This is a genomic window from Streptomyces sp. NPDC015171 (assembly GCF_043079545.1).
In the GTDB taxonomy this organism is placed as follows: domain Bacteria; phylum Actinomycetota; class Actinomycetes; order Streptomycetales; family Streptomycetaceae; genus Streptomyces.
The window spans coordinates 384,975-440,892 of sequence record NZ_JBIBUO010000005.1 but is presented as its reverse complement, the minus strand read 5'-3'; the positions used below and the strand labels follow the sequence as shown (position 1 = coordinate 440,892).

The 55,918-nt window shown below is 70.3% G+C and carries 55 protein-coding genes (2 of these 55 only partly in view); 31 read left to right on the top strand and 24 right to left on the bottom strand.

What is annotated here, in order from left to right; translation table 11 throughout:
- The 5 genes from glmU to ACF073_RS17260 all read left to right on the top strand — a co-directional run.
- Positions 1–354 carry the end of a bifunctional UDP-N-acetylglucosamine diphosphorylase/glucosamine-1-phosphate N-acetyltransferase GlmU gene (glmU, locus tag ACF073_RS17280; protein ID WP_392070736.1) on the top strand. 1,095 nt of this gene lie to the left of the window's left edge, so the window shows 354 of its 1,449 coding nt (coding positions 1,096–1,449); its start codon lies off the left edge, out of view; its stop codon occupies positions 352–354.
- Positions 355–507: 153 nt separating this feature from the next.
- A complete protein-coding gene (locus ACF073_RS17275) occupies positions 508–1,488 on the top strand; it encodes a ribose-phosphate diphosphokinase (RefSeq protein ID WP_392070734.1) in 981 nt (326 codons plus the stop codon).
- Between the two features lie 203 nt (positions 1,489–1,691).
- Complete coding sequence (locus tag ACF073_RS17270; RefSeq protein WP_392070732.1) at positions 1,692–2,285, top strand: 50S ribosomal protein L25/general stress protein Ctc; 594 nt, start codon at positions 1,692–1,694, stop codon at positions 2,283–2,285.
- Between the two features lie 89 nt (positions 2,286–2,374).
- Positions 2,375–2,977, top strand: coding sequence for an aminoacyl-tRNA hydrolase (gene pth, locus ACF073_RS17265; protein ID WP_392070731.1), 603 nt, complete (start codon positions 2,375–2,377; stop codon positions 2,975–2,977).
- A gap of 52 nt (positions 2,978–3,029) precedes the next feature.
- On the top strand, positions 3,030–3,536 hold the full coding sequence (locus tag ACF073_RS17260; protein ID WP_392070729.1) for a hypothetical protein: 507 nt from the start codon (positions 3,030–3,032) through the stop codon (positions 3,534–3,536).
- A 194-nt stretch (positions 3,537–3,730) separates the two neighbouring features.
- Here the strand turns inward: ACF073_RS17260 and ppc are convergent, their stop codons facing one another.
- Positions 3,731–6,475: a phosphoenolpyruvate carboxylase gene (gene ppc / locus ACF073_RS17255; RefSeq protein WP_392070727.1), complete on the bottom strand. Its 2,745-nt coding sequence runs from the start codon at positions 6,473–6,475 to the stop codon at positions 3,731–3,733.
- Between the two features lie 307 nt (positions 6,476–6,782).
- Between ppc and ACF073_RS17250 the strand changes: the two genes are divergently transcribed.
- Genes ACF073_RS17250 through ACF073_RS17235 form a run of 4 tightly spaced genes read left to right on the top strand, consistent with a single transcriptional unit; the run spans position 6,783 to position 9,024 of the window.
- Entirely contained in the window at positions 6,783–7,790 is a 1,008-nt protein-coding gene (locus ACF073_RS17250; RefSeq protein ID WP_392070725.1) for an acyl-CoA desaturase, read from the top strand.
- Complete coding sequence (locus tag ACF073_RS17245) at positions 7,787–8,464, top strand: TetR family transcriptional regulator (RefSeq protein WP_392070723.1); 678 nt, start codon at positions 7,787–7,789, stop codon at positions 8,462–8,464. The genes ACF073_RS17250 and ACF073_RS17245 overlap by 4 nt, the downstream gene beginning before the upstream one ends.
- Positions 8,465–8,524: 60 nt before the next feature.
- Positions 8,525–8,779 (top strand): type II toxin-antitoxin system Phd/YefM family antitoxin, encoded by a 255-nt coding sequence (locus tag ACF073_RS17240; protein WP_392070721.1) that lies wholly within the window; start codon positions 8,525–8,527, stop codon positions 8,777–8,779.
- Positions 8,776–9,024, top strand: a complete 249-nt coding sequence (locus ACF073_RS17235) for a type II toxin-antitoxin system RelE/ParE family toxin (protein WP_392070719.1) — start codon at positions 8,776–8,778, stop codon at positions 9,022–9,024. The genes ACF073_RS17240 and ACF073_RS17235 overlap by 4 nt, the downstream gene beginning before the upstream one ends.
- A gap of 21 nt (positions 9,025–9,045) precedes the next feature.
- Here ACF073_RS17235 and ACF073_RS17230 read toward each other — a convergent pair whose 3' ends face one another.
- Positions 9,046–9,858, bottom strand: coding sequence for a trans-aconitate 2-methyltransferase (locus tag ACF073_RS17230; RefSeq protein ID WP_392070716.1), 813 nt, complete (start codon positions 9,856–9,858; stop codon positions 9,046–9,048).
- A gap of 89 nt (positions 9,859–9,947) precedes the next feature.
- On the opposite strand from ACF073_RS17230, the gene tamR reads away from it, so the two are divergent.
- On the top strand, positions 9,948–10,445 hold the full coding sequence (gene tamR / locus ACF073_RS17225) for a MarR family transcriptional regulator TamR (RefSeq protein ID WP_392070714.1): 498 nt from the start codon (positions 9,948–9,950) through the stop codon (positions 10,443–10,445).
- On the opposite strand, the gene ACF073_RS17220 is transcribed toward tamR, so the two are convergent.
- Positions 10,404–11,171, bottom strand: a complete 768-nt coding sequence (locus ACF073_RS17220; RefSeq protein ID WP_392070712.1) for a LuxR C-terminal-related transcriptional regulator — start codon at positions 11,169–11,171, stop codon at positions 10,404–10,406. The two genes, tamR and ACF073_RS17220, sit on opposite strands and share 42 nt — an antisense overlap.
- Positions 11,172–11,469: 298 nt before the next feature.
- On the opposite strand from ACF073_RS17220, the gene ACF073_RS17215 reads away from it, so the two are divergent.
- Complete coding sequence (locus tag ACF073_RS17215) at positions 11,470–11,913, top strand: GNAT family N-acetyltransferase (RefSeq protein ID WP_392070710.1); 444 nt, start codon at positions 11,470–11,472, stop codon at positions 11,911–11,913.
- A 7-nt stretch (positions 11,914–11,920) separates the two neighbouring features.
- On the opposite strand, the gene ACF073_RS17210 is transcribed toward ACF073_RS17215, so the two are convergent.
- The 7 genes from ACF073_RS17210 to galT all read right to left on the bottom strand — a co-directional run bounded on the left by ACF073_RS17210 (position 11,921) and on the right by galT (position 17,517).
- Positions 11,921–12,355, bottom strand: a complete 435-nt coding sequence (locus ACF073_RS17210; RefSeq protein ID WP_392070708.1) for a hypothetical protein — start codon at positions 12,353–12,355, stop codon at positions 11,921–11,923.
- Positions 12,355–12,960, bottom strand: a complete 606-nt coding sequence (locus ACF073_RS17205; protein ID WP_392070706.1) for a hypothetical protein — start codon at positions 12,958–12,960, stop codon at positions 12,355–12,357. The genes ACF073_RS17210 and ACF073_RS17205 overlap by 1 nt, the downstream gene beginning before the upstream one ends.
- Positions 12,961–13,010: 50 nt before the next feature.
- Positions 13,011–13,142: a hypothetical protein gene (locus ACF073_RS17200; RefSeq protein WP_392070705.1), complete on the bottom strand. Its 132-nt coding sequence runs from the start codon at positions 13,140–13,142 to the stop codon at positions 13,011–13,013.
- A gap of 112 nt (positions 13,143–13,254) precedes the next feature.
- Positions 13,255–13,914 (bottom strand): hypothetical protein, encoded by a 660-nt coding sequence (locus ACF073_RS17195; protein ID WP_392070703.1) that lies wholly within the window; start codon positions 13,912–13,914, stop codon positions 13,255–13,257.
- A 386-nt stretch (positions 13,915–14,300) separates the two neighbouring features.
- Complete coding sequence (galK, locus tag ACF073_RS17190; protein ID WP_392070702.1) at positions 14,301–15,464, bottom strand: galactokinase; 1,164 nt, start codon at positions 15,462–15,464, stop codon at positions 14,301–14,303.
- Complete coding sequence (galE, locus tag ACF073_RS17185) at positions 15,464–16,426, bottom strand: UDP-glucose 4-epimerase GalE (protein WP_392070701.1); 963 nt, start codon at positions 16,424–16,426, stop codon at positions 15,464–15,466. The genes galK and galE overlap by 1 nt, the downstream gene beginning before the upstream one ends.
- Positions 16,423–17,517 carry a galactose-1-phosphate uridylyltransferase gene (galT, locus tag ACF073_RS17180; protein ID WP_392070700.1) on the bottom strand — a complete coding sequence of 365 codons (1,095 nt, stop codon included), beginning with the start codon at positions 17,515–17,517 and terminating at the stop codon, positions 16,423–16,425. The genes galE and galT overlap by 4 nt, the downstream gene beginning before the upstream one ends.
- A 208-nt stretch (positions 17,518–17,725) precedes the next feature.
- Here galT and ACF073_RS17175 point away from each other — a divergent pair, with 208 nt between their 5' ends.
- Together ACF073_RS17175 and ACF073_RS17170 are read left to right on the top strand one after the other, a co-directional pair.
- Complete coding sequence (locus ACF073_RS17175; RefSeq protein ID WP_392070699.1) at positions 17,726–19,417, top strand: sodium:solute symporter family protein; 1,692 nt, start codon at positions 17,726–17,728, stop codon at positions 19,415–19,417.
- 21 nt (positions 19,418–19,438) lie between these two features.
- Positions 19,439–19,774: a hypothetical protein gene (locus tag ACF073_RS17170; protein ID WP_392070697.1), complete on the top strand. Its 336-nt coding sequence runs from the start codon at positions 19,439–19,441 to the stop codon at positions 19,772–19,774.
- 172 nt (positions 19,775–19,946) lie between these two features.
- Here the strand turns inward: ACF073_RS17170 and ACF073_RS17165 are convergent, their stop codons facing one another.
- The 4 genes from ACF073_RS17165 to ACF073_RS17150 all read right to left on the bottom strand — a co-directional run bounded on the left by ACF073_RS17165 (position 19,947) and on the right by ACF073_RS17150 (position 26,697).
- Entirely contained in the window at positions 19,947–20,645 is a 699-nt protein-coding gene (locus ACF073_RS17165) for a LuxR C-terminal-related transcriptional regulator (protein WP_392070695.1), read from the bottom strand.
- A 174-nt stretch (positions 20,646–20,819) separates the two neighbouring features.
- Positions 20,820–22,637: a PQQ-binding-like beta-propeller repeat protein gene (locus tag ACF073_RS17160; RefSeq protein WP_392070693.1), complete on the bottom strand. Its 1,818-nt coding sequence runs from the start codon at positions 22,635–22,637 to the stop codon at positions 20,820–20,822.
- Positions 22,638–22,735: 98 nt separating this feature from the next.
- Positions 22,736–24,589 carry a PQQ-binding-like beta-propeller repeat protein gene (locus tag ACF073_RS17155; RefSeq protein ID WP_392070691.1) on the bottom strand — a complete coding sequence of 618 codons (1,854 nt, stop codon included), beginning with the start codon at positions 24,587–24,589 and terminating at the stop codon, positions 22,736–22,738.
- A gap of 299 nt (positions 24,590–24,888) precedes the next feature.
- Entirely contained in the window at positions 24,889–26,697 is a 1,809-nt protein-coding gene (locus tag ACF073_RS17150) for an ABC-F family ATP-binding cassette domain-containing protein (RefSeq protein WP_392070690.1), read from the bottom strand.
- A gap of 182 nt (positions 26,698–26,879) precedes the next feature.
- On the opposite strand from ACF073_RS17150, the gene ACF073_RS17145 reads away from it, so the two are divergent.
- Entirely contained in the window at positions 26,880–27,473 is a 594-nt protein-coding gene (locus ACF073_RS17145) for a Uma2 family endonuclease (protein WP_392070688.1), read from the top strand.
- A gap of 6 nt (positions 27,474–27,479) precedes the next feature.
- On the opposite strand, the gene ACF073_RS17140 is transcribed toward ACF073_RS17145, so the two are convergent.
- The 6 genes from ACF073_RS17140 to rsmI all read right to left on the bottom strand — a co-directional run bounded on the left by ACF073_RS17140 (position 27,480) and on the right by rsmI (position 33,742).
- Positions 27,480–28,373: a 4-(cytidine 5'-diphospho)-2-C-methyl-D-erythritol kinase gene (locus ACF073_RS17140; RefSeq protein ID WP_392070687.1), complete on the bottom strand. Its 894-nt coding sequence runs from the start codon at positions 28,371–28,373 to the stop codon at positions 27,480–27,482.
- Positions 28,374–28,449: 76 nt separating this feature from the next.
- The gene (rsmA, locus tag ACF073_RS17135; protein ID WP_392070685.1) at positions 28,450–29,331 is read right to left on the bottom strand and encodes a 16S rRNA (adenine(1518)-N(6)/adenine(1519)-N(6))-dimethyltransferase RsmA; all 882 of its coding nucleotides are present in this window, start codon (positions 29,329–29,331) and stop codon (positions 28,450–28,452) included.
- A gap of 141 nt (positions 29,332–29,472) precedes the next feature.
- Positions 29,473–31,041, bottom strand: coding sequence for a ubiquitin-like domain-containing protein (locus ACF073_RS17130; RefSeq protein ID WP_392070683.1), 1,569 nt, complete (start codon positions 31,039–31,041; stop codon positions 29,473–29,475).
- A gap of 157 nt (positions 31,042–31,198) precedes the next feature.
- The gene (locus ACF073_RS17125; protein ID WP_392070681.1) at positions 31,199–32,098 is read right to left on the bottom strand and encodes a TatD family hydrolase; all 900 of its coding nucleotides are present in this window, start codon (positions 32,096–32,098) and stop codon (positions 31,199–31,201) included.
- Positions 32,099–32,146: 48 nt separating this feature from the next.
- Positions 32,147–32,578, bottom strand: a complete 432-nt coding sequence (locus ACF073_RS17120) for a hypothetical protein (protein WP_392070680.1) — start codon at positions 32,576–32,578, stop codon at positions 32,147–32,149.
- Between the two features lie 315 nt (positions 32,579–32,893).
- Entirely contained in the window at positions 32,894–33,742 is an 849-nt protein-coding gene (rsmI, locus tag ACF073_RS17115) for a 16S rRNA (cytidine(1402)-2'-O)-methyltransferase (RefSeq protein ID WP_392070678.1), read from the bottom strand.
- 127 nt (positions 33,743–33,869) lie between these two features.
- Here rsmI and ACF073_RS17110 point away from each other — a divergent pair, with 127 nt between their 5' ends.
- From ACF073_RS17110 to ACF073_RS17100, 3 genes are all read left to right on the top strand, one after another.
- Positions 33,870–35,627, top strand: a complete 1,758-nt coding sequence (locus ACF073_RS17110; RefSeq protein WP_392070676.1) for a dolichyl-phosphate-mannose--protein mannosyltransferase — start codon at positions 33,870–33,872, stop codon at positions 35,625–35,627.
- A gap of 386 nt (positions 35,628–36,013) precedes the next feature.
- Positions 36,014–37,090, top strand: coding sequence for an MrcB family domain-containing protein (locus tag ACF073_RS17105; RefSeq protein ID WP_392070674.1), 1,077 nt, complete (start codon positions 36,014–36,016; stop codon positions 37,088–37,090).
- Positions 37,091–37,365: 275 nt separating this feature from the next.
- On the top strand, positions 37,366–38,004 hold the full coding sequence (locus tag ACF073_RS17100) for an endonuclease domain-containing protein (RefSeq protein ID WP_392070672.1): 639 nt from the start codon (positions 37,366–37,368) through the stop codon (positions 38,002–38,004).
- A gap of 566 nt (positions 38,005–38,570) precedes the next feature.
- Here the strand turns inward: ACF073_RS17100 and ACF073_RS17095 are convergent.
- From ACF073_RS17095 to ACF073_RS17085, 3 genes are all read right to left on the bottom strand, one after another.
- Positions 38,571–40,163, bottom strand: coding sequence for a hypothetical protein (locus tag ACF073_RS17095; protein ID WP_392070670.1), 1,593 nt, complete (start codon positions 40,161–40,163; stop codon positions 38,571–38,573).
- Between the two features lie 172 nt (positions 40,164–40,335).
- Positions 40,336–41,013 carry an AAA family ATPase gene (locus ACF073_RS17090; RefSeq protein ID WP_392070668.1) on the bottom strand — a complete coding sequence of 226 codons (678 nt, stop codon included), beginning with the start codon at positions 41,011–41,013 and terminating at the stop codon, positions 40,336–40,338.
- Positions 41,010–41,768, bottom strand: a complete 759-nt coding sequence (locus tag ACF073_RS17085; protein ID WP_392070666.1) for a GntR family transcriptional regulator — start codon at positions 41,766–41,768, stop codon at positions 41,010–41,012. Before ACF073_RS17085 ends, ACF073_RS17090 begins: the two co-directional genes overlap by 4 nt.
- A gap of 410 nt (positions 41,769–42,178) precedes the next feature.
- Here ACF073_RS17085 and ACF073_RS17080 point away from each other — a divergent pair, with 410 nt between their 5' ends.
- The 12 genes from ACF073_RS17080 (at position 42,179) to ACF073_RS17025 (ending at position 52,407) form a co-directional block, all read left to right on the top strand.
- Entirely contained in the window at positions 42,179–42,436 is a 258-nt protein-coding gene (locus tag ACF073_RS17080) for a DUF6284 family protein (protein WP_392070664.1), read from the top strand.
- Positions 42,433–43,440, top strand: a complete 1,008-nt coding sequence (locus ACF073_RS17075) for a DUF2637 domain-containing protein (protein WP_392070663.1) — start codon at positions 42,433–42,435, stop codon at positions 43,438–43,440. Before ACF073_RS17080 ends, ACF073_RS17075 begins: the two co-directional genes overlap by 4 nt.
- Entirely contained in the window at positions 43,440–43,784 is a 345-nt protein-coding gene (locus ACF073_RS17070; protein ID WP_392070661.1) for an RRQRL motif-containing zinc-binding protein, read from the top strand. Before ACF073_RS17075 ends, ACF073_RS17070 begins: the two co-directional genes overlap by 1 nt.
- Positions 43,785–43,832: 48 nt before the next feature.
- Entirely contained in the window at positions 43,833–44,330 is a 498-nt protein-coding gene (locus tag ACF073_RS17065; RefSeq protein WP_392070660.1) for a hypothetical protein, read from the top strand.
- Between the two features lie 19 nt (positions 44,331–44,349).
- Positions 44,350–44,907, top strand: coding sequence for a plasmid transfer protein TraA (gene traA, locus ACF073_RS17060; protein WP_392070658.1), 558 nt, complete (start codon positions 44,350–44,352; stop codon positions 44,905–44,907).
- Between the two features lie 12 nt (positions 44,908–44,919).
- Positions 44,920–46,992: a plasmid transfer protein TraB gene (gene traB, locus ACF073_RS17055; protein ID WP_392070656.1), complete on the top strand. Its 2,073-nt coding sequence runs from the start codon at positions 44,920–44,922 to the stop codon at positions 46,990–46,992.
- 160 nt (positions 46,993–47,152) lie between these two features.
- The gene (locus tag ACF073_RS17050) at positions 47,153–47,617 is read left to right on the top strand and encodes a hypothetical protein (RefSeq protein WP_392070654.1); all 465 of its coding nucleotides are present in this window, start codon (positions 47,153–47,155) and stop codon (positions 47,615–47,617) included.
- Positions 47,618–47,633: 16 nt separating this feature from the next.
- Positions 47,634–47,924 (top strand): hypothetical protein, encoded by a 291-nt coding sequence (locus ACF073_RS17045; protein ID WP_392070652.1) that lies wholly within the window; start codon positions 47,634–47,636, stop codon positions 47,922–47,924.
- Positions 47,925–48,013: 89 nt separating this feature from the next.
- Positions 48,014–48,895, top strand: coding sequence for a bifunctional DNA primase/polymerase (locus tag ACF073_RS17040; RefSeq protein ID WP_392070650.1), 882 nt, complete (start codon positions 48,014–48,016; stop codon positions 48,893–48,895).
- 2 nt (positions 48,896–48,897) lie between these two features.
- A complete protein-coding gene (locus tag ACF073_RS17035) occupies positions 48,898–50,376 on the top strand; it encodes an ATP-binding protein (protein ID WP_392070649.1) in 1,479 nt (492 codons plus the stop codon).
- A 441-nt stretch (positions 50,377–50,817) separates the two neighbouring features.
- Positions 50,818–51,057: a helix-turn-helix domain-containing protein gene (locus tag ACF073_RS17030; RefSeq protein ID WP_392070647.1), complete on the top strand. Its 240-nt coding sequence runs from the start codon at positions 50,818–50,820 to the stop codon at positions 51,055–51,057.
- A gap of 84 nt (positions 51,058–51,141) precedes the next feature.
- On the top strand, positions 51,142–52,407 hold the full coding sequence (locus ACF073_RS17025; RefSeq protein WP_392070645.1) for a tyrosine-type recombinase/integrase: 1,266 nt from the start codon (positions 51,142–51,144) through the stop codon (positions 52,405–52,407).
- A 158-nt stretch (positions 52,408–52,565) separates the two neighbouring features.
- Here ACF073_RS17025 and ACF073_RS17020 read toward each other — a convergent pair whose 3' ends face one another.
- Complete coding sequence (locus ACF073_RS17020) at positions 52,566–53,633, bottom strand: RICIN domain-containing protein (RefSeq protein ID WP_392070643.1); 1,068 nt, start codon at positions 53,631–53,633, stop codon at positions 52,566–52,568.
- 238 nt (positions 53,634–53,871) lie between these two features.
- Here ACF073_RS17020 and ACF073_RS17015 point away from each other — a divergent pair, with 238 nt between their 5' ends.
- Entirely contained in the window at positions 53,872–55,506 is a 1,635-nt protein-coding gene (locus ACF073_RS17015) for a penicillin-binding transpeptidase domain-containing protein (protein ID WP_392070641.1), read from the top strand.
- A 97-nt stretch (positions 55,507–55,603) separates the two neighbouring features.
- On the top strand, positions 55,604–55,918 hold the start of the coding sequence (locus ACF073_RS17010) for a penicillin-binding transpeptidase domain-containing protein (RefSeq protein ID WP_392070639.1). Its footprint extends 1,350 nt past the window's final position; the window shows 315 of its 1,665 coding nt (coding positions 1–315); its start codon is at positions 55,604–55,606; the stop codon falls past the right edge of the window.

Below are 55,918 nucleotides of genomic sequence, written 5' to 3'. Positions count from 1 at the left end.
GGCACGAAGGTGCCGCACCTGTCGTACGTCGGGGACGCCACGATCGGCGAGTACTCGAACATCGGCGCGGCGAGCGTGTTCGTGAACTACGACGGCCAGGACAAGCACCACACGACGATCGGGTCGCACTGCCGGACCGGTTCGGACAACATGTTTGTGGCTCCTGTCACGGTGGGGGACGGTGCGTACACCGCCGCCGGGTCGGTGATCACGAAGGACGTGCCGCCCGGCTCGCTGGCCGTGGCCCGTGGTCAGCAGCGGAATATCGAGGGCTGGGTGGCCCGGAAGCGTCCGGGGAGCGCGGCGGCCAAGGCGGCCGAGGCGGCGTCCCGGCAGGGTGAGGGCGAGGGCTGACGGGAATCGTGTGCGTCAAACACGGCGTACCGTGATAAGTGCACATCCGCACGCGTGCACCCGCACCCTTACCAGCTGATTCGGCCTCTCATGCCCAGCCGAGAGGTCGCCGAGCAGCCGGCTGGCTGAGACAACCTCTGAGGAGACAGTGCTGTGACCGGGATCAAGACGACCGGCGAGAAGAAGATGATGTTCTTCTCCGGCCGCGCCCACCCCGAGCTTGCCGAGGAGGTCGCCCAACAGCTGGGTGTCGGGGTCGTCCCGACGAAGGCCTTCGACTTCGCCAACGGCGAGATCTATGTGCGGTACCAGGAGTCGGCGCGTGGTGCGGACTGCTTCGTGATCCAGAGCCACACGGCTCCGATCAACCAGTGGATCATGGAGCAGCTGATCATGATCGACGCGCTGAAGCGCGCGTCGGCTCGCTCCATCACGGTGATCGTGCCGTTCTACGGTTACGCGCGGCAGGACAAGAAGCACCGCGGCCGTGAACCGATCTCGGCGCGTCTGATCGCGGACCTGATGAAGACCGCGGGTGCGGACCGGATCCTGACCGTCGATCTGCACACGGACCAGATCCAGGGCTTCTTCGACGGGCCGGTGGACCACCTGTTCGCGCTGCCGCTGCTGGCGGACTACGTGGGCAAGAAGGTGGACCGGGAGAAGCTGACGGTGGTGTCGCCGGACGCGGGCCGGGTGCGGGTCGCGGACCGGTGGTGCGACCGGCTCGGTGCGCCGCTGGCGATCGTGCACAAGCGGCGCGACAAGGACGTCGCGAACCAGGTGACCGTCCACGAGGTCGTGGGTGAGGTCAAGGGCCGCGTGTGCGTGCTGGTGGACGACATGATCGACACCGGCGGGACGATCTGCGCCGCTGCCGACGCGCTGTTCGCGCACGGCGCGGAGGACGTCATCGTGACGGCGACGCACGGTGTGCTGTCGGGTCCGGCGGCCGACCGGCTGAAGAACTCCCGGGTGAGCGAGTTCGTGTTCACGAACACCCTGCCGACGCCGTCGGAGCTGGGCCGGGACCTGGACAAGATCAAGGTGCTGTCGATCGCTCCGACGATCGCGAGCGCGGTGCGCGAGGTCTTCGAGGATGGTTCGGTGACCAGCCTCTTCGACGAGCAGTGAGGTTTCTGCGGGTGCGCCGGTCCGGCTAGCCCGTGATCCTTTTGAGTGCGGCCTCCCTCTCCGAGTAGACTGCCCGAGTTGCTCGGCGAGGGAGGCCGTGTTCGTTCCACGAACCGGTGTCCGTTATCGACGCGCTCTTCGTAGCAGGCCGTTCGTGGCCGGGTGACCACGTCCGTTCCTGATTTCCACGAGGAGTGATTCCCATGTCCGAGGTGAAGCTCGCCGCCGAGACCCGTTCCGAGTTCGGCAAGGGTGCGGCCCGTCGTATCCGCCGTGACAACAAGGTTCCGGTCGTGCTCTACGGCCACGGCGCCCAGCCGGTGCACCTGACCCTGCCGGGTCACGACCTGCTGCTCGCGCTGCGTACGCCGAACGTCCTGATCTCCCTGGACATCGACGGCAAGACCAACGAGCTGGCGATCCCGAAGTCGGTCCAGCGCGACCCGATCAAGGGCTTCCTGGAGCACGTCGACCTGCTGCTGGTCAAGCGCGGCGAGAAGGTCACCGTCGAGATCCCGGTGCACGCCGAGGGTGAGCTTGCCCCCGGTGGCAACCTGCTCGAGCACGTCCTGAACGCGCTGCCGGTCGAGGCCGAGGCCACGCACATCCCCGAGGCCGTCACGGTCTCCGTCGAGGGCCTGGAGGCCGGTGCCTCCGTCCACGCCAAGGACATCGCGCTGCCCTCCGGCGTGACCCTGGCCGTCGAGGAGGACGCCGTCGTCCTGCAGGTCCTGGCCGCGCAGGCGGAGGAGACCGAGGGCGAAGAGGCCGCGGGCGAAGAGACCGCGGAGGCCTGATCCTCGCCTTCGGGGTGCGAACCCCGTAGTCGTCGTTCCGTCAGCCGCTGTTCCCTCGGGGGGCAGCGGCTGCCGCGTATCAAGGAGACATGGACGTGACCACCTCCGCCAGCGACCCCTGGCTGATCGTCGGGCTCGGTAACCCCGGGCCGGAGTACGCCATGAACCGGCACAACGTCGGCTTCATGGTGGCGGACCTGCTCGCGGAGCGGATCGGGGGGAAGTTCAAGCGGGCCGGCAAGGCGCAGGCGCAGGTGCTGGAGGGGCGGATCGGTCCGGCGGGGCCGGCGAGCCGCCGGGTGATCCTGGCGAAGCCGATGTCGTACATGAATCTGTCCGGCGGTCCGGTGAACGCGCTGAAGGACTTCTACAAGGTGCCGCCGGCGCAGATCGTGGCGGTGCACGACGAGCTGGACATCGACTACGGGGTGCTCCGGCTGAAGCTGGGCGGCGGCGACAACGGGCACAACGGTCTGAAATCGATGACGAAGGCGATGGGTCCTGACTACCACCGGGTGCGGTTCGGGATCGGCCGGCCGCCGGGGCGGATGCAGGTGGCGGACTTCGTGCTGAAGGACTTCGCCTCGGCGGAGCGCAAGGAGCTGGACTACTTCGTGGACCGTGCGGCGGACGCGGTGGAGTGCCTGGTGTCCGAGGGGCTCGAACGGGCGCAGGGTACGTACAACTCCTGACTTGTCCGGCCGGGACGCCCAGCGGAGTTGACCGGCCGTAGGGGTATGGCCAATGATCCCGGCCATGCCTGCCACTGCCGGTGCCACTCGTCAGGCGTCCGTGTCCGCGTTGCGGTTCGGGCGGGTCGCGGCGATGGGCGCGGTCGCCGCGCTGATCCTGTTCGCCGGGGTGTGGGGTTCCTGGGGGACCGCACAGCATGTACTGCTGACCAAGGGGCGTGAGCGGGGCACGGTCCGGGTGACCGCGTGCGCGGGGCCTGTGTGCAGCGGCCCGTTCACACCCGCGTCGGCGGGGGCGCGGCCACGCGCGCGCGTGGAGATCGAGGAGTCCCTGGCGGTGCGTACGGGGACGACGTACGACGTGGTGCTGAAGCCCGGCGGCGGGGACGCGGTGCGTTCGGGGCCGGCGGGGATCCTGTACGCCTGGGTGCCGCTGGGCGGGGCGCTGCTGCTGGCCGCGGTGGTGGTCGCGGGCGGGGTGCGGCTGGTCCGGCCGGCCTGGGTGCTGGGGCTGTGCGGGGCGGGACTGCTGACGGCGGCGTTCCTGGCGGTGCAGTGACCGCGGACGGTTGCCCTGGCCGCCGGACCGACCGCGGACGGCTGCCCTGGCCGCGGACTGACCGCGGCGATGCGGTGGCCGCGGACTGACCGCGGACGGTGCGGGACACGGGGGTGCCCCCGGGGTCGGGCGACCTCGGGGGCACCTGTGCGTCCGGGACCGGGGGTCCGCGGGGCGGCCGTGTCCGGTGTCCGTCAGCCGGTGTTGCGCAGTCCCGCCGCCACGCCGTTGACGGTGAGGAGCAGGGCGCGGGCGAGCAGCGGGTCGGGCTCGGCGCCCTCGGCGGCGGCGTCGCGCTGCCGCTTGAGCAGGGTGACCTGGAGGTAGGAGATCGGGTCCAGGTAGGCGTCGCGGATGCCGAAGGTCTGCTTGAGGACCGGCTGGGCGTCGAGGAGCTCGTCGCCGCCGGTGATCCGGAGGACCTCGCGGACCGTCAGCTCGTGTTCGGCCTTGATGGTGTCGAAGACGTGCTTGAGGTGGTCCGGGACGAGGGTGTCGACGTAGTGCTGGGCGATCCGCAGGTCCGTCTTGGCGAGGGTCATCTCGACGTTGGAGACGAAGTTGCGGAAGAAGTGCCACTGCTGGTGCATCTCGTCCAGGACGGTGTCCCCTTCCTGCCGCAGGCCCGCCTCGCGCAGGGCCTTGAGGCCGGAGCCGACGCCGAACCAGCCGGGCACGATCTGCCGGGACTGGGTCCAGCCGAACACCCACGGGATGGCACGCAGTCCGTCGAGCGAGACGCCCGAACCGGGGCGTCGCGAGGGCCGCGAGCCCAGATGCAGGTCGGCGAGCTGGTCCACCGGCGTGGAGGCGAGGAAGTACGTCGGGAGGTCGGGATCCTCGACGAGCTTGCGGTAGGCGGCGTGGGCGGCCTCGGAGACCACGTCCATCGCGGCGTCCCAGCGGGCCAGCGCCTCGTCCGACTGGCGGGGTGCGGTGTGCAGGGCGGAGGCCTGGAGGGTGGCCGCGACGGTCAGCTCCAGGTTCTCCCGGGCCAGGGACGGGATGAGGTACTTGTCGGAGATGACCTCGCCCTGCTCGGTGACCTTGATCTCGCCTTCCAGGGTGCCCCAGGGCTGGGCGAGGATCGCGTCGTGGGAGGGGCCGCCGCCGCGGCCGACGGTGCCGCCGCGGCCGTGGAAGAGGCGCAGCCGGACGCCGTAGCGGTGGGCGACGTCGCGCAGCCGGCGCTGGGCGCGGTGGATCTCCCACTGGCTGGTGGTGATGCCGCCGAACTTGGAGGAGTCGGAGTAGCCGAGCATGACCTCCTGGACGTCGCCCCGCAGCGCGACGAGGCGCCGGTAGGACGGGTCGGAGAGCATGTCCTCCAGGATGGTGTCGGCGGCCTTGAGCTCGTCGGTGGTCTCCAGGAGCGGGACGATGCCGATCTTGGCCCAGCCGGCGTGCAGGTCGATCAGGCCGGCCTCGCGGGCCAGGACGGAGGCGGCGAACACGTCGTCGGCGCCCTGGCACATGGAGATGATGTAGGACTCGATGACCTCGGGGCCGAAGACCGACAGGGCCTTCTTCACGGTCTCGAAGACGCCGAGGGTCTTGGCGGCGGCGGCGTCCACGGGGGCCGGGACGGGGGCGAGCGGCCGGCGGGACCTCAGCTCCTTGGCGAGCAGCTTGGCCCGGTAGTCGCGGGGCATGTCGGCATAGCGCCAGGACTCCTCGCCGAGCCGGTCGAAGAGCTGGCCGAGGGCGTGGTGGTGGGCGTCGGCGTGCTCACGGACGTCCATGGTGGCGAGCTGGAGGCCGAAGGCGGAGAGGGTGCGGATGGTGCGGGCCAGGCGGCCGTCGGCGAACAGGCCGCCGCGGTGCTCGCGCAGGGAGGTCTGGATGATCCGCAGGTCCTCGAGCAGTTCGCCGGTGCCGAGGTAGTCGCGGCCGGGCTCGTGCGGGGTGCCCGTGGCGAGGCGCTGCTTGGTGTTCTGGAGCTTCTGCCGGATGCAGGTGGCCTTGAGCCGGTAGGGCTCCTCGGCGTTGAGGCGCTTGTAGCGGGGGCTGATCTCGGGGAGCAGCTCCAGGTCGGAGCCCAGGGACTCCAGCAGCTCGACGGTGGCTCCGGTGTAGCGGATGGAGTTGGAGAGCAGGCCGCGCAGCTCGTCGATCATCGCCAGGGCGTCGTTGATGCCGTGCTCGTGCTGGAGGATGAGGACGTCCCAGGTCACCTGGGGGGTGACATTGGGGTTGCCGTCGCGGTCGCCGCCGATCCAGGTGCCGAAGGTGAGCGGGCGGGTGTCGTCGGGGAGCTTGACGCCGACGCGCTCCAGTTCGGCGGTGAGGTCCTCCAGGACGTCGCCGACGGCGTCGGCGTGCAGTTCGTCCAGGTAGTAGATGGCGTTGCGGGCCTCGTCGGCCGGTTCCGGGCGTACGACGCGCAGCTCGTCGGTCTGCCAGACGAGGTCGATGTTCTCGGCGAGGCGGACGTCGTGGCGGCGGCGGTCGGAGTCGAGGACGGGGGTGTCCAGGAGCGCGGCGATGCGCCGGAGCTTGTTGAGGACGGAACGGCGCGCGGCCTCGGTGGGATGGGCGGTGAAGACCGGGCGGACGTTCAGATGCTGGACGGTCTCCCGCAGGTGCTCGGGGTCGGCGTCCTTGAGCCGGTCGGCCGTACGGGCGAGGAGGCCGCCCTCGGCGGCGCGCTTGGCCCGCAGCTCCCGGCCGCGGTGCACCTGCTCGGTGATGTTGGCGAGGTGGAAGTAGGTGGAGAAGGCGCGGACGAGCTTGGCCGCGGTCTCCAGTTCGGTGCCGCGCAGCAGCTCGGCGGCGGCGTCGCCGTCCTCGCGCGTGAGGCGGCGGACCTTTTCGACCAGTTCGAGGAGTTCAGGGCCTTCCTGCCGGACGAGTGTCTCGCCCAGGAGATCACCCAGCCGGCGGATGTCGGCGCGCAGCTCGGTGCTGGTCGTGGTGGTCTGGTCGTCGGCACTGCTCACAGGTGCGGCTCCTTGCAGTGTTGAAGCTCGTCTGGGAGGGAACCCGGCCGGCTACCGGGCGGCGGGGGCGCCGCATACGGGCCGGAGCGTCCGGGAAGGAAACTTCAGCGGACCGCGCTGTCCGACCGAGACCAAGGATAGGTGGCCATGAGGACGCGCAGGGTCTGGGGCTCTTGCCGCCGCATGACACGCTGCCATACTTACGACGCCGTAGGTTACGGAACCGTAGGGAAGGACCGTCGAGTCCCGCTCGGTCCCGGTGGCCCGGCAACCGCCTCGACCCTCGACACCCCACAGGGGACGCGCAATGACGTCAGGTTCCGATGTGATCGACGAGACCCCCAAAGCCACGGACACGGACTTCTCCTCCGCCACGCTGGGCGGTGAGCGGAAGCGCTCGATCGAGCAGATCACGCTGCTGTTCTTCATCATCGTGCCGTTCCTGGCACTGGTGGCGGCGGTGCCGCTGGCATGGGGCTGGGGGGTGAGCTGGCTCGATGTGGGCCTGCTGGTGTTCTTCTACTTCCTGGGATGCCACGGCATCACGATCGGTTTCCACCGGTACTTCACCCACGGTTCGTTCAAGGCCAAGCGGCCGCTCAGGATCGCCTTGGCGGTCATGGGCTCGATGGCGGTCGAGGGCCCCCTGGTCCGCTGGGTCGCCGATCACCGCAAGCACCACAAGTTCTCCGACGCGGAGGGCGACCCGCACTCCCCGTGGCGGTTCGGCGACACGCTGCCCGCGCTGATGAAGGGCCTGTGGTGGGCGCACATCGGCTGGATGTTCGACGAGGAGCAGACGCCGCAGGAGAAGTACGCGCCGGATCTGATCAAGGACCCGGCGATCCGCGCGGTCTCCCGTCAGTTCGTCTTCTGGACGGCCCTCTCGCTGGCCCTGCCCCCGCTGATCGGCGGTCTGGTGACGATGTCCTGGTGGGGCGCTTTCACCGCGTTCTTCTGGGGATCACTCGTTCGAGTGGCGCTGTTGCACCATGTGACATGGTCGATCAACTCGATCTGCCACGCGGTGGGCAAGCGGCCGTTCAAGTCGCGGGACCGCTCGGGCAACGTCTGGTGGCTTGCGGTCCTGTCCTGCGGCGAGTCCTGGCACAACCTGCACCACGCCGACCCGACCTCGGCGCGGCACGGTGTGATGCGCGGCCAGGTCGACTCCTCGGCCCGGTTCATCCGCTGGTTCGAGATGCTCGGCTGGGCGTACGACGTGCGCTGGCCGTCACGCTCCCGTATCGATTCCCGCCGTGACACCGGGGAAGGCGGCTCCCGGCGCGGGGGGGAGACCGCCGAGGCGGCATGATTGACGCCGTGGCGACCGACTCCAGCAGCACTTCAGGCAACGACAAGCAGCGGCGGACGCGCCGGACCCGGATGACCGGTGCCGAGCGCCGCCAGCAGTTGCTGGAGATCGGTCGCACCCTCTTCGCGGCCAAGGGTTTCGAGGGCACGTCGGTGGAGGAGATCGCGGCGAAGGCCGGGGTGTCCAAGCCGGTGGTGTACGAGCACTTCGGCGGCAAGGAGGGGCTGTACGCGGTGGTGGTGGACCGCGAGATGCGGCGGCTGCTGGACATGGTGACCGGCTCGCTGACCGCCGGCCACCCCCGCGAGCTGTGCGAGCAGGCCGCGTTCGCCCTGCTCGACTACATCGAGGAGTACACGGACGGTTTCCGCATCCTGGTCCGGGACTCCCCCATCCCGCAGTCGACGGGCTCCTTCGCCTCGCTGATCTCGGACATCGCCACCCAGGTCGAGGACATCCTGGGCCGTGAGTTCAAGTCGCGCGGCTTCGACTCCAAGCTCGCTCCGCTCTACGCCCAGGCCCTGGTGGGCATGGTCGCGCTGACCGGCCAGTGGTGGCTGGACGTGCGCCGCCCGAAGAAGGCGGAGGTGGCGGCCCATCTGGTGAATCTGGCGTGGCACGGCCTGGACGGCCTGGAGCAGAAGCCGAGGCTGATAGGGCACCGGAAGAGCTGAGCGCCATCAAGATGGGTGAACCTAGTAGTCGCTAGATGCATCTTGTGACACCATTCGGGCATGACTCAGATCGCGATCAGCGCAGCCCGGTCCCAGCTCGGCGACCTGGTCCGCCGTGCGGCTCATGGCCGCGAGACCATCGCGCTCACCGATCACGGGCACGTCGCCGCGCTCCTCGTCTCGCCGCAGGTGATAGAGGATCTCGAAGACGCACTGGCCGTCGCCGACTATCAGCTGCGCAAAGCAGAGGGGGCACTGGGCGAGGGCATCCCCATGGCGGAGGTGCGCAGGCGGCTGGGGCTCGAAAAGCCGTGACCTACGAAATCATCTTCGAACCGCACGCCCTCGATACGGCGGCGCGATTCCTGGAGGACGACCCGGCAGGGCTTGCCAAGGTCCTGGACGCGATCGACGAGCTGGCTCATGACCCGAGGCCGATGGCATCGGCGGCGTACGGTCCGGACATCCGTCGCCTGCGCGTCGGCGCTTACCGGGTTCTGTACATCATCGACGCAGCGGTCATCCGCATCCTCGTCACCCACCTCGGGCGGACCGCCTGACGATCCACCCGCCCCGCGACCTCACTCCTCCTTCACGGCCACCGCGAACAGCCTGCGGAACGGCAGGACCGTGCCGTAGGGCTCGCCCGGGTAGGCCGTGCGCAGCAGGTCCCGGTACTCGGCGAGGAACTGGTCCCGCGCCTCGGGGTCGTCGGCGAGTGCGGTCAGGGCGGGCCGCAGGCCGGTGCCCTTCACCCAGTCGAGCACCGGGTCCTCGCCGGTCAGGACATGGAAGTACGTCGTCTGCCAGATGTCGGCCGCGCAGCCGAGCCGGGTGAGGCGGTCCAGGTAGGCGGCCGGGGCGGGCACGGAGTCCGTGCGGCGCAGGACGCCGCCGAGGCGGGTCCGCCAGCGGGGGCCGGCGGCGAGGTCGCGCATCAGGGCGTGCAGCGGGGCGTCGATGTTGTCCGGGACCTGGAAGGCGAGGGTGCCGCCGGGCCGCAGGGCGGCGATCCAGTCGGCGAACCGGTCGGCGTGGCCGGGCACCCACTGGAGGGTGGCGTTGGAGACGATCAGGTCGTACGGCTCCTCGGGCGTCCAGGTCCGGACGTCGGCGTGGGCGAAGTCGAGCCGGCCGCCCCCGGCCGTGGGCCCTTCGTGGTCGACGTGGGCCTTGTCGAGCATCTCGGTCGAGTTGTCGTACCCGGTGATGCGGGCCGCGGGCCAGCGGTCGGCGAGCAGGGCGGTGACATTGCCGGGGCCGCAGCCGAGGTCGGCGATGCGGGGCCGGCCGCCGGGCGGCTCGGGGATCCGGGCGAGGAGGTCGGCGAAGGGCCGGGCCCGGTGTCCGGCGTGGCGGAGGTACTGAGCGGGGTCCCAGGTGGGTTTCGTCATGCCGGCCACTCTCCTCCCCGCTTTCTCTCGATGTCAAGAAGCTCGACATCAAGAGACTTCACGTCGACACAACCACTACACTGATCTCCATGGAGGACGAGGTCGATCGGCTGGTCGCAGCGTGGCGCCGGGAGCGTCCGGACCTCGACGTGGAGCCGCTGGAAGTACTGAGCCGGGTGAGCCGGCTCGCCCGGCACCTGGACCGCGCCCGCCGGCTCGCCTTCGCGGAGCACCAGCTGGAGCCCTGGGAGTTCGATGTGCTGACCGCGCTGCGGCGCGCGGGCACGCCGTACCAGCTCTCGCCCGGTCAGCTGCTGACGCAGACCCTGGTCACGTCGGGCACGATGACCAACCGGATCGACCGGCTGGCGAAGAAGGGCCTGGTGGAGCGGCTGCCCGACCCCAGCGACCGGCGGGGCGTGCTGGTCCGGCTGACCGACGAGGGCCGGGACCGCGCGGACCAGGCGCTGGCGGGTCTGCTGGACCAGGAGCGGGCGATCCTCGGCGAGCTGTCCCGCGCCCAGCGCGGGGAACTGGCCGGGCTGCTACGCCAGCTGACCGCCCCGTTCGACAACATCCCCGGTTAGGTCCGCCGGGCCCACCCCGGCCCGCCGGGCCAGCGCGACGGCGGCCAGCGTGGAGTGGACGCCCAGTTTGCCGAGGACGTTCTGCATATGGGTGCGGACGGTGTGCGGGGAGAGGAACAGCCGCTCGGCGACGGCCTTGCGGCCGAGCCCCGCGACCATGCAGCGCAGCACCTCCCGCTCGCGCGGGGTGAGGGACTCCACCAGCCGCTCGCTCTCGGTGCGGTGCCGGCGGGCGGCCGTCAGCTCCTTCAGCACGCCGGTGAGCAGTGCGGGCGGCAGATGGGTCTCGTCGCGCAGCACGCCGCGTATCACCGTCAGCAGCCGGGACAGCGAGCAGTCCTTGGCGACCCAGCCGGAGGCGCCGGCCTGCAGCGCGAGCGCCGCGCGGCGCGGATCGTCCTTCTCCGCGAGGACGACGATCCGCACGGCGGGCTGGGCGGTGCGGACGCCGGCGACCAGCGAGATCCCGTCGACCAGGCCCTCCTCGTTGGCCTCCCGCACCGGTACGGCCGGGCGGGCGCCGGGCAGATGGCCGCCGAGGTCGGCGTCGACCAGGAGGACGTCGTAGCGACGGCCCTCGCCGGCCGCGCGCTCCAGGCAGCGCAGCGCGGCCGGGCCGCTGCCGGCGGCGAAGACGTCGACGTCGGGCTCGGCCGCGAGGGCGGCCGCGAGCGACTCGGCGAAGATGCGGTGGTCGTCGACGACCAGGACTCGGATGCGAACCACGAAACCCCCTTCCCCAGGCTCCGCGTGGAGCAGGGGATACCCAAGGTCCGGAAAAAGCGCGGAAAAAGGTCCGGAGAACGACGACCTGCGCGGGCACGACACCCGCGGACAAGGACGCACGCCGCACGGCCGCCGCCGTTGCGGAAACTGCTACCCCCACCGCGAGCGCCGTACCCGCCTGTCTCGCCCCCTGAGCGGCACCGGCCCCCACCGGTACTGTTCCACAGAGTACGGATGCGAGCACGCAGCGGAAGGGGATTTGCAGAACTGGCCGTCCGACACGTTTATGGTGTGCCGCATGTTTCGTATTGAGGCGGAAGTCGACAGAGACCGACGTGATCTGCTCCGCTCACGGCTGCGGGACACCAACACGGCGGCATCCCCGGTACTGGCGGCCCTGCGCGGCACACCCGCCGAGCGCGAGTACCCGCTCCACGTCTGGGCGCTGGACGCCGCCGGCGACCTGGCGGGCGGCCTGGTCGGCCACACCTGGACGACCTGGCTGCACGTCACCTACCTGTGGGTCGACGCCGCCCACCGCGGCACGGGCCTCGGCGCGCGCCTCCTCGCCCGGGCCGAGCACATCGCCACGACCGGCCGCGGCTGCACGGCGTCCCGCGTGGAGACCTGGGACTTCCAGGCCCCGGACTTCTACCGCAAACAGGGCTACGAGGTGGCCTGCGTCATCCCCGACTACCCGCCGGGCATCACGGAGTACACGCTGACGAAGCGGCTGGGCTGACGCCCCCTCACACCACCGGCGGCGGCGGTGGCGGCGGCGGACAGGGCGGCCGAGGGGGCACCCGGGGCCGCACCGGCCCCACCGGCGGGGGCGGCTGCGGCTCCATCGACCGCCGGGGGCGCGGCGCCGGCTGCCGGGGGGTCAGCGGCGGGGGCGGGCCCGGAGGCGGCGGCGGGGGCGGCGGCGGTTCACCGGGCGCCAGGACGGGACCGCCCGCCCGCAGCCGCTCGATGGTCCGCTCGGCCCGGCGACGGGCCCGCGGATCGTCATCACGCCGGAAGACGAGCCCCACGAGACCGGTACCGCGGGCCTGCTCCGCGGTGATCAGCTCGTATCCGAGCGCGTACGCGACCTTCCCGGCCAGCCCCGTCGAGGACACCCCGACCCGGATCGCCACCATCCCCCGCCCGTCGAACCGGGACCGTATCGCGTCCACGTCCATCAGCCACTCCCGTACCGGGGCAGTTCATCGGGGAAGTCACGGGGCTTCTCGCACCCCGCGAGCTCGTAGGCGTGCTCGGTCAGCCGGTAGGCGAAGTCGGTCAGGGTTTGACGCAACGGCGCCCCTTCGGCCCTGGCAGGTCCGTGGACCCATGCCTCACTGACGACCGCGTATGGCCGGGAGGCGTTGTAGGAGGGGACATCGGGCGGGGAGCAGGGCACGTACACCGAGGAAGTTCCCGCGTCCGTATCCAGCCGGGCCAGTGCGTCGATCCCACCCGCGGAGACGCGCACCACCTGCGTCTCCCCCGACTCCTGGTAGCTCTTCAGCCAGGTACCGCGGGAGACGGGCTCGACCCGTGCCTGCCCGGAGAGCAGTGAATCGTTGCTGGTGGTGACGTGACACCAGACTCGCAGACGGTCTCCCGCTCCCTGACGGTCGGAGCCGCTCTCGGCCGATCGCGCGTTCGGCAGCACGTCCTTGACCGTGTCACGCTCGATCGTGCCTTCGCACATCTTGTCCGGAAGCAGATAGAGCCCCTTGTTCAGAAAGGCCCATCCGGCGCCGCAGAAGACCGCGAGTGCTGTGAAGAAGAGAAGGATCACCCTCCAGGTACCCCAGGAGGAAAGCAATCGGCTGCTGCGGGGCTTCTCCACTACGGACGCTCCTTGGTGTTGCTCAGGTACTCGCTACTGGCGTCCCAGCCCTCGTTCACGGCATCGCCCATGAGATCGTTGGTACCGTCCTTGGGCAGGTCCACATGGTGCCGAGCGACGCTCGTGCACAACCCGTTGTCCTGGGCGTCGTGCATCTGCTGGGACTGAGACGGGTCGGCAAGGTGCCCCGGATCTCCACCAGCCCCCGCCCGTCGAACCGGGACCGTATCGCGTCCACGTCCATCAGCCACTTGCGTACCGGGGCAGTTCGTCGGGGAAGTCACGGGGCTTCTCGCACCCCGCGAGCTCGTAGGCGTGCTCGGTCAGCCGGTAGGCGAAGTCGGTCAGGGCTTGGCCCAGTGCCGTACCGGAGACCCTGGCCTTTCCCACCACTTGGGCCTCGGCGACGACGGCGTAGGTCCGGTCGGCATCGCCTGCCCGGACACCGCGTGGGTCGCAGGGGACGTAGACCGAGGAGCTGCCGCCGTCACCGTCGACCTCTGCCAGGGCCTCGATCCCGTCCGAGGACACGCGGACCGTGCGGCGGGCGGGGGAACCGCCGTAGTGGCTGAGCCAGGCCTGCGGGGAGGCGTCGTCCACTCGCGCCACACCTGAGAGGATCGAGTCCGCGCTCGTGTACACGTGACAGGAGAAGCGGAGGTCCACACCCTCGCGCCGACGCTCGGACCCTTCCTCCGCCGTCCGTGTACGCGGCAGCGTCCGGATCACCAGATCGCGCTCCACGGCGCCGTCGCACACTTTGGATGGCAGCCGATCGAGCCCCGTGGTGAGGGCGAACCAGGCGCCCGTGCCGACGAGAAGAAGGCCGACCACGCAGGCGACGAGCTTTTTCGCGCTGTACTCTCCTACCCCGCGTCTTCCGCTGCCGGACCGGTCACCCACGCGGACACTCCTTCGAGTTGCTCAAGAATTCACTGGCGTCGTCCCAGCCTCCGTTGACGGCCCGGCGGACGGTGTCGCTCGTACCGTCCTCGGGCAGCTCCACACGGTGCCGTTGCAGGGCATCAGCGACCGAGGCCTGCGTCTGCTGGCTGTCTTGGTGGAGTGCTGGTCGGCCGCGGTGGCCTTCAGCTCCTCCCACTCCGCCCATGCCAAAGCGGACCTCCCCGTGTCCTGGTGCCTCGTCGGGTGCCGTGTTGTCGGTCCTCACGGTACCGGTGGGGCTCAAGGCGGCCTAAGCGGCGTGTAGTTGCGGCGGGTGGGGGGATGCCGGCCGCCCGTCCGCGTGGTGTGCGGACGGGCCGGCGGGGTGGGCGGGGGCCGGGAGGTCAGGTCAGGCGGGTGGCCCCGGTGGAGGGGACGGCCTCGAAGACGCGGGGGACCGTGAAGCCGGACGCGGTGAAGGACTCCTCGACGGCCTTGGTGAGGGTGTCCGTCTCCGTGGACTCCGCCAGGACGATCGCCGAGCCGCCGAAGCCGCCGCCGGTCATGCGGGCGCCGAGGGCGCCGTTCGCCAGGGCGGTGTCGACGACCAGGTCCAGTTCCGGGCAGGAGATGCGGAAGTCGTCGCGCAGCGAGGCGTGGCCCTCGGTGAGGACGGGGCCGATCGCGCGGGTCTCGCCGGAGCGGAGGAGGGAGACGACGCGTTCCACCCGGTGGTTCTCCGTCACCACGTGGCGGACCAGGCGGACGACCTCCTCGTCGTCGCCGAGGCGGGCGAGGGCCGCGTCCAGTCCGGCGTAGGGGACGTCCCGCAGGGCGTCGACGCCGAGCAGGGCCGCGCCCTTCTCGCAGCCGGCCCGGCGCTTGCCGTACTCGCCGCCGCTGTGGGCGTGCTTGACCTGGGTGTCCACGACCAGCAGGCGCAGGCCCTCGGCCGCGAGGTCGAAGGGGATCTGCCGCTGGGACAGGTCACGGGTGTCCAGGAAGAGCGCGTGGCCCTGCTCGCAGCAGGCGGAGGCGGTCTGGTCCATGATGCCGGTCGGGGCGCCGACGTAGACGTTCTCGGCGCGCTGGCACAGGCGGGCCAGCTTCCAGCGCTGGAGGCCGAGCCCGTACAGCTCGTCGAGGGCCAGGGCGATCACGACCTCCAGGGCGGCGGACGAGGACAGGCCCGCGCCCGTCGGCACCGTGGAGGAGAGATGGACGTCGGCGCCGGTGATCTCGTGGCCCGCCTCGCGCAGCGCCCAGACCACGCCCGCCGGATACGCCGTCCAGTCGTCGTCGCTCTGCGGTGCGAGGGTGTCGAGGCGCAGCTCGGTGATCTCCGCGCGGCCGCCCTCGATGTCCCCCGAGTGCAGGCGCAGGATGCCGTCCGTGCGCCGGGAGACCGCCGCGACCGCCCGGTGCGGCAGCGCGAACGGCATGACGAAGCCGTCGTTGTAGTCGGTGTGCTCGCCGATGAGGTTGACGCGGCCCGGTGCCGCCCACACCCCTTCCGGCCGCGCCCCGTACAGCTGCGTGAAGCGCTCCGTGACCTGCTCCGCCCCCACTAGTGCTCCTCTGCGATGCTCTGCGCGAACCGCCAGGCGTCCGCGACGATGCCCGCGAGGTCCGCGCGGGTCGGGTTCCAGCCGAGCTTCTCCCGGGCGGTGTCGGCGGAGGCGACCAGGACGGCGGGGTCGCCGCCCCGGCGCGGTGCCGTCACCTCGGGGATCGGGTGGCCGGTGACCTCGCGGACGGTCTCGATGACCTGGCGGACGGAGAAGCCGTTGCCGTTGCCGAGGTTGCAGATCAGGTGCTCGCCGGGGGCGGCGGCGGCCAGGGCCAGCAGGTGGGCGTCGGCCAGGTCGGCGACGTGGATGTAGTCGCGGACGCAGGTGCCGTCGGGGGTCGGGTAGTCGTCGCCGAAGACCGAGATCGCCTCGCGGCGGCCCTGGGCGACCTGGAGGACCAGCGGGATGAGGTGCGACTCGGGGTCGTGCCGCTCGCCGTGGGCGCCGTACGCGCCGGCCACGTTGAAGTAGCGCAGCGACACCGCGGCCAGGCCGTGTGCGTGCGCCTCGCTGGTGATCATGTGGTCCACGGCCAGCTTGGAGGCACCGTAGGGGTTGGTCGGCCGGGTCGGGGCGGTCTCCGGGATCGGGACCTGCTCCGGCTCGCCGTAGGCGGCCGCGGTGGAGGAGAAGACCAGCTTGCGGACGCCGGCCTCGCGCATCGCGGCGAGCAGGGCGATGCTGCCGGCGACGTTGTTGTCCCAGTACTTCTCCGGCTTCACCACCGACTCGCCGACCTGCGAGAACGCGGCGAAGTGCAGCACACCGTCGTAGGAGTGGTCGAGCCACTTGGCGGCGTCGCGGATGTCGCCCTCGACGAACGCGGCGCCGGCGGGGACGCCCGCGCGGAAGCCGGTGGAGAGGTTGTCGAGGACGGTGACCTCATGTCCGGCCTCCAGCAGGTGCTGGGCCACCACACTGCCGACGTATCCCGCGCCGCCCGTCACCAGGTACTTCATGAACTCGCTACCTCTCGCAGTCGCTCTGCCGCGCGCTCCGGCGGCACATCGTTGATGAACACACTCATGCCGGACTCGGAACCCGCGAGAAACTTCAGCTTGCCGGAAGTGCGGCGGATGGTGAAGAGCTCTAGGTGGAGGGCGAAGTCGTCGCGCTCCACGCCGTCGAACTCGTCCAGCGTGCCGAACGGGGCCTGGTGCCAGGCCGCGATGTACGGCGTCGGAGGCTCAGCCACCCGGTCGTCCTCTCCGCCTCCTCCGTCCCGCCTGTCGAAGATCCGGTCGAAGCGCCTCAAGAGTTCCAGATAGACCTGGGGGAATTCTGTGCGCGCCGCCTCGTCCAGCGCGAGCAGATCGGGCACGCGGCGCTTCGGGTACAGGTGGACCTCGTAGGGCCAGTGCGCCGCGTACGGCACGAAGGCCGCCCAGTGTTCACCCTCAAGGACGACCCGCTCTCCGGCGAGTTCCCGTTCCAGGACGGCGTCGAACAGGTTCTCCCCGCCGGTGGCCTCCCGGTGGGCGGCGAGCGAGCGGAGCATCAGGGCGGTGCGCGGGGTGGTGAAGGGGTAGGCGTAGATCTGCCCGTGCGGGTGGCCGAGGGTCACTCCGATCTCGGGGCCACGGTTCTCGAAACAGAACACCTGCTCGACGGAGGGCAGATGGGACAGCTCCGAGGTGCGGTCCGTCCACGCCTCCAGCACCAGCCGCGCCTGTTCCGGGCCGAGGTCGGCGAAGGAGGCGTCGTGGTCGGAGGTGAAGCAGACGACCTCGCACCGGCCGGAGTCGCCGGCCAGGGACGGGAACCGGTTCTCGAAGACGACGACGTCGTACGAGGAGTCCGGGATCTCGCTGAGGCGGTCGCCGCGCGTGGGGCAGAGCGGGCACTCGTCGGCCGGCGGGTGGTAGGTGCGGCCCTGGCGGTGCGAGGCGACGGCGACGCGGTCGCCGAGCAGCGGGTCCCGGCGGATCTCGGACGTGGTGACCGTGCGTTCCAGGGGCCGGCGGTCGGCCGCGTCCCGCACGATGTCGTCCCGAAGGTCGTAGTAGATCAGCTCACGACCGTCGGCAAGCCGGGTCGAGGTCTTCTTCACGCCGGACTCCTTGTTCAAGCACCCCGGACCACATCCGAGAGGTGTGTCCGCACCCAATCACTCAACACAATCAAACATAACAAACCACAACCCCACAACACCTCGGACGATCACAATCAAACAAAGAACCCCAACAGAAGTGTTCAAATACTGAACGCGGGGGCGTAGGTTCCGCTCTGATCAGTTCGCGCAACGAAGCGAGTTCTTCATGCAAACCCCCCCATACGGCCCCGTGCCTCTGGCGGCCGAGCTACGGCTCCCGACCAACTGGCTGGACTACACGATCCTGGCGATCTACTTCGTCGTCGTGCTCGGCATCGGCCTCGCCGCCCGGCGCTCGGTGAAGACCAGCCTCGACTTCTTCCTCTCCGGACGCTCGCTGCCCGCCTGGATCACCGGCCTCGCCTTCATCTCGGCGAACCTGGCGGCCACCGAGATCCTCGGCATGGCCGCGAACAGCGCCCAGTACGGCGCCTACACCGTCCACTGGTACTGGATCGGCGCCATCCCCGCCATGGTCTTCCTGGGCCTGGTGATGATGCCCTTCTACTACGGCAGCAAGGTCCGCTCGGTCCCCGAGTTCCTGCTGCTGCGCTTCGACCGGGCCGCCCACCTGCTCAGTTCGATCCTGTTCGCGTTCGCCGCGATCCTCATCGCGGGCGTCAACCTCTACGCCCTCGCGATCGTCGTCGAGGCGCTGCTCGGCTGGCCGCAGTGGGTCGCCATCGTCGTCGCCGGCGCCTTCGTGCTCGCCTACATCACGCTCGGCGGCCTGTCCTCGGCGATCTACAACGAGGTGCTGCAGTTCTTCGTGATCCTGGCCGCCCTCATCCCGATCACCATCCTCGGCCTGAAGAAGGTCGGCGGCTGGGGCGGCCTGACCGACAAGCTCACCGCGACCCACGGCGGCGACTTCACCTCGGCCTGGGGCGGCACCGGGATCGGCCACGCCAACCCGCTGGGCGCGAACTGGCTGACCATCGTCCTCGGTCTCGGTTTCGTGCTCTCCTTCGGCTACTGGACCACCAACTTCGCCGAGGTGCAGCGCGCCCTGTCCGCGAAGAACCTCTCCGCCGGCCAGCGCACCCCGCTGATCGCCGCCTACCCGAAGATCTTCATCGTCTTCCTGGTGATGATCCCGGGTCTGGTCGCCGCCGCGCTCGTACCGAAGATCGGCACCTCCGGCTCCGGGCTCCAGTACAACGACGCCATCCCCTACCTGATGCAGGAACTGCTGCCCAACGGCGTCCTCGGCATCGCCGTCACCGGCCTGCTGGCGGCCTTCATGGCGGGCATGGCGGCCAACGTGTCGTCCTTCAACACGGTGTTCACCAACGACATCTGGGCGAAGTACGTGGTGCGGGACCGCGAGGACGCCTACTACGTCCGGTTCGGCCGCCTGATCACCGCGATCGGTGTCTGCGCCTCCGTCGGCACGGCGTTCCTCGCGTCGTCGTTCTCGAACATCATGAGCTACCTGCAGACGCTGTTCTCCTTCTTCAACGTGCCGATGTTCGTCGTCTTCATCGTCGGCATGTTCTGGAAGCGCGCGTCCGCCAAGTCCGGCTTCTGGGGCCTGCTCGCCGGCACCGTCACGGCGATGGTCAACTACTTCGTCCTCTACAAGAAGGACATCATCTCCATCCCCACCGACCAGGGCGCCAACTTCGTCTCCGCGATCGCGGGCTTCGTCGCCGGCGCCGTCGTCATGGTCGCGGTGTCGCTGTGCACCAAGCCCAAGCCGGTGGCGGAGCTGCAGGGCCTGGTCTACGGCACCCGGTCCCCCGGCATGTCCGAACCGCCCGCCGAGGGCGACGACGCGTGGTACCGCAAGCCGGCCCTGCTGGGCTGGGGCGCCGTCGTACTGGCCGCCGCCTGCTACATCCCGTTCTCGTTCTGACGCGGGAGGATCGAGGTAACCATGACCGAGCAGCCTGAGCGGCCCCACCGGCCGCACTACACCGAGGCAGACCTGCAGCGGGAAGTCACCGAGCTGGAGTCCCAGTCGGCGACCGCGGCCCGCATCTTCGACCTGCGCCGCATCATCGGCGGCCTGTTCGTGGTGTACGGCGTCATCGTCACGATCACCGGCATCACCGACTCCCAGGCCGCCATCGACAAGGCCGAGGGCGTCAACATCAACCTCTGGACCGGGATCGGCATGCTGCTCCTCGGCATCTTCTTCCTGGCCTGGCTGAAGCTGCGGCCCACACCGCCGCCGCTTCCTGCGGAAGGGGTGCCCGGGGAGAAGGAGTGACCGCCGGCCGGGGGCGGCCCCGCGGGCCCACCGCGGACCTGCGGGCCCGTCCCCCGGCCACGCCACCCGTCCCGGCCGGCCGCGCGTCCCCACGCCCCTGAAGGCGCGGGGACGCGCGGTCCCACCGGATACCTGCCGCGCGGTCCTGTCCGGCACCCGCGGCGCGGGCGCGCTACGGCTGAGGTTCCGGGCCGGGGGCGCCCCGCAGGGAATCCGCGCGGTCCAGCAGTCCCGTCCGCGCGGCCAGTGCCGCCGCCTCGAGCCGCGAGCCCACCCCCAGCTTCATCAGCACCCGCTGCACATGGGTGCGGGCCGTGCTCGGCGCGATGCCCATGCCCGCCGCGATCAGCCGCGTGTCCTCCCCGTCGGCCACTCTGACCAGCACCTCGACCTCACGCGGCGTCAGCATCTCCAGCAGCCGCTGCGCCTCGTCGTCCGGCTGCGCCGCGGGGTTCAGCAATTCGCCGAAGGCGCCCTGGAGCAGCTGCGGGGCCACCGCCGCCTCCCCGGCCCTGGCCTTCATGATGGCCCGCTCAACCCCCTCGATCCGCTCGTCGTGCCGCACGTACCCCGACGCGCCCGCGGCGAAGGCCGCCGCGATCCCGCGCGGCGACGGCACCGGGCCCAGCACCACCACCGCCACCTGCGGGCGCTCCCGCTTGATCTTCACCACCGGGTCGAAGATTCCCGGCTCGGCCGGCGCCGCCGTACCCAGCAGGCACACCTCGGGCGCCCGTGCGATCACCAGATCCGCCGCGCCCGCTGCCGGTGCCGCCGCGGCCACCACCCGATGCCCGCGCAGCTTGAGCGCCGACGCCAGCGCCTCCGCGAGCAGGCGATGGTCGTCGACGACCACGAGCCGTACTCCCATAGACCAACCCCCCAGTCCCCCCAACACCCCCGCCCTACATGCCCCCGGAAGCTACACGCTTGTTCGACGTCGCGCTGCCCCTCTTGATGAGAAGTGCCCCGGATCGATGAAATCCGGGGCACTTCTCGGCAAGTCACCCATTCGGGCGAGACCGGCGGGGACGGGAGCGGCGGGTCAGCCGTCCGTACCGAACGCCATCACCAGGTACTCCTTGCCGAACGACGAGCCGCTCTTGTGCGCGTACACGGCCGACATGAACAGCCGGCCCTTGCCGAAGAGGAACTCCGCGCTGTCCGGCTGCAGCCCGATCTCCGCCTCGTGCACGGTGCGGGTGGCCGGGTTCTCCAGCAGCTTGGCCGAGGCGGACGAAGCGCCCGCGACGCTGACGATCTGACCGCCCTTGTCGTACGGCGGCGCCTTGTAGGCGAGGAGGTTGCCGCCGTCCATGCGCAGCGGGGCGAGCGTGTAGCCGTCGCCCGCCTCGACGCGCTGGCCGGTCGGCTTGCCGGTCTTCAGGTCGAAGGAGACGACCTCGTTGGTCTTGGTGTACTCGCCCTTGCCGTCGTGCGACTCGGTCGGCAGGTACAGCCGGCCCGCTCCGGCGACGACCAGCCGGCAGCCGTCGACGCGGTAGATGCCGTCGCAGCGGCCCCCGTAGGTGTCGGCGGGCGCGGGGATGCGGGCGAGGAGCTTGCCGGTCTTGCCGTCGACGGAGAAGTAGTCCGAGACACCGCTGCCGTCGCTGACGTTGTCGCCGACGTCCGCCCCGATCACCAGCGGGTCGGAGGAGACGACGGAGGCGTACTCCACACCGGCGGGCATCTTGTACTCGGAGATCACCTTCCCGCTCTTCGGGTCGATGGTCTGGATGCTCATCCGCACGTCGTCGTACGAGCCGCACTTGCGCACCGCGACCAGGCGGGCGCCGCCGCCGTACCCGGCGTCGCGGCAGGTGTCGTCCGGCTTCGGCTGCCACAGCACCTTGCCGGAGTCGATGTCGAACGCGGCACCGCCGTCGCTGCTGCCGACCGCCACGGTGCGCTGGCCGACCGTCACATTCTCGAAGGTGATCGGGAAGTCACCGGACTTGATCGACTTCGTCCACAGGGTCTTGCCCGCTTCGAGGTCGATCCCCGCGACCTGGCTGCAGCCGGCGGAAGAGCCCTTCGCGGGCATCTTCGGCTGGAAGGCGACCGCCGTGCGGCCGTCGTCGGTGGCCTTGTTGCTGGCCGCGCAGACCGGCCCCGGCAGCTTGACCGTCCACAGCTTGGTGCCCTTGGCCGGGTCGTAGCCGACGATCTCCGCGATGCCGCTCTTGGCGTACACCGTGTCCGTCAGCCAGGAGCCCGAGGTGACGACCGTGTCGTCCGCTGTGGGCAGCGGCACCTGGAAGAGCACCTTGGCGGCCGGGTCGGCCGGCGCCTTCTCCTTGCCGCCGCCCCCGGTCGTGCCGCCGGAGCCGCCCGTGGAGCCGGAGCCGCCGGACGACGCGGTGTCGTGCTGCTTGCCGTCGCTCCCGGAGGACTTGGCGTACCAGACGCCGCCGCCGATGATCAGCGCGATGGCGGCGACCGCGGCGACGACGATGAACAGCACGGCGTTGTTCCGCCCGCCACCGCCGCCCGGGGCCGCCTTGGGCTGCATCGGGACGGTCGGCGGCTGCCCCTGGCCCGGATAGCCGTACCCCTGCGGCGCGGCGGGCGCGGGCTGGCCCGGCTGGGCGTAGGGGTTCTGCTGCGGGACGCCGTAGCCCGGGGGCTGCTGGGCGGGGTACGTCGGCGGCTGCGCGGCGTACGGGTTCTGCTGCGCGCCGGGGTAGCCGTAACCGGGCTGCGGGGCCGGGGCCTGCGGCTGGGGCGGCGGGGGCGGCGGTGCCTGGGGGTAGCCGTAGCCCGGCTGCGGCGCCTGGTTCGGCGGCGCCGGGGGCTGGGCCGGCGGCTGGTGGGGAGGCTGCGGCGGCTGGTTCGGGGGCGGCGGGGGCGGCTGGGTCATGGCGCGGGTACCTCGGGGACGCTCGGACCGCCGTACGGCGGCGGGGCCGTACGGCGGCGGGGACTCGGGGACGGGTGGGACCGGGCGGTGCGCCGGGCTCAGTTGCCGAAGGCCATGATGAGCTTCTCCTTCGAGTCGTCGTCACCGGACAGCCGGCCCGAGGAGATGAAGAACCGTCCGCCGGACCAGTCGACGACCCCGTCGTAGAAGGTGTTCTCGACGTCGGCGGCGCCCGGCGGGTTCTGCAGCAGCTTGGTCGTCGTGTGCGAGGAGCCGGCGACCGGGACCGAGACCACCTGGCCGCCCGTGTCGTACGACGGCTGCACATACGCGATGAGCTTGCCGCCGTCGACCTTCACCGGTGCCATCGGGCGGTCGCCCGGGGACTTGACCCGCCACTTCGCCTTGCCGTCGGAGAGGCTGATCGCGACGATCTCGTTGGCGCTGATGGTGGAGTCGGTGGGCAGGTAGAGCGTGTCGCCGTCGACCGCGACACCCTGGCAGCCCTGCAGCTCGCGTTCGAGGACCGCCCAGCCGCAGCGGGGGGCGAACTTCTCGTTCACCTTGACCTCGGAGCGGAACTTGCCGTCCTTGCCGAAGGTGGAGATGTTCCAGGCCTTCTTGTCCCGGTTGGTCAGGTAGACCACGAGCGGGTCGACCGAGTACGTACGGCTCACCTCCCAGCCCTTCTTGACCTGCTGGGTCCAGCGCACCTTGCCGGTGGCCGGGTCGAGCTCCTGGATCTCCTCGTGCTCGCTGCCGGTGCCGGCGCCGCAGGACGCCACCTGGATCAGCCGGTCGGTGCCGCCCGCGAAGGCGGCCGGGAAGCAGGCCGCGCCGTAGCGCTTCTTGTCGTACAGCTTCTTGCCGCTGTCGATGTCGTACGCCGTGCCCGACTGCGAGCGGCCCACCATCAGCGTCTTGCCGCTCACCGTCAGTTCGACGCTGAGCGCGCTGTCGAAGAGCCCGCCGTCGGCGACCTCGCCGCTCCAGCCCTTCTCGCCGGTGCGCAGGTCGATCTGCTGGAGCTGGTTGCACTTGGCCCGGTCGCCGGCGCCGTTCATGTACGCCACGACGACCTTGTCGTCGGCCGACTTCTGCGGGGTGGCCGAGCAGATCTTCTGCGGGAAGGTGATCGGCCCCCAGGCCGTGCCGCCGTCCGCGGTGCCGAAGGCGAAGACCTGCTTGTACGCCGCCTTCACCGCCGTGCCGCCGCTGATCCACATGCCGGGCGCGTCGGCACCGGACGCCGGGGCGTCGGGCGCCGGCTTGTACCAGAGCACCTTGGCGTCACCGGACTCCCGGCCGTCGTTGAGGTGGTCCGGGTCCGCACCGCCGGCGGGGGCGGTCGGCGAGGCGCTGGCACTGGCGGACTGCTTGGGGTCGTCGCTCTGCTCGGCCACGGGCTTCTTCTTGCCGCCGCCGCCGTCACCGGTGAACGCGAAGACCGCGCCGCCGACGGCGAGCAGCGCGGCCACCGCGCCGCCGACGATCAGCGCCGTCTTCTTCCGGTTGCCCGGGCCGCCCGAGGGGGCGCCGGGCATGCCCGGGTACGGCTGCTGCGGGTGGCCGTAGCCGGGCTGCGGGGCGCCGTACGGGCCGGGCTGCTGCGGGGGCTGCGGGTAGCCGTAGGGCCCCGGCGTACCGCCGCCGTACGGGCCCGGCTGCTGCGGGTAGCCGTAGCCCGGCTGGGGCTGCTGCGGAGGCGCGGCGGGCGGCGGGGGCTGCTGCGGAGGCGCGGCGGGCGGCGGGGGCGCACCGAAACCGCCCTGCGCGGGCGGGTTCTGGGGAGCGCCGAAACCGCCGTGCGCCGGTGGTGTCTGCGGGGCGGCGCCGAAGCCGCCCTGGGCCGGCGGTGTTCCGGGCGCGGGACCGAAACCACCCGCCTGCGGCGGCTGGTCCTGCGGCGCTCCGAAACCGCCCTGCGGCGGCTGGTTGGGCGGCTGAGTCATCAGCGCTCTTCCCCCTCGTTCACTGATTTTTAGCCACGCCTGAGGTTCATGACGGACTCAAGGCCGTTCTCAGACAGTTCTCAGACCGACTTTCTATCACCCGGCACCGACAGCCCACGGGCCCGGATCCGCAGCGTTCCCAAGGGAGAACCGGCCCGTGATGCCGCCGTTACGCGCCTTCACGCCCCCTTCACGGCGCACACGCAACGGGAGCGCACGCGGCCGGAACACGCGGCCGGATCACGCCGTTCGCGCCCGCGGCGGACAGCGGCGCGCGCCCCCGGCCGCGCGGTGGAGCGCTACGCGTCCTCCGCCAGCTCAAGCCAGCGCAGCTCCAGCTCGTCGCGCTCCCCGGCGAGGTCCCGCAGCTGGGCGTCCAGTTCGGCCACCTTCGCGAAGTCGGTGGCGTTGTCGGCGATCTGGGCGTGCAGCTTGGACTCCTTCTCGGAGACCTTGTCCAACTGGCGCTCGATCTTCTGGAGTTCCTTCTTCGCGGCGCGCTGGTCGGCGGCGCTCTTCTCCGTGGTGGCCGGCCGGGGCGCCGCGGCCGCGGTCTGCGCGGCGACCGCCTCCTCCATCCGCAGGCGCCGCTCCAGGTACTCGTCGATGCCGCGCGGCAGCATCCGCAGGGCGCCGTCGCCGAGGAGGGCGAACACCCGGTCCGTGGTGCGCTCCACGAAGAACCGGTCGTGGGAGATGACGACCATCGAGCCGGGCCAGCCGTCGAGCACGTCCTCCAGCTGGGTGAGGGTCTCGATGTCGAGGTCGTTGGTGGGCTCGTCCAGGAAGAGGACGTTGGGCTCGTCCATGAGGAGCCGCAGCAGCTGGAGCCGGCGCCGCTCACCGCCGGAGAGGTCGCCCACCGGCGTCCACTGCTTCTCCTTGCCGAAGCCGAACGTCTCGCACAGCTGCCCGGCCGTCATCTCGCGCCCCTTGCCGAGGTCGACGCGCTCGCGGACCTGCTGCACGGCCTCCAGGACCCTGAGGGCGGGGTCGAGTTCGGCGACCTCCTGGGAGAGGTAGGCGAGCTTCACGGTCCTGCCGACGGCGATACGGCCGCCCGCCGGCTGCTCCTCGCCCTCCGTACGGGCCGCCTGGGCCATGGCCCGCAGCAGCGAGGTCTTGCCGGCGCCGTTCACCCCGACGAGGCCGATCCGGTCGCCCGGGCCGAGCTGCCAGGTGACGTGCTTGAGCAGCACCTTCGGGCCGGCCTGCACGGTGATGTCTTCCAGGTCGAAGACGGTCTTGCCGAGCCGCGATGAGGCGAACTTCATCAGCTCGCTGCTGTCCCGGGGCGGCGGCACGTCCGCGATCAGCTCGTTGGCGGCCTCGACCCGGAAGCGCGGCTTGGAGGTGCGCGCGGGGGCGCCGCGGCGCAGCCAGGCCAGCTCCTTGCGGATCAGGTTCTGCCGCTTGGCCTCCTCCGTGGCGGCGATCCGCTCACGCTCCGCGCGCGCGAAGACGTAGTCCGAGTAGCCGCCCTCGTACTCGTACACGTCGCCGCGCTGCACGTCCCACATGCGCGTGGCCACCTGGTCGAGGAACCAGCGGTCGTGGGTCACGCAGACCAGCGCCGACCGACGGTTCTGCAGATGCCGGGCGAGCCAGGCGATGCCCTCCACGTCGAGGTGGTTGGTGGGCTCGTCGAGGACGAGCAGGTCCTGCTCCTCGATGAGCAGCTTGGCGAGCGCGATGCGGCGCCGCTCGCCGCCGGACAGCGGTCCGATGACCGTGTCGAGCCCCTTGGGGAAGCCCGGCAGGTCGAGCCCGCCGAACAGCCCGGTCAGCACGTCCCTGACCTTCGCGTTGCCCGCCCACTCGTGGTCGGCCATGTCGCCGATGACCTCGTGGCGGACGGTGGCGGCGGGGTCGAGGGAGTCGTGCTGGGTGAGCACGCCGAGCCGCAGCCCGCCGGAGTGGGTGATCCGCCCGGTGTCGGCCTCCTCCAGCTTGGCGAGCATCCGGATGAGGGTGGTCTTGCCGTCGCCGTTGCGCCCGACGACCCCGATCCGGTCCCCTTCCGACACACCGAGCGAGACGCCGTCCAGCAGGGCACGGGTGCCGTACACCTTGCTGACGTTCTCGACATTGACCAGGTTGACGGCCATTTCACTCCTGTGCGCGGGACTGGGTCGACGTGCGGCTCCGCCGCGTGGGTCAGCCTTCAAGCCTAGGCCCTGCGGGGACGGGGGCGGGGCGCGAGGGTGCGGTCACTCTTTGTGATGACGTGATCGGGAACAGGCCGCTACCGTGGTGGGCAGGCAGCAGGATCCCGTCCATGGGAGGAACCATGACCGCCGAGTCCGCAGAGCACCGTGTCCAGTGGCCGGTGCCGCCCCAGGACGGATACACCGTGGACGACCTGTTCACGCTGCCGGATCTCCCGCCGCACACCGAGCTGATCGACGGGAGCCTGGTTTTCGTGAGTGCCCAGCGGGACTTCCATAGTGTTGTCATCGACCTACTGGTCAGTGAGCTGCGGCGCACGGTGCCGAAAGAACTGAAGGTACGGCGTGAGATGACGGTCGTCATCGACCGTCGCAACGGTCCGGAGCCGGACATCTCGATCGTGCGCGCGGAAGCCGCCCGGAGTCGGGAACAGACGTACTACCGAGCCGCCGACGTCCTGCTCGCCGTCGAAGTCGTCTCGCCGGACTCCGAGTCCCGCGACCGCGACTCCAAGCCGCACAAGTACGCGGCGGCCGGGATCCCGCACTTCTGGCTGGTCGAGATGGGAGGCCAGGACGACCATCCCGTGGTCCAGGTGTACGAGCGCGGCGAGGCCACCGGCACGTACGCGCTGACCGGCATCCACCACGACCAGGTCAAGATCAGCGTCCCCTACGGCATCGACATCGACCTGACCGCCGTCGACGCGCTCTGAGCCCCGTCAGAGAACCGTCGCCCCCGGCACCGGCGCTGCCGCCGTCCGTACCGTGTGGCAGGTGCCGGAGGCCCGCAGGACGCCGGCCACCTTCTCCGCCGAGCCGGCGTCGCGGGTGAGGAAGGCGGTCGTGGGCCCGGATCCCGAGACCAGCGCGGCGAGCGCACCCGCCCCGCGTCCGGCCGCCAGCGTGTCGGCCAGCTCGGGGAAGAGGGACAGCGCGGCGGGCTGGAGGTCGTTGGACACGGCGGCGGCCAGCGCGTCCTGGTCGCCCTTGGCGAGGGCCTCCAGCAGCTCGGGCGAGGCCACCGGCCCGGGGATCTCCCGCCCCTCGGCCAGCCGGTCGAACTCCCGGAAGACCGCCGGGGTCGACAGCCCGCGCCCGGCCATCGCGAACACCCAGTGGAAAGTGCCGCCGACCTCCAGGGCGGTCAGCCGCTCCCCGCGGCCGACCCCCAGGGCCGCCCCGCCCACCAGGCTGAACGGCACATCGCTGCCCAGCTCGGCGCAGATCGCGAGGAGTTCGGCGCGGGAGGCACCCGTGCCCCAGAGCGCGTCGCAGGCGAGCAGCGCGCCCGCGCCGTCCGCGCTGCCGCCCGCCATGCCCCCGGCGACCGGGATGTCCTTGGCGATGTGGATGTGCACGGCCGGTTCGATGCCCCGGCGCCCGGCGAGGGCGAGGGCCGCGCGCGCGGCGAGGTTGGTGCGGTCCAGCGGGACCTGGTCGGCGTCCGGGCCCGCGCAGGTGACGCGCAGTTCGTCGGCCGGGGTGACCGTGACCTCGTCGTAGAGGCCGACGGCGAGGAAGACGTTGGCCAGGTCGTGGAAGCCGTCGGGGCGGGCGGCGCCCACCGCGAGCTGGACGTTGACCTTGGCGGGGACGCGGACCGTGACGCTCACTGCTGACCGGGCTCCTTGCGGTACGGGCGGTGCGGGCTGAGGTGCGGGACGCGGCCGCCGGCCGGCCCGCCGGGGCTTACTGCGGGGCGTCGCCGGCGCCGGCGTGGTGCTCGGCGATACGGGCGAACTCCTCGACGGTCAGCGACTCCCCGCGGGCCTGCGGCGAGACCCCGGCCGCGACCAGGGCGGCCTCGGCCGCCGCCGCGGACCCGGCCCAGCCGGCGAGCGCCGCCCGCAGGGTCTTGCGGCGCTGGGCGAAGGCCGCGTCGACCACCCGGAACACCTCGCGCCGCGACGCGGTGGTCTTGATCGGTTCGGCCCGCCGGACCAGGGAGACGAGCCCGCTGTCGACGTTCGGCGCGGGCCAGAAGACGTTGCGGCCGATGGCCCCGGCCCGCTTCACGTCCGCGTACCAGTTGGCCTTCACGGACGGCACGCCGTACACCTTCGAGCCGGGCGGGGCGGCCAGCCGGTCGGCGACCTCGGACTGCACCATCACCAGCGTCCGCTCGATGCTCGGGAAGGTTTCGAGCATGTGCAGCAGCACCGGTACGGCGACGTTGTACGGCAGGTTCGCCACCAGCGCCGTCGGCGCGGGGCCGGGCAGCTCGCCGACGTGCATCGCGTCGGAGTGCACCAGCGCGAACCGGTCGGCGCGCTCCGGCATGCGGGCGGCGACGGTCGCGGGCAGCGCGGCGGCCAGGACGTCGTCGATCTCGACGGCGGTGACGCGGTCGGCGACCTCCAGCAGTGCGAGGGTGAGCGAGCCGAGCCCGGGGCCGACCTCGACGACCACGTCGTCGGGGCGCACCTCGGCGGTCCGCACGATACGGCGGACCGTGTTGGCGTCGATCACGAAGTTCTGGCCGCGCTGCTTGGTCGGACGGACACCGAGCGCTGCCGCCAGCTCACGGATGTCGGCGGGTCCGAGGAGGGCGTCGGGGGTGGGGCTGCTCACGGGACAAGGGTACGGGGCCGACACCGCGCCCTCCGCCCACGCCCGCCCGCCGGGGTTCCCGGGCCGCGACGACCCCGCGCCCCGAGGCGCCCCGCGCGCACCTCGCGGGTGCGCGCCGCCCCGTTGCCGGAGCGCCGGCGCTCACCTGTGCAGACGCGCCCCGCAGTGCGGCCAGGGGCTCGCGCCGCGTTTCATGTACAGCTTCTTCGCGCGGTACGTCTGCTCCTCCGCCGGGGCGTCCTGGGGGCGCCCGCTGCCGCCGAGGCTCTGCCAGGTGCGGGTGTCGAACTGGTACAGCCCGCCGTAGGTGCCCGAGGAGTCGGTCGCGTTCGCCCGGCCGCCGGACTCGCAGGCGGCGAGCCCGTGCCAGTTCAGATGGTCGGCGCCCCGCACGGAGGTGGGGCGGGGCTTGGTGCCCACCTTCACCACCTGCTTGCGCGGCTTGCGGACCGTCTCGGTCTTCTCGCGGCGCGGCTTCTGCCCGACCCCGTTGACGGTGCGCAGGAAGAAGGTGGTCCTGCGCAGTCCGGGCTGGCCGGGCTGGGCGATGACCTCGGTGCCCTTGAAGAGGGTGGGGTCCTCGGTCCGCTCGACGTCGAACGGGATCAGCTCCTCGCGGACCTCGCGCCTGCCGCTCACCCGCAGCACGGTCACCGTCTGTCCGTCGCGCGGGAAGCTCTCCGGCGGCACGGAGGTGGTGTCCTGGCCGCGCAGGGTGATCCCGGACTCCTCCACCGCCTCGCGGACGGTCGCCGCGTTGGTGCGGACGGTGCGGGTCCGGCCGTCCGCCATGACCGTGACCGCGCGCTCGGTGCGCACGTCCAGGGCGAGCCCGGTGCGTCCGATGGGCTGGGAGCGCGAGGCCGACAGATAGGCGCCCTCGGCGCGCACTCCCAGTTCGTCCAGCGCGCCCTCCACCGTGTGCGCCGTCGTCCACACCTGGCGCGGCCGGCCGTCCAGGGTGAGCCGGACGGGGCGCCCGTACCGCACCGCGACCGCGTCGCCGCTGGCGAGCGCCGTGCCGGGGGCGGGCGCGATCATGTCGTGCGCTCCCACGTGCACGTCCTCCTCGGCGAGCAGGCCGCTCACGTCGTCGGCGAAGGTGTGCAGGGCCCGCTGCCTGCCGTCGACGCTCAGCTCGATCGCCTTGTCCTCGGCGACGAAGGCGCTGGTGCCGCCGGCCAGGAAGGCCACGACCAGCGCCTGCGGCAGCAGACGGCGCACGGCGGATTCCGGGCGCTCGGTGTAGCGCGCCCTGCGCCGGCGGGCGGCGCGTCCGCTCACCCCGGCGGGCGGATCGGGGAACGCGTCCGCCTCGTCCGCCTCGTCAGGGGCGGGCGCACCATGGCCGCGCGGCTCGTCCGCCGGCCCGCTCGCGCCCTGGTGCGGCAGCGCCCGCTCCGGCTCGTTCACGCGCTCATGCGCCGGCGCCGGCACCTGCGCATGCGCCCCCATCTCGTACGCGGGCCGGTACGTGTCGTCGTACGCCGTCTCGCGGTACGCCGTCTCGCGGGCCGCCGCGTCATACCCCGCGGCGCCGTACGCCGCCACGTCGTACGCCGCCGCGTGGTGCACCGCACCCTCGTACGACGACACCCCGTAGCCCACCGCCCCGGCGTCGTGCACACCGGGCCACGGGCCGCCCGGCACGCCGGGTGGCGCACTGTAGGGGCCGTACGCCTCGTACGTCTCGTACTGCGAGTTGCTCACGCCGACACGCTCCAGAGGGCCAGAGGGGTCCGGATCGGGCCCCCAGAACCTAGCGGAGGGGTGGTCACTCTCCAAAGCGGCACGACTACACAGGGGCGCGGCCGGACTTGGGCCGAGTGCCGCCGAGCGTTATCGGCCGGTTATGATTGATGCACTCTCAGTAACCAAAGGCGCGGGCCGTGTTCGCGCCCAGGGCTGTCGCCAGCGCGTCCTCGTCGATGCCGCGCACGGCGGCCATGGCGCGGACCGTGACCGGAATGAGATACGGGGCGTTGGGCCGTCCGCGGTACGGCACCGGCGTCAGGAAGGGCGCGTCGGTCTCCACGAGGACGAGTTCCAGGGGGGCGACGGCAAGGGCGTCCCGCAGGTTCTGGGCGTTCTTGAAGGTGACGTTGCCGGCGAAGGACATGAAGTAGCCCTCACGGGCGCAGATCCCGGCCATCTCGGCGTCGCCGGAGTAGCAGTGGAAGACGGTGCGCTCGGGGGCGCCCTCCTCCTTCAGGACGCGCAGGACGTCGGCGTGGGCGTCGCGGTCGTGGATGACGAGCGCCTTGCCGTGCCGCTTGGCGATCTCGATGTGGGCGCGGAAGGACCGCTCCTGGGCGGCCTTGCCCTCGGGGCCGGTGCGGAAGTGGTCGAGGCCGGTCTCGCCGACGCCCTTCACCTGCTCCAGCCCGGCCAGCCGGTCGATCTCGGCGAGGGCCGCGTCCAGGGCCGCGTCGCCGCCCGCCGCGCGGGCACCCTGCCGGGACCAGCCGTCGGGGTCGCCGTGGACGATGCGCGGGGCCTCGTTGGGGTGGAGGGCCACGGTGGCGTGGACGTTCTCGTGGGCGGCCGCGGTCTCGGCGGCCCACCGCGAACCCTTGATGTCGCAGCCGACCTGGACGACGGTCGTGACGCCCACCGAAGCGGCCTTCGCCAGGCCCTCCTCGACCGTGCCGGACTGCATGTCGAGGTGGGTGTGGGAGTCGGCGACGGGCACCCCGAGGGGTGCCGGGAGCGGCGGTGCCGCGTTCTTGTCGTCGCGCGCAGAGCTCTGGCCGGCGTTCGAAGGCATGCCCCCGATCCTACGAAAGGGGCATGCCCTCGCGGACCCGCGGTCCGGTCAGCCCGCCTTGCGCTGGAAAGGGTGCAGCAGATCGGAGAGGTGCCAGTGGTGCGGCGCCCTGGCCGGCGCGGCCGGCCGCGACCCCCCGTCCGCCGCGGGCACCTGGGGCGCCTCGACCGGGCCGGCCATCGGCACCCGGTGGTGGTCCCGCTCGGCCGCGCTGCGCACCGAGGACACCTGGCCCGCGCGCATGATCCGCACGACGTGACCGTCACAGTTGTGGCAGTTCGGCCGGCTCAGCGGCGACGGCACGATCCGGCCGTCGGCCACGTAGAGCACGAATTGCTCCCCCGCGGCGTTCGTGTGGTGCTCTATCTCGTACGACTGCTCCCAGCCGTGCCCGCAGCGCATGCAGGCGAACGAATACGACTCGTGAACGACGGCTGTGGCCGTACCGCGGAGGCCGGTCTGCCCTGCTATGTCACTCATGCCAGCTCCTGTTGTCCGCTGGACAGGCGCCCCGGGGCGGGACTTCCCCGCATCCCTGGGCGCGGGACGGGGTGCGTCCCTTCGACCAGTGGACGCCTCCGCCTGGCCTGAATGCAGCCGGCCTGTCGAGTGTTGGAGGCGATTTGGACTTTGCTTGCCAAAACACCCCGGGTGGGGGCCGTGGGCTTTGCCTTCGTCGTCAGCCTTTTACCCACCCATGGGGCGCGCGCTCAGCCGAGAAGCGCCCCGCTCAGCGGTACGTTTCCGCAGGCCAGCGCGGCTTGCCCGGAGCGCATCGCCTGACTGTCCGTCCGCTCAGCCGCCGGCCTTCTTCGCCTCGACCACCGCGTCGAACACCACCCGCTTCGGCAGCCCCGCGTCCGCCGCCACGGCCGCGATGGCCTCCTTGCGGCGCTCGCCGGCCTCCTCCCGCACCCGCACCCGGCGGACCAGCTCCTCCGCGTCCAGCTCCTCGGGCCCGGCCTCGGGCGCCCCCTCGACCACCACGGTGATCTCCCCGCGCACCCCCTCGGCCGCCCATCGCGCCAGCTCGGCCAGCGGACCGCGGCGTACCTCCTCGTACGTCTTGGTCAGCTCGCGGCAGACGGCGGCCCGCCGGTCGGCGCCGAAGACCTCGGCCATCGCGGCGAGGGTGTCGTCGAGCCGGTGCGGGGCCTCGAAGTAGACCAGCGTGCGGCGCTCGGCCGCGACCTCGCGCAGCCGGGACAGCCGTTCGCCGGCCTTGCGCGGCAGGAAGCCCTCGAAGCAGAACCGGTCGACGGGCAGCCCGGACAGGGCGAGCGCGGTGAGCACGGCGGACGGGCCGGGCACGGCGGTGACCCGGATGTCCTGGGCCACGGCGGCGGCGACCAGCCGGTAGCCGGGGTCGGAGACGGAGGGCATGCCCGCGTCGGTCACCAGCAGCACGCGCGCGCCGCCGAGCAGTTCCTCGACCAGCTCCGGCGTGCGGGCGCTCTCGTTGCCCTCGAAGTACGAGACGACACGGCCCTTGGGCGTGACGCCCAGCGCCTGTGTGAGCCGGCGCAGCCGCCGGGTGTCCTCGGCGGCGACCACGTCGGCGCCGGCCAGCTCCTCGGCCAGCCGGGGCGGCGCGTCCGCGGTGTCGCCGATGGGGGTACCTGCCAGGACAAGGGTTCCAGTCACCCCCCCATCCTCCCAGGAGATCCGGGGCGGGCTCCGGGCGGCCGCCGGCGGGGACGAAACCGACCGTGTCCCGACCGGTACCTCACATGCACGGGACTCGCACAGAACGGTTCCCTACGATGGCGCGGTGACCAGTACCGCGTCCTCCATGGACCTCCGGCAGGGCCGGCCACCGCACGACCAGCGGCCGTCGTGGCAGCAGCGGCTGCGCCGATTCGGGTACCAGCCGGCCGCCGACGCGCCCGGCGGCGACGTCCGCGGCCGGCTGGTGCCGCCGTACGCCGAGCCGAGCCCCCGGCTGTGGCGGGCGCTCGGGGTGCCGCCGGTGCTCGCCGAGCGGATCACGCGCTGGTCGGGCTGGGGCGGGCCGCTGCTGGTGACGCTGATGGCGGGCCTGATCCGGTTCTGGAACCTGGGCAGCCCGCGCGCGGTGATATTCGACGAGACGTACTACGCCAAGGACGCCTGGGCGCTCGTCCACCGCGGTTTCGAGGTCAGCTGGGACAAGTACGGCAAGGGCGCCAACGACCTGGTCCTCCAGCAGCACGGCCATCTGGCGATCCCGACGGACCCCGCGTACGTGGTGCATCCGCCGGTCGGCAAGTACGTGATCGGGCTCGGCGAGCTGGTGTTCGGGTTCGACCCGTTCGGCTGGCGGTTCATGACGGCGCTGCTGGGCACGGTGAGCGTGCTGCTGCTGTGCCGGATCGGGCGCCGGATCTTCCGCTCGACGTTCCTGGGCTGCCTCGCGGGCGCGCTGATGGCGGTGGACGGCCTGCACTTCGTGATGAGCCGGACCTCGCTGCTCGACGGCGTGCTGATGTTCTTCGTGGTGGCCGCGTTCGGCTGCCTGGTGGTCGACCGGGACCGGGCGCGGGAGAGGCTGGCCGCGGCCCTGCCGGTGGATCCTGACGGCCGGGTGCGGCCGGACGGGGCGGTCGCGGACGCCTTCCGCTTCGGGTGGCGCCCGTGGCGCTGGGCGGCCGGGCTGATGCTGGGTCTCGCCGTGGGCACGAAGTGGAACGGCCTGTACATCCTGGCCGCGTTCTGTGTGATGACGGTCCTGTGGGACGTCGGCACCCGCAAGGTGGCCGGGGCGTACCGCCCGTACGCCGCGGCGCTGAAGTACGACACCGGGATGGCCTTCGTGGCGACGGTCCCGGTGGCGCTGGTGGTCTACGTGGCCTCGTGGACCGGCTGGATCCTCTCCCCGACCGACGGCACGGGCGGCTACTACCGCAACTGGGCGGCCACCGACGGCAAGGGCGGCTTCTGGTCTTTCCTGCCGGACTGGCTGCGCAGCCTGTGGCACTACGAGCACGAGGTGTACAACTTCCACGTCCACCTCGACCAGCCGCACACGTACCAGTCCAACCCGTGGAGCTGGCTGGTGCTGGGCCGCCCGGTGTCGTACTTCTACGAGTCACCCGCCCCCGGCGCCGACGGCTGCCCGGCGGACGCGGGCCAGAAGTGCGCTCGTGAGGTGCTGGCGATCGGCACGCCGCTGCTGTGGTGGGCGGCCTGCTTCGCGCTGGGGTACGTGCTGTGGCGGTGGGCGTTCCGCCGCGACTGGCGGGCCGGTGCCATCGCGTGCGGGATCGCGGCCGGCTATCTGCCGTGGTTCATGTACCAGGAGCGGACGATCTTCCTGTTCTACGCGGTCGTCTTCCTGCCGTTCCTGTGTCTGGCGCTGGCGATGATGATCGGCGCGATCATCGGCCCGCCGGGCTCCACCGACACCCGCCGCGTGGTCGGCGCCACGGCGGCGGGCGTCCTGGTCCTGCTGATCGCCTGGAACTTCATCTACTTCTGGCCCCTGTACACGGGCCAGGCGATCCCCATCGACAGCTGGCGGTCGCGGATGTGGCTGGACACCTGGGTGTAGCTGGGCAGACACGCCACGAGGGTGCGGCCATCGGCCGCACCCTCGTGGTCGTTGTTTGTCGTTGGCGGTCGCTGCTGGCCGCCCTCGGACGGCCCAGAGGCGGCCCCGCTAGGGGGCCACGGCGGATTTACAGACCGCACGGCTCGGCGGAGGTGACCTGGGCCTCTGGCGGAACTAAGGCATGCGGCCCCACTGAACGGCCAGTACACAGCAGCAGTCTTGGACGCCCGCATGCCCAGCGTGCCGGTAACGTGCCCGTTATGCACGCCGGACGATGCGGCGGGCTTGACGTTGCAGCGGCCCCTCCACATAGCGCAGACTCATCAACTCCACTAGGCGGAACGGGTAATGGGCTGTTGTCAGTGCCCACACGTAGCATCCGCACTATGGAGCTCGGTGACTTCCTCTACCAGGTCGGTACCACCTTCGGGGTGGGCGCCGACGCGAGCACAAGCAGCGATGCTGCGCGTCTACTCCGGGCGGCACCGGACAAGATCGGGCACTTGGTGCCAGCCGGCTACCTCGTCGAGGGAAGCCCCGGACGAGGCAACGCCGCGGTCTGTCCCTGGGTGTCCTTCTTCGATCCCGATGAGACGACAACCGCCACACGCGGCATGTACCTCGTCTACCTCCTAGCCGAAGACAGGAAGACCTTCGCGCTCAGCCTCAACCAGGGCGTCACTGAGATCACCAAAGCTCTGGGCGCCCGCGAAGCCCGGCAAAAGCTAGCTGCCCAAGCCGAAGCCATCAGGGAAGCTCTCCCGACCGAAGCCAGGGCTGGACTGGATGCCACGATCGACCTCGGTGGTCAGCCGGGGCTGCCGCGCTCCTACGAGGCCGGCAATCTCCTGGCTATCACGTACGAGATCGCCGCATTGCCTGACGAGCAGACGTTGCGTGCCGACTTGAGTCGCATGATCGCTCTCTATCAAGATGCACTGGCGGTCCGTGAGGAAGTACGTCAAACCACCCGTGACACTATCGTGACGGTCGTCGAGCAGCCTCCCACACAGTCCCGGGAGCTTCTGCTGCACTTCGCGCCTAAGAGCGACGAGGAGTATGTGCAGGTAGTTTCGGCACGACGGCTACGCAAGAGCCGCAGCCACGAAACCCTCGTGCAGCAGTACGGCACGTTCCTTGAGGAACAGGGTGTCGAGGTGGGCACCAACGTGCATCCCCGAGACCTTGTCATCATCAGGCATGGGATCCACTGGCTTGCCGAAGCCAAGTTCATCCGACGTGGCAATGCCACGGGAGCTGTACGTGAGGCCTTAGGGCAGCTCGCCACCTATGCCTTCTGCCTGTACCCGGAGGACGCTCAGCCGCACAAGATGGCTCTGTTCTCTGAACCTGTGGGCGACGTGTACACCCGGCTCCTTGAACACCATGGAATTGCAGCAGTGTGGTGCACGGACGACGGCTGGGCTGGATCGCCGTCCGCCGTAGCGGCGGGCCTCGTCTGAGACAGGTCCTCCTTACCGGAATGGCCAAGTGTAGGCGGCGGGAGTGTCGGATGGACGGTTTACAGTACGACATGAAGACTGTTCGACGCGCGCACACCTTGAGAATTCGCGGCGTCGCGTGAATCCATAAGGGGGGGGAAGTGAGTCGCGCCGGCGACACTAGCATCACTTGCATTGCAAGCGGGGATGGCTGGCGATGCAGTCGTCCAGTCAGGTACATATCGAAGGAGCTTTGCGGAGCACACTACCAGCAGGCGAATTCAGGTAAGTCGTTCATGCCGGCCCGAGAAACTTACGATAATCCTGTGTGCGCGGCACACAGCGGACACTCTTCTGCCGGCGAGGGCTTCGGCGAGTGGCGATGCATCAAGCCGCGCCAAGCGAGGGAATGGTGTAGCGGTCATTACGGGCAACTCCGCGGCACGAATCGCATTGGATATCTGCGCCCAATCCGAGATTACGGCCAATATCGCTCAGATGGAGTAAGTAAGCGTTGCGTGAGCTGCGAGGAGGTGAAAGACGTTTCCGCGTTCTACCCTTTCCCGAGATCGGCAGACGGACTTAAGCGGGAATGTGCTGAATGCAATTGGGCTTACAACGTAAAAAGGAGATTCAATGTGACGGCGGAGCAATACGCACGAATTCTCGCCTTCCAGGGTGGGGCTTGTGCCGTTTGTGAAAGGGATGCTACCCTGAATGAGAATGGCAAACGCCTCGCTATAGATCATTTGCATTCATGTTGCCCCGAAGAAGGGCATTCCTGTGGGAGATGTGTTCGCGGGCTTCTTTGTACGAGCTGCAACACAATGCTTGGCAAATATGAGTCTCTACCTATCCATTTTCAAGACTCTGCTCATTTGAACGCATACCTGTCGGATCCGCCGGCTCGAAAAGTGCTGGTGGGTGGGGCCTGAACACACCACTCACGTCAGCTTCCCTCCCGCCTGCCGTCGACCTATGGCCCCAAAAGCTTCCGCGCGTCGGGCAGGGGGCCTGATCTTTGAGGCTCGCCCCAAAGTAGCTGTCTAAGCCGTGGAGCCGACCGGCCTCAGCCAGAGAGGGTTTTCTTCCTTCGCCCGCATACACACAGCACGCCGCTGGACGCGGTCGGCAGGGGCCAAGACAGGAGGCAGGCCGCGCCGCCGAGGCGGCGCGTTCTCACGGCGGCCGCAGTCGCACCCCGCGTCGTGAAAGCCTCGGACCATGATCGGTCTGGGGCTTTTTCCCTTGTGCCCCCAGCAGGATTCGAACCTGCGACACCCGCTTTAGGAGTTCATCCGGGCAATGTGGCAAGCGGATGTTTGGCGCGCTCAGCCTGCTCTGCCGGGTGCGCGGTCGGTCCTCCGGGTACGGCAACGTGTCCCGGTGTTGCCGTCAGCTAGTGCCGTCAGCCGAGGCACGGATTGGCGTACGCCAGCAGCTTGCTGTCTGGCGATTGCGGTTCGGTGCCGCTCCTGAAGGGAGTCGCACGACCCGTGCGTTATCCGTCAAGCAACACGGTCTTGCTGCGGTCTTCAGGTGGCATGGAGAGTAGTTCCGGCCGCTCGTTGTATAGAGCCTTGAGCCCATCGATGGCGACGCGGATTACTCTCTCTCTGTTTTTCGCAGCGGTGTCGGGGTCAGGCTCTTTGGCGCCGTGCACCATCGAACTTCTCACGGCGTAGAGTTTGTTGAGTTCCTTCTGTAGCTCTAGGCGCTTTTCTGTGGTTTCTTCAAGAATTTTAGCGAGAGATGCCGTCACCCTGAACGTGGTTTCAGTCCGAGTGCCGAACATGTTCTCCCAGGCAATCAGGGCGTCGATCAGTGCATCGTTGGAATTCCAACGGGAGGAGGCCGCAGAGAGAAGCCGTTTCATGGCGATGTTCAGCGATTCCGGATGCTTTTTCCTGATCACGTCATACATGGCAATAACTTCACCGTGCTTGTCTGCGGGAAGCTGATTGTTGGCGGGTGTATGCTCGCTAGCACTCCAATAACTTGCGCCTCCCATATTTGCCGGGTCGATGATGAGTCGAGTCTCTTCCTTAGGTGCGAGTAGCGTCCCCTCATCGGAGCAAAGGAGGAGCGCCAGCCTCACTTTGTCAAGACTGTATTCGAAGGACCTGACGGACTCTTCAATTCGCGCCCTGTACTTCATGAACGGCTTAGCCCAATCGTCGCTCCCGGGGTTGCTCTTGTATACGTGAAGGATTCGCACCGCGTAGTGCGTCTCGTAAACAGCTCCTGTTGCGCCGCTGTTATTAAGGAGAATCCCTCGCTCGGCAGGACGTACCCCGCGGAGAACGCCATCTGTAAAATGGATGGACTGTCCGTCCTCCAGGCTAAGGCCGCTAAATCCGATGACGGCTGGGATCTTTACATCCTTCCCGTCTGCCAACAAACGGAGAGCCTCCAGGGAGTCTTTCAAGCACTCCGAAAGGCGCTCGAAAGTGAGTTGGTGTCCGTTTAGGGCCACGCGTAGTCTGGCGTCATAGATGAGCCCGGAAAGAACACCAACTAGTTGCCGTGTGCCGCTGGAACCGGCATTCACAATCCATTCCGCAGACTCCATCAATGGCTGGGGTGCTCCTTGCTCGCTGCCAGCGGCAGGAGGGAAAAGTTTACTTAGCGACCGATCGTGCATGAAAATTTCAGCCGCTTCTGTTGCTTTGGGATGCTGAATCAAGCCAGCAGGGCTGGCCATGAAGAACCCAGCCCCTCGCTGGATCTTTGGTGGTGGCATCAGAAGCACAGGCCAGATGTCCAGCGCTATAGAGCGGAGTGCGAAAAGCACCTCGTCGTCTGCGTCCGCTACGTCTGCCGGTACGCTTCCACCGCAAAGCTTGCGCAGGAAGTGAACGACGGACATACCCTCTTCGGGCATGAAGGCACTCAGTTGGCCTGAGGCAATGAGGTTGATATCAATGAAGCCCGTATGAACTGATTGCAAGGCCAGAGAGGATAGGGTGTTCAAAACACCCGTGGGGGTAAGTTCTGCGAGGTTGTCCAGGCTCTCTGGCTCCGGGATATTGAGGACGTACCGTACGAACTCTTCCCCGAATGCCGCAACCAGCAGTTGTTTGACATCTGACATCAGACCCACCCCTACCCTCAAGTCAGGGCTACCACGACGAGCCCTGATTCCGTATCAATTCGTTCCTATGCCGGGTGTAGCCGTCATTATTGCGTTACGCAAGCTCGGATGGGGGAGGTCTTTCTGACCTTGCAGAGCAATCCGAGTGGTCTCCTGTTCGAGACGGCCAGAGTCAGTGTTCGGCGGACTCCAAAGCAGCAATCACGGCCGCAGGATCGCCGTCATACGTGAGATGCGGTTCGTCAGGCTTTGGAGGTACGAAGCGTGTGCGATACCGCTGTAGGTCGCTTTCAGAGAAATAGATCGAGTTGGGATCGTGTGCGTGGGCCGCGTTGCGCTTGCTGATCCTTGACCAGAGTTCATCGTGGCTCGCTTCGAGATACACGAGCACCGGGGTTGCACCGGCGTCGCTAGCGATGGCTCGCCAGCGGGCGCGGTCGTCCGGCGTCCAGAAGCCATGGTCAACTACAACGTCGTGCCCTGCCTGAAGTAGCTCCCGCAGTTCGACTGCCACATCCTCCAGGACCGGACGCTCAAGGATGGGGAAAGTACCCCGCGGGAAGTCCACCCCGTACACACCGTGACGCCGGTACATCTCTTCATCCGGGCACAGGCGTACGAAGCCGCGATCGGTGAGCGCTCGCGAAAGAGTGGTCTTGCCGGAGCCGGGGAGGCCGGCCATGAGGACGCAGAACGGAGGGCGTGTGGGCATCGGCTTCGTCAGGCTCTGGGAGATCACGGAGATCTCTGCTTCGGCTTCGGGGGTGAGTCGTCCAGTACGGCGAGCAGTGAGGAGAGTGCCCATGCGGTCTTCGAGCACGCTCAGAAGCGTGTCGTCGATGGCTGTCACTGGGACACCTCAGATTCCGTTCGCCAGGTACGACCGGGGCCTCCGAGGTCCACGCCGAACTCCACGACGTTGCCCTCGCTGTCAATGAACTTGGCCGTCATCACGACCACGGGTTCCGTCGGCGGATTCTCGGGGTCCAGCTCCAAGAGCCGCGCATCATCTGCAGTCAGCAGGCGCGCTGAGGCGGTGTCGATCCGATGTGTGATCGGTAGGCCCGTCGCTTCGGCGATGAGCTGGAGCGATGTACCCCCTGTCAGTCGCTCGCTCACCGCCAACTGCGGGATGAGCTTCCCGTACTGAGCCGGAATCCACGACGTGCTGTGCGCGACGATGCCGTGTCGGTCCCTGTACACCCTGCGCCGGCAGATCACGTCGGAATGCTGCTCGATGCCTAGCGCCTGCGCCACGTCCGGAGGGGCAGGCACTACAGCGGCCTCGTGTGAGTCGGACCTTTCCCCGGAGCCCCAACTTGAGCCGGTACGGCGGCCCCGGTCCTGACGCTGAGATCCCGAGGACATGGGAGCGGGGGGATCCAGAACTTCCGTCCCGATGCCATGAATGCCCCTGACCAGGCCCTCATTCCGCAGCTTGCGCAGTGCCTTCTCAGCGGTGGCGGTGCTCACCCCCCACTCTTCCGAGAGGTTCTTGATGCTCGGCAGGAGTGATCCCGGCGGTAGCTGGCCGGACTCGATCAGCTCCGTGTAGTGGGCGGCAATCTTCGCGTACGGCGCCCGATTGTCGGCCTGACCGGCCATGTCGTCAGCTCCCTCATCAGCGGTTCCCTGCGGTTCCCTAGCTTACTGCTTGACACCGCAGGGAACCCTAGGGAACCCTAGGGATCTGTCCGGAGGAAAGCCCCGCGGGGTGAGTACGAAGTGAGCGCCTGTGCCTTGAGAACTCAACAGCGTGCCGAGGGGATCCCGCCCCACCTCCGCGAGCAAGCGGGCGGGCGCGTGCAGGTTCTGCCCCTGCGCGCGGTACGGCGCGACCTCAACTTCTCCGCAGTGCGGCTGACCTGTGCTGCGGCCGGTTGCCTCCGCTGCTCGTCTCGTACGAGCAGCGTCGAGGGGAGCCGGATCTACCGACTTCAACGGCGTGCGCCCCCGGAGAGGCAACTCCGGGGGCGCTGTTCGGGCCGTTTCACCCGTGAGAGGACACACGACCCATGAGGCACATCGTTGCTGTTCAGGGTGCTGTTACCGCCGATGAGTACGACCGTGAGCCGACGGCCGCGGAGCTGGACGCCATCGCGGCCGAGACGCCGCTGATCCTGGCCGAGGTGGAGCTGCTGGACGTGCGCATCTCGCTGATGGACCGCACGCCGAACGAGCTGGACAAGCGGCGCCTCCGCAAGGCCCTGCACCGAGTGCTGAGCGAGCGGGCGGCGCTGGCCAACCGCGCTACCGCAGGCGAGGCTGCGTGAACAGCGTTCAGACCCGTTCAGCCGAGCGCGCGCTGTCGTCCGGAACGTGGCTGATCGTGTGCGGGGCGATGCTCTACTCGATCCTCACCGTGACGCCGCTGATGGCGGAGCACACGGCGGATGAGTGGGCGTGGACGGCGCCGATCCTGCCACTCGTGGTGGATGCCGCGGTCGTCATCGTGGTCATGCTCGATGACGTTCTGGCCCGCCTGGGCGGGCACGGTGGCCGCTGGCCCGTCACCCTGCGGTGGATGACCGGCCTGATGACGCTGGCGCTCAACACCGCCGACTCCGCGTTGAAGAAAGACCTGGTCGGCGTGGCCGTCCACTCGGTGGCCCCGCTGCTGCTGATCGTCACGGCAGAGACCAGCCTGGCGTACCGGCGGGCCATCGCCCGCGCTGTAGCCGTCCTGGAAGCCGAGCAGAAAGCCGAGCAGGAACGGCGGGAGCAGACGGAGCGCGAACGCGCCGAGCAAGCCCGTAGGCAAGCCCGCGAGGAGCGCGAGCACGCCGCGATGCTGGCGCGTGAACAGCGTGAACACGAAGCCCGCCTGGCCCGTGAGGCTGCGGAGCGGGAAGAGCGGCGTTGGCGTGAGGAGCAGGAGCGGCGGGCCGCTCGCGAGGCGGCGGAGCGCGAGGAACGTGAACGTCGTGAACGCGAGCGTGAACAGCGTGAGCGGGAACGTGAACGCGCCGAGCGGGAGGCCGCGGAACGGCGCGAGCGTCAGGCCGCGGAGCGGGCCGAGCGTGAACGCCGTGAACAGCGCGAGCGTGAGGAGCGGGCCGAGCGTGAACGCGCCGCGCTGCTGGAGCGCGGGCCGGCTGCGGGCAAGCTCCCAGAGGGCGAAGCGCGTGCCCTTGTGGCCGCCGCCTTTAGCGCGGGGCTGTCCGTACGGCAGGCGGCGGAGTTGTGCGGCTGGTCGGTCGGGTGGGTCTCCACCCGCTACGCCGAACACCGCGACCCCGGCACGGGCGGGGCCGCTCTGGCGATCGCGAGCCGCTGATGGGCGCCCTCCCCGCCTACCCGTGGCGCCTGGCCCCGGACGGGCTGGCGACGCTGCGGCAACTGCGCGCGGCCGGACTCCGACCGGGCGGGCAGGACGTGGTCGCGCAGATCGAACGCCCACGCCGCAAGGGGCGTCCGCCACTGGTCGCCTACCTGTACCGCATCGATCAGGCCCGGCCAGTGCGCCCGATGACCCCGGCGAAGTGGGCCGCGCTGGAGCGGGCGAACGCCGCCCGTCGTACCTGCCCCGAGTGCCACCGGGACGCCGGATACGTCATCCCGGCCGCGCTCGGCATGTGCACCCCGTGCGCCTACCCGGGCGACCAGGCCGCCGCGGCCTGAGCAACACAGCACACCCCAACCTGACCACCTCCCGCGAGGAGATTCGCTGTGTCCAGCCGTACCCGTGCCCGCGGCATCAAGGCCGCGGGCGTCCACACCGTCCACATCCCCCGCCAGCGCGGGCGCCGCGCCGCTCAGCCGTTCGTCATCGTCGTCCCCGAGCGGCCCTCCCTGACCTGGGAGGCCGCCGGATGGGTGGGCCGCATGCTGTGGCGCCACCGCGGCGCCCTCGCCCCGACCGGCCTGGCCGTGTTCGCCCTCGCCGCGGCCGGCGTGCTGCACGCCATGGCGCCGTGGGCCGGCCTGGTCCTCGCCGCCCTCGCCGCCGGCCCGGCCGTGTGGGTGCCGCTCATGCAGCGCCGCCGCCCCGGAACCGGAACGGTCCTGGCCTGGCGCATCGGCCTGGCCCTGCTCGCGACCCTGGCGGGCGGCTGGCTCGCCGCCGCGACCGGCTTCGGGCCGCTCACCGGCCCGCTCGGCTGGCTGTGGCTGCTGATCTGGGGCACCGCGCAGACCGTCTGGCTCATCGTCCGCCGCACCCACTGACCCGCGAAGGAGTCGACCGATGGCTTCCACCAACAGCAACAGCCGCGGCGGCAGCAACGCCAACGGAACGAAGTCGAACAAGTTCGCCAACGTCGGGGCCGCGGCCGGCGGCTTCGTCGGCGCGATGGGCAGCTCGTTCGCGCCCCCGGTGAACGTCACCATCAACCGGACCACCAACAACCACCGCGGCGGTAGTGGCAGCGGCGGGAGTCGCCCGCATGCCGAAGCGCTGCTGCCCGCACCTGAGTTCACCTCACCGGCCCAGGTGCGGCAGTACTGCAACGCCCTCCGGGCCGCCGCGGTGACGTTGTCCATCGAGGTGGCCATGGGCGCCGAGATCATGAAGGGTGTCCTGGCGGCCGTGCCGGACCCGGAGGGGCGGGCGTTCGGCTCGCGGATCCGGGCGCAGAAGGTGGCCCGCAAGATGCAGCGCTCCGCGGACGCGCTGCGGGACGCGGCGAAGAACGCCGCCGCCACCTACGCGGCCTTCCAGCAGGAGTTCGAAGAGGAGATCAACCGCGTCCGTCACCGTGCCCGCCGACCGCAGCAGCCGGTCATGAACTGGGCTCAGCAGTAAGGAGGTACGACCATGGCACGTAAGTGGACTGACCAGGACGGCCGTACCTACCCGCTCACCATCCCCACCACCGACCCGGGTACGGGCGGCGGCACGATCCGGGCGTACCTGCTGCACCGGGCTAAGCCCCACCTTCCGCCGTGGCTCGCCGTCGGCGCCACCGGCGTGGCCGGCGTGCTCGGCAACTGGCGGTGGGGCGACAGCGCCGCGGCCGGCGTCGGTCTCACCCTCGCCTCCGTTGCCCTGACCGGGGTGACGTGGTGGGCGGGGAAGTCGACCAGCCAGCAGCGCCGGTTGCACTCGGCCATCACCGTGGCGGCGGGGTCGGCGTGGGTGACCGCGGCCTGCCTCGCCGGCCCCACCACCGGCCCGCTGGACGACCTGTTCCTGATGGGCGGGCCCGTCGTCGCGCTCTCCTGGAACGTGCGGATGGTCCTGCGCCGTAACGACAGCGACCCTCAGGGCGGCGGCGATAAGGGACTGTTGGAGAAGGTCGGTCTGGCACGTGCGCAGATCGGGCAGGCGAAGGTGGAGCCGAACCGGGTCACGGCGCCGTTGGCGCTGGAGCCGGGCGAGCAGACCAACGACGACGTCTCCAAGGCCTTGGCCCGGATCGCGTCCGCGCTGGACCTGCCTGTCTCCGCCGTCCGCTACCACCCCGCGCCGGACTCCAGCCGGCGCGGGGAACTGGTCATCGTCCCCGAAGACATGCTCGCCCAGTCGGTGGAGTGGGAGGGCCCGTCGAACCTCGGGGGGTCCATCGCGGAACCCCTGGTCATCGGTCGCTATGACGACGGCTCCCCGATGCTCCTGTGGCTGCCTGGCGACCCGGAAGCCAAGCGGAACAGCACCCACGTCCTGATCGCGGGCGGCACCGGGTCCGGCAAGGGCGAGACCGCACTGAACCTCCAGACGGAGATCCTGTCCCGCCGGGACGTGCTGCTGTGGGTGTCCGACCCGAAAGCGTTTCAGGACTTCGCGCCCTTGCGGCCCGGCATGGACTGGTCCGCCGAGGGCGGGGCGGACACGGAAGTCATGGTCGAGGCGGTCAAAGCCGTCATCCCCGCCCGCACCCGCTGGCTCGGCGCCCACGGCTACCGGCAGTGGGTCCCCGCCGCCGCCCAGACCCAGACCGACCCTGCCCACTCCTGCCAGGCAGGGCGAGCATGCGGGTGTGCCGGTATGCCGTTCCTGGTGGCCTGGTTCGAGGAAGCGGCGAACACCCTGCGCAACCTCGGCGACGACGCGTTCACCGGGATCGCGCAGGAAGCCCGCTCCGCCGGCGTCGCCCTGATCGTGTCCCTGCAGCGCCCCTCCTACGACCAGATGTCCACCAGTACCCGGGCCTCTCTGCCGTCCGTGATCGCGCTCGGCTGCGACCCCCGCGACGAGGGTTTCTCGCTGCCCGAGGCGGTCATCGACGCCGGCGCCCACCCCGGAGCGTGGGGCAACCGGCGCCCCGGCTACTGCTACCTCGTCTCCCCCGGTATCCCCGAGGACCGCTACCCCTCCCCGGGCCGCACCTTCGCCTTCCCCGCCCGCGCCGTCCCCCTCATGGAACAGCTCGCAGCGTGGGCCCTACGGGAGGGCGCGAGTGCCGACCCGGTCACGAGGGCGGCGGTGACCGCGGTCGCCGGCCGCGCCTACACCGGCCGCACCACCCCCGCCCCCGCCCCCGCCGCGGACGGTCCGCGGCTGACCGCCGTACAGGGAGACCACGACATGAGCGACGAGCAGGGGCAGGGGTACGGGCTACTGGTCGACCCACAGGACGCCGGCATCGACCCCGAAGCCGAGCTACCCGGTGACGAGGAAGGTGACGACGCCCCGATCTTCGGACAGGAGACCGGCCGCAAGCCGTCCCCCAAGGAGGCCCGGGAACTGTTCGCGCTCGCGCTGGAGGAGTTCGAGCGGGCCGGGCAGATGGTCGTGGGCCCCAAGGACTTCATGGACTGGTGTGACCGCAACAATCTCGGCCGCTCCTGGGTGTCCAAGCGCCTCAAGGAAGCCGCGCTGGACGGCCGGCTGGAGCCGACGAATGCCACCGGCCGCTGGCGCATCGTCCCCGCCCTCGCCGCCGCCTGACACTCGTCACACGTGACGGGCCCGTCACACCCAAACCCCTAGGCGGGAGCGGGCGTGACGCGCCGTCACAGCAGCCCGTCACACCCCCGTCACACCCGCCCGCGGCCCCCACGTCACACCGGCGTCCGGGGGCCGCGGCTCACCCGGGAGGACAGCCCCAATGCACCGTCCCGACTCCGCCCACTCCCACCCGATGACCGACGCGGAAGCCGCCGCCGAAGCTCACCGGCTCATCACAGACGCCTATCGGCCCACCGCCTACCGCGACACCGCCCCCGTGCCCGCCTACGGTCCCACCCCGCCCGTCGTCCAGCCCGGACGGCCCCCGATGAGCCAGGGCGCCACCGACGCCAGCGTCCTCATGCTCGCCGGCGGCGCCACCACCGCCATGGTCGGCGGCACGGCCGCCGTGCTCATGTACGCATCCCAGTTCGCCGACCCGGTCGTGTGCGGACTCGTCTTCGGCGCCCCCACCGCCCTCGTCCTCGCCCTCGCCCGGCTCGCCAAGCGCGCCAAGCCCGCGCCGGACGTCCACCACCACTACACCGGCCCCGTCTACCAGGACCAGCGCAACGTCCACACCACCACCCGCGGCGTGTGGGCCAAGACCACCCACCAGCACTAGACAGGAGACCAGCACCATGCGACTGCGCATCCAGCTCACCACCTGGCCCCATCGGGCCCTGATCCTCACCGACGCCCTCCGCCTCAACTGCCGGAAATGCGACGGGGAGGGCGGCACCGCCAGCGACTACGGCGACCCGGAGACCGGGGAGTACGCGGGCACCGACTGGGAGCCCTGCACCTGCTGGGACGAGAACCGCCGCCGGGTCCTGCTGCCCTTCCCGGGCCGGCCCCGGTGGCTGCGTCGCCGCGACACCGGCCGTGACCCGTGGGCGCCCAGCAGCTACAGCGACGAACCGCCCTTCTAGCTACGCCGAGGGCGGCCCCCCTCGTCTCGCCAAAGTCGCGGGGCCGCCCTCGTTCCACCCATCCAACTGAACAGTGGAGGTTTTCCAGCATGACGCAACCGACCCTGAAGCGGCGAGAGGCCAGCGATATCGGCACGCTGCCCGGAGCTCTGCGGACCGCACTGACGCTGGCCGCTGCTGGCGTGCCGGTGCTGCCCTTGCGTCGGGGCAAGGTGCCGTTCGGTAACTGCCTCGCCTGCAAGAGCAGCGGTTGCGGGGACCGGCCCAACATGAAGGTGCCGGGCCCCTGCCGCTGCCCGGCCCCGTGCCACGGATGGGCCGCAGCCACCACCGATCCGGCCGTCCTCACCTCCCCGGCATGGGCAGCCGCATGGCGGCGGGCCGTCGCCGTCGCCTACCACCCCGGCGGCGCCGGGCTGACCGTGGTGGACCTGGACGACGCGGACGCCATCGCATGGGCCCGTACCACCCTGCCGGCCACACGGATCGTGCCGACGACGCGCGGTGAGCACTGGATCTACCGGGGCGCCATGACCTCCCGCAACGCGGTCCGGCCCGGCGTCGACATCAAGTCGTCCATGGCGTACGCCCGCTACCTCGGTCTCGGCAGCGGCCGTATGGCCGACCTGCCGGACTCGGTCCGCGCCATGGCCGTCAAGGCGCCCTCCCCGGTCCCGCCGGCGCCGCACACCGTCACCGTGCCCGCAGGGCCCGGGGAGTGCCCGCACCGCACGCCCGCCTTCCTGGAACGTGGCATCGCCATGGCGGTGGCCCGCATCACCGGCGCGCGCAGCGCGGTCCACGCGACCGTGTATCGGACGTTCCTCGCCGTGCTGTCCATGCACGGCCGGTGTGGCTGCCTCACCGACGCCCACGTCGCGCGGCTGTTCGCCGCCGCGCAGACCAAGGGCGAGTCTCAGCGGCACTGCACGGACGCGTGGACCAACGCCCGCATCGCGTTGGGACTGTGATCATGGCGGACGACGAGAAGAACCCTGCCCGGGAGATCATCACCGATTACGCGCAGGCGCACTTCCGGTACTTCCGCACCGCCGACGGGACCGTGTACGCGCAGAAGAACGGCCACCCCGTGGCCCGCCCGATCCGCTCCCAGGGCACCACCGGCAGCCACCGCCAGGAACTCATGGTCGGTCTCTACCGCGACGGACTGGGCGTCTTCAACGGCACCGCCCTCAAGGAGGCGTTGGACTTGATCGAGGCGCTCGCGCTGACCGAGGACGTACAGCCCGTGCACATCCGCGTCGCCCCTGGGTTCGACGGGGCGACGTGGCTGGACCTCGGGCGCAGCGACGGGCAGTCCGTCCGTATCCACTCCACCGGCTGGGACATCGCTGTTCCCGATCCGCGTGAGGTGTGCTGGCGGCGCACCCAGCTCACCGGGGAACTGCCCCTGCCGGCCAAGGACACCAATGGCAAGGGCATCGACCTGCTGCTCAGGCTGTGCAACTTCGCAGGCGCCGAGACCGAGTGCCTGGCCATCGCCTGGCTCATCGGCTGCCTTGGTCCGTCCGTACCTGTTCCCGCTCCGTTCCTCACCGGCCCGCAGGGCGCGGGCAAGTCCACCGGCGGACGGATGCTCGTGCGGGTCATCGAGGGCATGAGCGGGGACCTGCGCCGCGCCCCGAAGGACGAAGAGAACCTGATCGCGGCGGTGGCCGCCGGATGGGTGACCGCCCTGGACAACCTCTCCCACATGACCCAGGACCTGTCGGACGCGATGTGCTGCATCGTCACCGGGGCCGAGAACGTCAAGCGTGCCCTGTTCACCGACGGGGACGTGTTCCGTGCCCGCTATCGCCGTCCCCTTCTCCTGACCGGCATTGACGTGGGCGTCATCCGGCCCGACCTCGCGGAACGGCTCCTGCCCCTGCGGCTGGAGCGGCCCAAGGTCCGGCGCACGGAAGCGGAACTGTGGGCGGAGTATGCCGAGGCGCTGCCGGTCATTCTCGGGTCCTTGCTTGATCTCACGGTCAAAGTCCGCGCGGCCGAGGCGGACATCCCCACCGACCTGCGCATGGCCGACTTCGCGCACCTGTGCGCGCAGCTCGACGCGGCCACCGGACTCGGCGCGCTGGGCGCCTACCGGGCCAGCCTGGACGACCTGAACGACGACGTCATCGAAGGTGACCTGCTGGCACAGACCGTGCTCAAACACGCCGCCGGCATCGACCCGGGCACCGAGCAGCGGATGACGTCGGCCGAATGGCTGCACTGCCTCACGGGCCTTTACGCGGGCGAGGACTTCCGTCCCGTGCCCAAAGGGTGGCCGACCACCGGCAAGGTGCTCTCAGACCGCCTGAAACGCCTTCAGCCCACCCTCGCCGCCCGGGGCGTCCTCATCGACTGGGGTCGCACCAAGACGTCCCGCTACATCGAGATCGCGCGGCCGGCCGCCCCACCGCTCCCGCACGAGCAGGAAGCGGCTTTCTGACCGCGCGGCACCGCACCCTGTCGCACAAGCAAGAGGAGCACCCGCCCCGGCGTGCTCCTCTTGCTGTTCGGCGGCGACGCCGCCCTGCAATGGGCGCGCGGCGAAGCCGCCCGTTCTTCACTCTCTGAGCCGGCAACACAACAGACACCAACCCCTCTCTTGTCCGAAGTAGAGAGACGCTGCGTCACCTGCGTCACCCACACCCCCCAAACGGACTGTGACCTGCTGAAAAAGCGGTGACGCAGACGGCCGATCTCTGTGTCACCCCGCGTCACCCGCGTCATCCGGTGACGAAGGTCTGCGTCACCGGTGACGCACCCTCCCGACCCTGCGTCACCACGAAACCGCAGATCAGAAGCGCGAATGCCGCAGATGACGCGGGTGACGCAGAAATCCGCACCTCGGACACACGCGGCCCTGCCCTCCCCGCTTGGAGTCCCTATGGCAAAGCCGACAGATCCCGACCCCCGCGCCACTCTCCGAGGCGGTCTCCCGGACCGGTACCTCACCCCCGACGACATCGCCGAGATGTTCGGCGTGCCCCTGGAGACCGTCTACCAGTGGCGCAGGAAGCGCACCGGACCGCTCGGTTTCCGCGTCGGCAAGCACCTCCGCTACGACCCCGCCGACGTACGCGCCTACGTCACCAACCGCAAGGACATCGACCGCGACGCCGCCTGAAACGGCCAGCACCCAGCTTCACGCCACCCCGGGGAGGGCCCGCCCGGCCCTCCCCGCCTCATGTTCAGAAGGGACCGCGCCTTCATGGCAGGCCACATCCAAGACCGCTGGTACAAGACAGAGACCGACGCCAACGGGAAGTCCGTGAGGGTCAAGACTGACCGCTATGGCACCGGCATGCGCTACCGGGCTCGCTACATCGGCCCCGACGGCACCGAGAAGTCCAAGAGCTTCCCCGACCGTCAGAAGCGGCTCGCTGAGCAGTGGCTCGCCCAGATCGAGGCGGACATGTCGCGTGGCCACTACATCGACCCGAAGTCGAGCCGCACCACCTTTCAGCAGTACGCCGAGCGTTGGGTGACGACGCACACGGGCGAAATCAACAGCCGTGAGGCTGCGGAACGTCGGCTCAGGCTGCATGCCTATCCCCACATCGGCTCGCGCCCGCTCGGCTCGTTCAAGCCGGAGCACATCCGGGCCTGGATCGCCGCCCTGGAAGCGACCGTGCCGGCGGAGTCGCACCGCCGCATCATCGTCGGCACCGTGTCGGCCGCGCTAAGCGCCGCGGTCGATGACGGGCTACTCAGCAAGAACCCGTGCCGTGCCCGCACCGTACAGCTCCCCAAGCCGGGCAAGCCGCGAGTCGTCCCCTGGACGGCAGCACAGGTCTTTGGCGTACGTGCTGCCCTCCCCCGGCGCTATCAGACGGCCGTGGACGTGGGCGTGGGTTGCGGACTACGCCAGGGCGAGATCTTCGGCCTGGCCGTCGACGAACTCGACTACGAGGGCGGGTGGCTAACCGTCGGCCACCAGCTCAAGCGAATCCGCGGCAACTACGTCTTTGCTCTGCCCAAGGGCGGCAAGGTCCGGGACGTGCCGCTCCCCCAGGCCGTCGTAACCGCGCTCCGGGACCACTCAAAGACATGCGAGCCCACAACCGTGACCCTCCCGTGGCGCACGCCCGACGGCCCGCCCGTCACAAAGCGGCTCCTCTTCAGCGGGCCGGAAAGCAATCACGTCCGCGTGAGCAACTTCAACGACCACCACTGGAAACCCGCTCTGGCCGCCGCCGGAATCATCCCGGCACGGGAAGCAGGAGAGCGCTACGCATCGGCCCCCGAGCACGGCATGCACGCGCTCAGGCACTTCTACGCGTCCGTCCTGCTGGACGCCGGCGAGAACATCCGGGCCCTGAGCCAGTACCTGGGTCACAGCGATCCGGGATTCACGCTGCGGACGTACACGCACCTCATGCCGAGCAGCGAGGGGCGCACCCGCAAGGCCGTCGACAGCCTCTTTCTGGCGGCCCGTCCGCAAGATCACGGCCCAGAGGCGGCCCAAGCCGCCTGATTCGGCCCCGCCCAGCGGCAAACCCCCTGGTCGGGGCCCTATAGGGTCGTTTCGCACAGACTTCATCTACTTCTGGCCCCTGTACACGGGCCAGGCCATCCCGATCGACTCCTGGCGGTCGCGGATGTGGCTGGACACCTGGGTGTAGGGCCGCGGGTCTAGCCGGCGAAGTCCTGGGTCCAGTAGACGCGGGACTGGTGGCCGTCGGCCCTGCCGACGCCGAGGACCCGGTAGGTGCAGTCGAGAAGGGCGTCGCGGTGGCCCCACTGGGACGCCTCGTCGTGGTGCAGCCAGTTGTCCATCGCCTCGGCGAACGTCTGACGGGTGCCGTAGCTCCAGTTCTCGGGGTGGCGCGCGGGGCTGAAGCCGGCCGCGCTGATCCGGGCGGCCGGCAGGGTGCCGTCCGAGCCGATGTGCCCGCGTCGGGGATCGCCCTTGGGATAGCCGTCGATGAGCTGGGCGTAGTGGGCGGCCAGGTCCTCGCCGTGCTTGCGCGCGACCTCGCTGAGCCGGGGATCGATCCGCACGCCCGGATCGGGGCACCGGCCTTCGTCACGCCGGGCCTTGACGACCTGGTCGACGAGCTGTTTCGCGTCGGCGGGCATCACCGGGAGGGGGGCGGGCTCGTCGTCGATCCGCCATGCCTGGTTGACCCACCAGGGGTCGCCGGTGTTCTGTGCGCAGGCCCATTGCTGGAGACCGGCGCCCTGGCGGGGCGGACTGGGGAAGTCGCCGTTCCCCGTGTCCAGGCACTTCCCGCTGTGCTGGGAGACGACCAGATATCCGACGGCGTTCTCGGAGCAAGGGCCGGAGCGCGGGCACGACTTCGGGTCGCCTATGTCCACGAACTTCCAGAGCTGGTTCGCGCCGCCGTGGCAGGCCCACTGGTAGACCTGGGCCCCGTCGTTCTTGGACCAGCCCGCGACGTCCAGGCACTTCCCCGAATGCCGCGCCACGATCTTGTAGCCCCGTCCCCCGCCCGCGTCCACGAAGTCGAACTGCTGGTTGGCCGCCGCACTGTTGTGCGGCCACAGCACGACCGCCTGGCCGTCGGCCTTTCCCCCGGCCGTCACGTCCGCCGTCAGCCCGGAACTCTGGTTGACGAGGCTCTGGCCCGCCGCGGCCGCGGCCGGGACGGGGGCCGGAAGGCCGAGCGCCGCGAAGAGCGCGGTCAGTACGGCGATCCGGGATGCGATTCCTCCCGGGAAGGACCGGAAAATCCCCATGATGGCGTTCCACTCCGTGAAGACCGCTGGGCCCGACGGGCAAAAGCGGGGCAAACAGGAAGCAAAGGGGAGGGTTCTTCTTCAACCTAGAACATCGGGGACAGAGGAGCCACTCGGGACGTCTCCGTTCGGACACCAATCGGCAATTCCGGTTACCCGTGCACCACGCAACCGCTTACAGTTCGCCCGGCACCTGTTTTGAACATGTTCAACAGGTTGAACGGGAGGGGATCGCGCCATGCGCAACGGGGTCAAGGCGGCCGTCATCGGCGGCGTGTGCGTCACGCTGCTGGGCGGTGCCGGATACGGGGTCTACAACGTCGCGTCCGCGCTGAGCGGGGACGGCGGCACGGGCGGGGCGGCGGCCGTGAAGTCGGGGCCGCCGAGCGGCTCCGAGGTGACGGAGGCGACCGGCGCGTTCTTCGCCGCCTGGGAGAAGGGCGACGCGGCGACCGCCGCGTCGTACACGAACTTCCCGGAGGCGGCGCAGGAGTTGCTGACGGCCTACGGCGGCGCGGCGCACATCGGCAAGGTGCGCGTGACCCCGGGCAGGCCGACCGGCGACACGGTGCCCTTCTCGGTCGAGGCGACGGTGTCGTACCACGGAGCCTCCCGGCCGCTCTCCTACCGGAGCACCCTGACCGTCGTACGCGGCGAGACCTCGCACCGCGCGCTGGTCGACTGGCGGCCCTCGCTCGTCCATCCGCGCCTGCGCAAGGGGGACACGCTCACCACCGGCGAGTCGGCCGCACCGGAGATCGAGGCGGTGGACCGCGACGGGAAGGTGCTGACCCGGGAGAAGTACCCGTCCCTCGGTCCCGTCCTGGACGAGCTGCGAAGACGGTACGGCGGCAAGACCGGCGGCCGGCCCGGCGTGGAACTGGTGATCCGCCATCAGGCCGCGGCCGACGGCGGCCAGGCGGCGGACACCCCGCTGCTCACCCTGGCCAAGGGCAGGCCGGGCAAACTGCCGACGACGCTCAGCGCGAGCGCGCAGGCGGCGGCCGAGACGGCCGTCATGAAGTACCCCGAGTCCTCCGTCACGGCCGTCAAGCCGAGCACCGGCGAGATCCTGGCCGTCGCCAACAACCGCACGGACGGCTTCGACGCCGCCCTCCTCGGCGAACGCGCCCCCGGCTCCACCATGAAGATCATCAGCGCGGCGACCCTCATCGACAACGGGCTGACCACGGCGAACGGACCGGCGCCCTGCCCGCCCTCGGCCGTCTGGCAGAGCCAGACCTTCCAGAACCTCACGGGCCTTCAGCCCGACGAGCACGCCACGCTCGCCGACAGCTTCGCCCGCTCCTGCAACACGGCGTTCGTGAAGTTCGCCGACGAGGTGAAGGTCGACTCCCTCACCAAGGAGGCCCAGGACCGGTTCGGGCTCGGGCGGAACAACTGGCAGGTCGGCGTGCCGTCCTTCGACGGCAGGGTCCCCGCCGCCGGCGGCCCGGACACCGCGGCCGGCCTGATCGGCCAGGGCCAGGTCCAGATGAGCCCGCTGAACATGGCGTCCGTCACGGCGACGGCCATGACCGGCGCCTTCCGCCAGCCGGTGATCGTCCCGCTGCGGCTGGACGCCCGTGAACCGGCACGCGCGCGCGGCCTGTCGCCGGCCACGGTCCGGCAGTTGCGCGCGATGATGAACCGCACCGCGCGCGGCGGCACGGCGGCGGGCGTGATGGCCGGGATGAGGGGGGACATCGGCGCGAAGACCGGCTCGGCGGAGGTCGACGGAGAGGCGAAGTCGGACAGCTGGTTCACGGGTTACCGCAACGACGTGGCCGCGGCGGCCATGGTGCAGGACGGCGGGCACGGCATCGACGCGGCCGGTCCGATTGTCGCAAGCGTGCTACGGAACGCGGGCTGACATCACCCGTGGAGACGGGGACTTTAAGGTGAAGGCCCTCGTTGGGGAATGTGAGGGCTGCGGGGACCCTGGGGAAAGGCGTGGAGGAACTGAGGCTGTGGGCAAGAGAAGGCGCGTCGCCGAGCGGCGCAAGACCCGACCCGCCGTGCTCGGCGGGATGATCGCCGTCGTGGTCGGCGGCGCCGGGTTCGGCGTCTACGCGCTCTACGACGGCGGGGCCGCGGCCGACGAGGGGTCGGCCGCGTCGGGCCGCAAGTCCGTCAGGACCGGCCCGCTCGACACGGCCGAGGTCCGCACGGCCTCCACCCGCTTCCTGACCGCCTGGCAGCGGGGCCGGACCGCCGAGGCCGCGGCCGGCACCGACGACCCGTCCGCCGCCGGCAAGCTGCTCGCCGGCTATGCCAAGAGCGCC

Coding starts and splice junctions, on each gene's coding strand:
- ACF073_RS17100 (WP_392070672.1), top strand. CDS start 37,366: ATGCCGGCCCGAGAAACTTACGATAATCCTGTGTGCGCGGCACACAGC.
- ACF073_RS17240 (WP_392070721.1), top strand. CDS start 8,525: ATGACTCAGATCGCGATCAGCGCAGCCCGGTCCCAGCTCGGCGACCTG.
- ACF073_RS17230 (WP_392070716.1), bottom strand. CDS start 9,858: ATGACGAAACCCACCTGGGACCCCGCTCAGTACCTCCGCCACGCCGGA.
- ACF073_RS17155 (WP_392070691.1), bottom strand. CDS start 24,589: ATGACTCAGCCGCCCAACCAGCCGCCGCAGGGCGGTTTCGGAGCGCCG.
- ACF073_RS17025 (WP_392070645.1), top strand. CDS start 51,142: ATGGCAGGCCACATCCAAGACCGCTGGTACAAGACAGAGACCGACGCC.
- pth (WP_392070731.1), top strand. CDS start 2,375: ATGGACGTGACCACCTCCGCCAGCGACCCCTGGCTGATCGTCGGGCTC.
- ACF073_RS17050 (WP_392070654.1), top strand. CDS start 47,153: ATGCACCGTCCCGACTCCGCCCACTCCCACCCGATGACCGACGCGGAA.
- ACF073_RS17150 (WP_392070690.1), bottom strand. CDS start 26,697: ATGGCCGTCAACCTGGTCAATGTCGAGAACGTCAGCAAGGTGTACGGC.
- ACF073_RS17040 (WP_392070650.1), top strand. CDS start 48,014: ATGACGCAACCGACCCTGAAGCGGCGAGAGGCCAGCGATATCGGCACG.
- ACF073_RS17245 (WP_392070723.1), top strand. CDS start 7,787: ATGATTGACGCCGTGGCGACCGACTCCAGCAGCACTTCAGGCAACGAC.
- ACF073_RS17215 (WP_392070710.1), top strand. CDS start 11,470: ATGTTTCGTATTGAGGCGGAAGTCGACAGAGACCGACGTGATCTGCTC.
- ACF073_RS17165 (WP_392070695.1), bottom strand. CDS start 20,645: ATGGGAGTACGGCTCGTGGTCGTCGACGACCATCGCCTGCTCGCGGAG.
- ACF073_RS17105 (WP_392070674.1), top strand. CDS start 36,014: ATGGAGCTCGGTGACTTCCTCTACCAGGTCGGTACCACCTTCGGGGTG.
- ACF073_RS17120 (WP_392070680.1), bottom strand. CDS start 32,578: ATGAGTGACATAGCAGGGCAGACCGGCCTCCGCGGTACGGCCACAGCC.
- tamR (WP_392070714.1), top strand. CDS start 9,948: ATGGAGGACGAGGTCGATCGGCTGGTCGCAGCGTGGCGCCGGGAGCGT.
- ACF073_RS17020 (WP_392070643.1), bottom strand. CDS start 53,633: ATGGGGATTTTCCGGTCCTTCCCGGGAGGAATCGCATCCCGGATCGCC.
- ACF073_RS17035 (WP_392070649.1), top strand. CDS start 48,898: ATGGCGGACGACGAGAAGAACCCTGCCCGGGAGATCATCACCGATTAC.
- ACF073_RS17095 (WP_392070670.1), bottom strand. CDS start 40,163: ATGTCAGATGTCAAACAACTGCTGGTTGCGGCATTCGGGGAAGAGTTC.
- ACF073_RS17210 (WP_392070708.1), bottom strand. CDS start 12,355: ATGGACGTGGACGCGATACGGTCCCGGTTCGACGGGCGGGGGATGGTG.
- ACF073_RS17030 (WP_392070647.1), top strand. CDS start 50,818: ATGGCAAAGCCGACAGATCCCGACCCCCGCGCCACTCTCCGAGGCGGT.
- ACF073_RS17070 (WP_392070661.1), top strand. CDS start 43,440: ATGGGCGCCCTCCCCGCCTACCCGTGGCGCCTGGCCCCGGACGGGCTG.
- ACF073_RS17160 (WP_392070693.1), bottom strand. CDS start 22,637: ATGACCCAGCCGCCCCCGCCGCCCCCGAACCAGCCGCCGCAGCCTCCC.
- ACF073_RS17170 (WP_392070697.1), top strand. CDS start 19,439: ATGACCGAGCAGCCTGAGCGGCCCCACCGGCCGCACTACACCGAGGCA.
- ACF073_RS17175 (WP_392070699.1), top strand. CDS start 17,726: ATGCAAACCCCCCCATACGGCCCCGTGCCTCTGGCGGCCGAGCTACGG.
- galE (WP_392070701.1), bottom strand. CDS start 16,426: ATGAAGTACCTGGTGACGGGCGGCGCGGGATACGTCGGCAGTGTGGTG.
- ACF073_RS17080 (WP_392070664.1), top strand. CDS start 42,179: ATGAGGCACATCGTTGCTGTTCAGGGTGCTGTTACCGCCGATGAGTAC.
- ACF073_RS17125 (WP_392070681.1), bottom strand. CDS start 32,098: ATGCCTTCGAACGCCGGCCAGAGCTCTGCGCGCGACGACAAGAACGCG.
- ACF073_RS17145 (WP_392070688.1), top strand. CDS start 26,880: ATGACCGCCGAGTCCGCAGAGCACCGTGTCCAGTGGCCGGTGCCGCCC.
- ACF073_RS17045 (WP_392070652.1), top strand. CDS start 47,634: ATGCGACTGCGCATCCAGCTCACCACCTGGCCCCATCGGGCCCTGATC.
- ACF073_RS17015 (WP_392070641.1), top strand. CDS start 53,872: ATGCGCAACGGGGTCAAGGCGGCCGTCATCGGCGGCGTGTGCGTCACG.
- traB (WP_392070656.1), top strand. CDS start 44,920: ATGGCACGTAAGTGGACTGACCAGGACGGCCGTACCTACCCGCTCACC.
- traA (WP_392070658.1), top strand. CDS start 44,350: ATGGCTTCCACCAACAGCAACAGCCGCGGCGGCAGCAACGCCAACGGA.
- ACF073_RS17260 (WP_392070729.1), top strand. CDS start 3,030: ATGATCCCGGCCATGCCTGCCACTGCCGGTGCCACTCGTCAGGCGTCC.
- ACF073_RS17250 (WP_392070725.1), top strand. CDS start 6,783: ATGACGTCAGGTTCCGATGTGATCGACGAGACCCCCAAAGCCACGGAC.
- ACF073_RS17270 (WP_392070732.1), top strand. CDS start 1,692: ATGTCCGAGGTGAAGCTCGCCGCCGAGACCCGTTCCGAGTTCGGCAAG.
- ACF073_RS17085 (WP_392070666.1), bottom strand. CDS start 41,768: ATGGCCGGTCAGGCCGACAATCGGGCGCCGTACGCGAAGATTGCCGCC.